Annotated in this window: 48 protein-coding genes (2 of these 48 running past the window's edge); 29 read left to right on the top strand and 19 right to left on the bottom strand. The window is 64.0% G+C overall.

Going from position 1 to position 56,907, the window contains the following annotated elements:
* The 6 genes from RBB16_RS03755 to RBB16_RS03730 form a co-directional block, all read left to right on the top strand.
* A protein-coding gene (locus RBB16_RS03755) for a sugar ABC transporter permease (protein ID WP_306044873.1) crosses the window boundary here: on the top strand, window positions 1–799 show its 3' portion. Its footprint begins 179 nt before the window's first position; 799 of the gene's 978 nt are visible here — the last part of the coding sequence; its start codon lies beyond the left edge, outside the window; its stop codon occupies window positions 797–799.
* On the top strand, window positions 799–2,022 hold the full coding sequence (locus RBB16_RS03750; protein ID WP_306044872.1) for a carbohydrate ABC transporter permease: 1,224 nt from the start codon (window positions 799–801) through the stop codon (window positions 2,020–2,022). Before RBB16_RS03755 ends, RBB16_RS03750 begins: the two co-directional genes overlap by 1 nt.
* Before the next feature lie 15 nt (window positions 2,023–2,037).
* The gene (locus RBB16_RS03745; protein ID WP_306044871.1) at window positions 2,038–3,684 is read left to right on the top strand and encodes an alpha-glucosidase family protein; all 1,647 of its coding nucleotides are present in this window, start codon (window positions 2,038–2,040) and stop codon (window positions 3,682–3,684) included.
* Window positions 3,677–4,777: an ABC transporter ATP-binding protein gene (locus tag RBB16_RS03740; RefSeq protein WP_306044870.1), complete on the top strand. Its 1,101-nt coding sequence runs from the start codon at window positions 3,677–3,679 to the stop codon at window positions 4,775–4,777. The genes RBB16_RS03745 and RBB16_RS03740 overlap by 8 nt, the downstream gene beginning before the upstream one ends.
* A gap of 113 nt (window positions 4,778–4,890) precedes the next feature.
* Window positions 4,891–5,646 carry an SDR family NAD(P)-dependent oxidoreductase gene (locus RBB16_RS03735; RefSeq protein WP_306044869.1) on the top strand — a complete coding sequence of 252 codons (756 nt, stop codon included), beginning with the start codon at window positions 4,891–4,893 and terminating at the stop codon, window positions 5,644–5,646.
* Between the two features lie 36 nt (window positions 5,647–5,682).
* Entirely contained in the window at window positions 5,683–6,630 is a 948-nt protein-coding gene (locus tag RBB16_RS03730) for a 1-phosphofructokinase family hexose kinase (protein WP_306044868.1), read from the top strand.
* Between the two features lie 86 nt (window positions 6,631–6,716).
* On the opposite strand, the gene RBB16_RS03725 is transcribed toward RBB16_RS03730, so the two are convergent.
* Complete coding sequence (locus RBB16_RS03725; protein WP_071689765.1) at window positions 6,717–7,277, bottom strand: DUF882 domain-containing protein; 561 nt, start codon at window positions 7,275–7,277, stop codon at window positions 6,717–6,719.
* 341 nt (window positions 7,278–7,618) lie between these two features.
* On the opposite strand from RBB16_RS03725, the gene RBB16_RS03720 reads away from it, so the two are divergent.
* The 4 genes from RBB16_RS03720 to RBB16_RS03705 are packed head-to-tail and all read left to right on the top strand — an operon-like array spanning window position 7,619 to window position 11,855.
* Entirely contained in the window at window positions 7,619–9,226 is a 1,608-nt protein-coding gene (locus RBB16_RS03720) for a murein L,D-transpeptidase (protein WP_306044867.1), read from the top strand.
* Window positions 9,227–9,261: 35 nt separating this feature from the next.
* A complete protein-coding gene (lpxD, locus tag RBB16_RS03715; RefSeq protein ID WP_306044866.1) occupies window positions 9,262–10,350 on the top strand; it encodes a UDP-3-O-(3-hydroxymyristoyl)glucosamine N-acyltransferase in 1,089 nt (362 codons plus the stop codon).
* 36 nt (window positions 10,351–10,386) lie between these two features.
* On the top strand, window positions 10,387–10,647 hold the full coding sequence (locus RBB16_RS03710) for an acyl carrier protein (RefSeq protein ID WP_306044865.1): 261 nt from the start codon (window positions 10,387–10,389) through the stop codon (window positions 10,645–10,647).
* Entirely contained in the window at window positions 10,644–11,855 is a 1,212-nt protein-coding gene (locus tag RBB16_RS03705; protein WP_306044864.1) for a beta-ketoacyl-[acyl-carrier-protein] synthase family protein, read from the top strand. Before RBB16_RS03710 ends, RBB16_RS03705 begins: the two co-directional genes overlap by 4 nt.
* A 75-nt stretch (window positions 11,856–11,930) precedes the next feature.
* Here the strand turns inward: RBB16_RS03705 and RBB16_RS03700 are convergent, their stop codons facing one another.
* Window positions 11,931–12,587 (bottom strand): invasion associated locus B family protein, encoded by a 657-nt coding sequence (locus RBB16_RS03700; RefSeq protein WP_306044863.1) that lies wholly within the window; start codon window positions 12,585–12,587, stop codon window positions 11,931–11,933.
* Between the two features lie 476 nt (window positions 12,588–13,063).
* Between RBB16_RS03700 and RBB16_RS03695 the strand changes: the two genes are divergently transcribed.
* The 4 genes from RBB16_RS03695 to RBB16_RS03680 all read left to right on the top strand — a co-directional run bounded on the left by RBB16_RS03695 (window position 13,064) and on the right by RBB16_RS03680 (window position 18,207).
* Entirely contained in the window at window positions 13,064–14,653 is a 1,590-nt protein-coding gene (locus RBB16_RS03695; RefSeq protein WP_306044862.1) for a helicase HerA-like domain-containing protein, read from the top strand.
* Between the two features lie 266 nt (window positions 14,654–14,919).
* Window positions 14,920–16,893 carry a heme lyase CcmF/NrfE family subunit gene (locus RBB16_RS03690; RefSeq protein ID WP_306044861.1) on the top strand — a complete coding sequence of 658 codons (1,974 nt, stop codon included), beginning with the start codon at window positions 14,920–14,922 and terminating at the stop codon, window positions 16,891–16,893.
* Window positions 16,890–17,351 carry a cytochrome c-type biogenesis protein gene (locus RBB16_RS03685; protein WP_071689773.1) on the top strand — a complete coding sequence of 154 codons (462 nt, stop codon included), beginning with the start codon at window positions 16,890–16,892 and terminating at the stop codon, window positions 17,349–17,351. Before RBB16_RS03690 ends, RBB16_RS03685 begins: the two co-directional genes overlap by 4 nt.
* Before the next feature lie 79 nt (window positions 17,352–17,430).
* Window positions 17,431–18,207 (top strand): enoyl-CoA hydratase-related protein, encoded by a 777-nt coding sequence (locus RBB16_RS03680; RefSeq protein WP_306044860.1) that lies wholly within the window; start codon window positions 17,431–17,433, stop codon window positions 18,205–18,207.
* A gap of 89 nt (window positions 18,208–18,296) precedes the next feature.
* Here the strand turns inward: RBB16_RS03680 and RBB16_RS03675 are convergent, their stop codons facing one another.
* Genes RBB16_RS03675 through ccmI form a run of 3 tightly spaced genes read right to left on the bottom strand, consistent with a single transcriptional unit; the run spans window position 18,297 to window position 20,286 of the window.
* The gene (locus RBB16_RS03675) at window positions 18,297–18,533 is read right to left on the bottom strand and encodes a DUF1289 domain-containing protein (RefSeq protein WP_306044859.1); all 237 of its coding nucleotides are present in this window, start codon (window positions 18,531–18,533) and stop codon (window positions 18,297–18,299) included.
* Window positions 18,530–19,009, bottom strand: a complete 480-nt coding sequence (gene ruvX / locus RBB16_RS03670) for a Holliday junction resolvase RuvX (RefSeq protein ID WP_306044858.1) — start codon at window positions 19,007–19,009, stop codon at window positions 18,530–18,532. Before ruvX ends, RBB16_RS03675 begins: the two co-directional genes overlap by 4 nt.
* Window positions 19,006–20,286, bottom strand: a complete 1,281-nt coding sequence (gene ccmI, locus RBB16_RS03665) for a c-type cytochrome biogenesis protein CcmI (protein ID WP_306044856.1) — start codon at window positions 20,284–20,286, stop codon at window positions 19,006–19,008. The genes ruvX and ccmI overlap by 4 nt, the downstream gene beginning before the upstream one ends.
* 191 nt (window positions 20,287–20,477) lie before the next feature.
* Here ccmI and RBB16_RS03660 point away from each other — a divergent pair, with 191 nt between their 5' ends.
* The 6 genes from RBB16_RS03660 to rarD all read left to right on the top strand — a co-directional run bounded on the left by RBB16_RS03660 (window position 20,478) and on the right by rarD (window position 27,883).
* Complete coding sequence (locus tag RBB16_RS03660; protein ID WP_306044855.1) at window positions 20,478–21,722, top strand: sarcosine oxidase subunit beta family protein; 1,245 nt, start codon at window positions 20,478–20,480, stop codon at window positions 21,720–21,722.
* A 376-nt stretch (window positions 21,723–22,098) separates the two neighbouring features.
* Window positions 22,099–22,422 carry a sarcosine oxidase subunit delta gene (locus tag RBB16_RS03655; protein ID WP_306044854.1) on the top strand — a complete coding sequence of 108 codons (324 nt, stop codon included), beginning with the start codon at window positions 22,099–22,101 and terminating at the stop codon, window positions 22,420–22,422.
* Entirely contained in the window at window positions 22,419–25,430 is a 3,012-nt protein-coding gene (locus tag RBB16_RS03650; RefSeq protein WP_306044852.1) for a sarcosine oxidase subunit alpha family protein, read from the top strand. Before RBB16_RS03655 ends, RBB16_RS03650 begins: the two co-directional genes overlap by 4 nt.
* A complete protein-coding gene (locus tag RBB16_RS03645; RefSeq protein ID WP_306044851.1) occupies window positions 25,423–25,986 on the top strand; it encodes a sarcosine oxidase subunit gamma in 564 nt (187 codons plus the stop codon). Before RBB16_RS03650 ends, RBB16_RS03645 begins: the two co-directional genes overlap by 8 nt.
* A 266-nt stretch (window positions 25,987–26,252) precedes the next feature.
* The gene (locus RBB16_RS03640) at window positions 26,253–26,858 is read left to right on the top strand and encodes a superoxide dismutase (protein ID WP_306044850.1); all 606 of its coding nucleotides are present in this window, start codon (window positions 26,253–26,255) and stop codon (window positions 26,856–26,858) included.
* A gap of 146 nt (window positions 26,859–27,004) precedes the next feature.
* A complete protein-coding gene (gene rarD, locus RBB16_RS03635) occupies window positions 27,005–27,883 on the top strand; it encodes an EamA family transporter RarD (RefSeq protein ID WP_306044849.1) in 879 nt (292 codons plus the stop codon).
* On the opposite strand, the gene RBB16_RS03630 is transcribed toward rarD, so the two are convergent.
* Complete coding sequence (locus RBB16_RS03630) at window positions 27,849–28,400, bottom strand: TIGR00730 family Rossman fold protein (RefSeq protein WP_071689783.1); 552 nt, start codon at window positions 28,398–28,400, stop codon at window positions 27,849–27,851. The two genes, rarD and RBB16_RS03630, sit on opposite strands and share 35 nt — an antisense overlap.
* Before the next feature lie 107 nt (window positions 28,401–28,507).
* Between RBB16_RS03630 and RBB16_RS03625 the strand changes: the two genes are divergently transcribed.
* Together RBB16_RS03625 and RBB16_RS03620 are read left to right on the top strand one after the other, a co-directional pair.
* Window positions 28,508–30,790: a LysM peptidoglycan-binding domain-containing protein gene (locus tag RBB16_RS03625; RefSeq protein WP_306044848.1), complete on the top strand. Its 2,283-nt coding sequence runs from the start codon at window positions 28,508–28,510 to the stop codon at window positions 30,788–30,790.
* A 115-nt stretch (window positions 30,791–30,905) separates the two neighbouring features.
* Window positions 30,906–32,747 (top strand): ABC transporter ATP-binding protein/permease, encoded by a 1,842-nt coding sequence (locus RBB16_RS03620; RefSeq protein WP_306044847.1) that lies wholly within the window; start codon window positions 30,906–30,908, stop codon window positions 32,745–32,747.
* A gap of 236 nt (window positions 32,748–32,983) precedes the next feature.
* Here RBB16_RS03620 and RBB16_RS03615 read toward each other — a convergent pair whose 3' ends face one another.
* Window positions 32,984–36,748 (bottom strand): efflux RND transporter permease subunit, encoded by a 3,765-nt coding sequence (locus RBB16_RS03615; protein ID WP_306044846.1) that lies wholly within the window; start codon window positions 36,746–36,748, stop codon window positions 32,984–32,986.
* Entirely contained in the window at window positions 36,745–38,046 is a 1,302-nt protein-coding gene (locus tag RBB16_RS03610) for an efflux RND transporter periplasmic adaptor subunit (protein ID WP_306044845.1), read from the bottom strand. The genes RBB16_RS03615 and RBB16_RS03610 overlap by 4 nt, the downstream gene beginning before the upstream one ends.
* Before the next feature lie 283 nt (window positions 38,047–38,329).
* Here RBB16_RS03610 and RBB16_RS03605 point away from each other — a divergent pair, with 283 nt between their 5' ends.
* The 3 genes from RBB16_RS03605 (at window position 38,330) to der (ending at window position 42,029) form a co-directional block, all read left to right on the top strand.
* Entirely contained in the window at window positions 38,330–39,106 is a 777-nt protein-coding gene (locus RBB16_RS03605; RefSeq protein ID WP_306044844.1) for a tetratricopeptide repeat protein, read from the top strand.
* Between the two features lie 46 nt (window positions 39,107–39,152).
* Entirely contained in the window at window positions 39,153–40,481 is a 1,329-nt protein-coding gene (locus RBB16_RS03600) for a PQQ-like beta-propeller repeat protein (protein ID WP_306044843.1), read from the top strand.
* A 105-nt stretch (window positions 40,482–40,586) separates the two neighbouring features.
* Complete coding sequence (der, locus tag RBB16_RS03595) at window positions 40,587–42,029, top strand: ribosome biogenesis GTPase Der (RefSeq protein ID WP_306044841.1); 1,443 nt, start codon at window positions 40,587–40,589, stop codon at window positions 42,027–42,029.
* 149 nt (window positions 42,030–42,178) lie between these two features.
* Here the strand turns inward: der and grxD are convergent, their stop codons facing one another.
* The 5 genes from grxD to RBB16_RS03570 form a co-directional block, all read right to left on the bottom strand.
* Window positions 42,179–42,538 (bottom strand): Grx4 family monothiol glutaredoxin, encoded by a 360-nt coding sequence (gene grxD / locus RBB16_RS03590; protein WP_306044840.1) that lies wholly within the window; start codon window positions 42,536–42,538, stop codon window positions 42,179–42,181.
* Window positions 42,539–42,808: 270 nt separating this feature from the next.
* On the bottom strand, window positions 42,809–43,045 hold the full coding sequence (locus tag RBB16_RS03585; RefSeq protein WP_306044838.1) for a BolA family protein: 237 nt from the start codon (window positions 43,043–43,045) through the stop codon (window positions 42,809–42,811).
* Between the two features lie 126 nt (window positions 43,046–43,171).
* Complete coding sequence (gene purL / locus RBB16_RS03580) at window positions 43,172–45,331, bottom strand: phosphoribosylformylglycinamidine synthase subunit PurL (RefSeq protein ID WP_306044836.1); 2,160 nt, start codon at window positions 45,329–45,331, stop codon at window positions 43,172–43,174.
* An 80-nt stretch (window positions 45,332–45,411) separates the two neighbouring features.
* The gene (locus RBB16_RS03575) at window positions 45,412–45,885 is read right to left on the bottom strand and encodes a GNAT family N-acetyltransferase (protein WP_306044835.1); all 474 of its coding nucleotides are present in this window, start codon (window positions 45,883–45,885) and stop codon (window positions 45,412–45,414) included.
* A gap of 218 nt (window positions 45,886–46,103) precedes the next feature.
* Window positions 46,104–47,006: a LysR family transcriptional regulator gene (locus tag RBB16_RS03570; RefSeq protein WP_071689794.1), complete on the bottom strand. Its 903-nt coding sequence runs from the start codon at window positions 47,004–47,006 to the stop codon at window positions 46,104–46,106.
* 131 nt (window positions 47,007–47,137) lie between these two features.
* On the opposite strand from RBB16_RS03570, the gene RBB16_RS03565 reads away from it, so the two are divergent.
* Window positions 47,138–50,575: an indolepyruvate ferredoxin oxidoreductase family protein gene (locus RBB16_RS03565; protein ID WP_306044834.1), complete on the top strand. Its 3,438-nt coding sequence runs from the start codon at window positions 47,138–47,140 to the stop codon at window positions 50,573–50,575.
* 122 nt (window positions 50,576–50,697) lie between these two features.
* Here RBB16_RS03565 and RBB16_RS03560 read toward each other — a convergent pair whose 3' ends face one another.
* Complete coding sequence (locus RBB16_RS03560; RefSeq protein ID WP_306044833.1) at window positions 50,698–50,925, bottom strand: sulfurtransferase TusA family protein; 228 nt, start codon at window positions 50,923–50,925, stop codon at window positions 50,698–50,700.
* A gap of 94 nt (window positions 50,926–51,019) precedes the next feature.
* On the opposite strand from RBB16_RS03560, the gene RBB16_RS03555 reads away from it, so the two are divergent.
* From RBB16_RS03555 to RBB16_RS03545, 3 genes are all read left to right on the top strand, one after another.
* Window positions 51,020–51,769 carry a cytochrome c biogenesis CcdA family protein gene (locus RBB16_RS03555; RefSeq protein WP_306044832.1) on the top strand — a complete coding sequence of 250 codons (750 nt, stop codon included), beginning with the start codon at window positions 51,020–51,022 and terminating at the stop codon, window positions 51,767–51,769.
* 65 nt (window positions 51,770–51,834) lie between these two features.
* Window positions 51,835–53,103: a hypothetical protein gene (locus RBB16_RS03550; protein ID WP_306044831.1), complete on the top strand. Its 1,269-nt coding sequence runs from the start codon at window positions 51,835–51,837 to the stop codon at window positions 53,101–53,103.
* The gene (locus RBB16_RS03545) at window positions 53,100–54,449 is read left to right on the top strand and encodes a cytochrome P450 (RefSeq protein ID WP_306044830.1); all 1,350 of its coding nucleotides are present in this window, start codon (window positions 53,100–53,102) and stop codon (window positions 54,447–54,449) included. The genes RBB16_RS03550 and RBB16_RS03545 overlap by 4 nt, the downstream gene beginning before the upstream one ends.
* Here the strand turns inward: RBB16_RS03545 and tpiA are convergent.
* From tpiA to RBB16_RS03520, 5 genes are all read right to left on the bottom strand, one after another.
* Window positions 54,437–55,186 carry a triose-phosphate isomerase gene (gene tpiA, locus RBB16_RS03540; RefSeq protein ID WP_306044829.1) on the bottom strand — a complete coding sequence of 250 codons (750 nt, stop codon included), beginning with the start codon at window positions 55,184–55,186 and terminating at the stop codon, window positions 54,437–54,439. The two genes, RBB16_RS03545 and tpiA, sit on opposite strands and share 13 nt — an antisense overlap.
* A 63-nt stretch (window positions 55,187–55,249) precedes the next feature.
* Entirely contained in the window at window positions 55,250–55,573 is a 324-nt protein-coding gene (locus tag RBB16_RS03535; RefSeq protein ID WP_306044828.1) for a TfoX/Sxy family protein, read from the bottom strand.
* Complete coding sequence (locus tag RBB16_RS03530) at window positions 55,570–55,950, bottom strand: iron-sulfur cluster assembly accessory protein (protein ID WP_071689802.1); 381 nt, start codon at window positions 55,948–55,950, stop codon at window positions 55,570–55,572. The genes RBB16_RS03535 and RBB16_RS03530 overlap by 4 nt, the downstream gene beginning before the upstream one ends.
* A 52-nt stretch (window positions 55,951–56,002) precedes the next feature.
* Entirely contained in the window at window positions 56,003–56,716 is a 714-nt protein-coding gene (locus tag RBB16_RS03525; RefSeq protein ID WP_306044827.1) for a DUF3307 domain-containing protein, read from the bottom strand.
* A protein-coding gene (locus RBB16_RS03520) for a hypothetical protein (protein ID WP_306044826.1) crosses the window boundary here: on the bottom strand, window positions 56,709–56,907 show its end. The gene runs 452 nt beyond the window's last position; only the last 199 of its 651 coding nucleotides appear in the window; its start codon lies beyond the right edge, outside the window; it ends in the stop codon at window positions 56,709–56,711. Before RBB16_RS03520 ends, RBB16_RS03525 begins: the two co-directional genes overlap by 8 nt.

The raw sequence follows: 56,907 nt of genomic DNA, 5'->3' as shown, positions 1-56,907 counted from the left end.
AATCTTCGCCCTGTCGCTCTACCTGGTCTACCCGGTGATCGGCAGCCTGTGGCGCTCGATGCACAACCGGGCCGGGGATGAGTTTATCGGGCTCGACAATTACGGGTTTCTGTTTGGTGACCCGGAGTTCCTGCAGGCGCTTCTGAATAACGCCCTCTGGGCGCTTGTCGTGCCCGCCGCCGCGACCTTCCTTGGCCTGCTGGTGGCGCAGCTGACCGACCGGCTGTCCTGGGGCAATATCGCCAAGTCACTGATCTTCATGCCGATGGCGATCTCTTTCGTGGGGGCCTCGCTGATCTGGAAATTCGTCTACGCGGGCGACCCCGATATCGGTATCATCAACGCCATGCGCGACGTGATCGGGCTTGACCCGATGGACCCGGTGCAGGTGCCGTTCTGGAACAACTTCTTCCTGATGGCGATCCTCGTGTGGATCCAGACCGGCTTTGCCATGGTCATCCTGTCGGCCGCGCTGCGCGGTATCCCCGAAGAAACGGTCGAGGCCGCGATCATCGACGGGGCGAACCCGTTCCAGCTGTTTTTCAAGATCAAGGTGCCGCAGATCATGGGCACCATCGTGGTGGTCTGGACGACGATCACCATCCTCGTGCTCAAGGTTTTCGACATCGTCTACACGATGACCGGGGGCAATTTCGGCACCCAGATCCTGCCAAGCTACATGATGAGCTTCATGTTCCGCGATGACGGGCGGGCGACCGCCGTGGCCGTGGTGATCATGATCGTGGTGCTTCCCGTGATGATCTGGAACATCCGCCAGGCCCAGAAGGAGATGCGCTGATGGACAATATCGCCGGCAAAAGCTCTGGCCTGAAATGGGCTGTCAACATCTCGGTGGCGCTACTGGTCATCGCCTGGCTGATCCCGACGGTGGGGCTGTTCGTCTCCTCCTTCCGCGACCGCGACCAGATCACCGCCTCGGGCTGGTGGAACGCGCCTTTTTCGGTCGAATTGACCTACCGCACCCGCGCCAATGACGGCGAGCCGGTGCAGGAGGGTGATCTTTGGGTCGTCGAGGGCAACATCTTCGCCACGTCCGAAGTGGCCGAAGCCTTTGCCAGTGGCGAGGCGTCCATCACCGCCTTTGGCGTCACCGGTCGTGAACCCACGGCTTACCCGGCCGGGACCGAGGGAGAGACCCGCGATGGCGGCACCCTGACGGTCAATGCTGATGGCAGCTACCGGTACACGACGGCGGAAACGCCCGATGACCGGGGACTGCGCATCTATTTCGGGGCCGCCACGCCGCCGGATTTCACGATGGACAACTACCTGACCATCCTGACCGCGCAAACCACCGAGGAGCGTGAGGAAGCCTATGCCGAGGGTCAGAGTTTCTGGGAAATCCTGTCGGATGAAAACGGCGTCTTCCGCAATTTCATCAACACGTTCACGGTCACGATCCCCTCGACCATCATCCCGATCCTGATTGCGGCTTTCGCGGCCTATGCGCTGGCCTGGATGGATTTTCCGGGGCGTGGCCTGCTTATTGCTTGCATCGTCGGCCTTCTGGTGGTGCCTCTGCAACTGGCGCTTGTGCCGCTGCTGAACCTGCACAACCAGATCGGCATCGGGCAAAGCTTTGTCGGCATCTGGCTGGCCCATACCGGGTTCGGCCTGCCGCTGGCGATCTACCTTTTGCGCAATTACATGGTCGGGCTGCCCCGCGACATCATTGAAAGCGCCAAGGTCGACGGGGCCACCGATTTCCAGATCTTCACCAAGATCATCCTGCCGCTGAGCTTCCCCGCACTGGCCAGCTTCGCCATCTTCCAGTTCCTATGGACATGGAATGACCTGCTGGTTGCCAAGGTTTTCCTGCCTTCCGACGACGCCTCCAAGGTCATGACCGTGCGCATTGCCGATGACCTGCTTGGCTCTCGCGGCGGAGACTGGGGTATTCTGGCGGCGGCGGCGTTCGTGTCCATCGCGGTGCCGGTTCTCGTCTTCTTCACCATGCAACGTTACCTCGTGCGCGGCCTTCTGGCTGGCTCGGTCAAATAAAGGGCATCAAGACCCATGAACCTCATGCAAGACATGACCCCGGCCCATGCGGCCTCTGTCGACAAGGACTGGTGGCGGGGGGCGGTGATCTACCAGATCTATCCGCGCAGCTTTCAGGACAGCAATGGCGACGGCATCGGCGATCTGTCGGGGATCATCCACCGGTTGGACCATATCGCGCGACTCGGCGTCGATGCGATCTGGATTTCACCCTTCTTCCGCTCGCCGATGCTGGATTTCGGCTATGACGTGTCCGATTACCGCGATGTGGACCCGATGTTCGGCTCGTTGGGCGATTTCGATGCGCTGATCAAACGCGCCCATGATCTGGGGTTGAAAGTGCTGATCGACCTTGTGATCAGCCACACCTCGGATCAGCACGCCTGGTTCCAGGAAAGCCGTCAAAGCCGCGACAATGCGCGCGCCAACTGGTATGTCTGGGCCGATGCCAAGCCTGATGGCACACCGCCCAACAACTGGCTGTCCATTTTCGGCGGTTCCGCCTGGGAATGGGATGGCGAGCGGATGCAGTATTACCTGCACAACTTCCTGTCGGAACAGCCCGACCTGAACCTGCATAACGCGGACGTGCAGGACGCCCTGCTGGATGTAGTGCGCTTCTGGCTGGAACGCGGGGTCGATGGTTTCCGTCTGGATACGATCAACTTCTACTTCCATGACAAGGAGTTGCGCGACAACCCGGCGCTGGCGCCAGAGGCCCGCAATGCCACCATCGCGCCCGAGGTCAACCCCTATAACTGGCAGGATCACCTCTACGACAAGAACCAACCGGAGAACCTCGCCTTCCTGCGCCGGTTCCGTTCGGTAATGGATGAGTTCGACGCGGTCGCCGTGGGCGAGGTGGGCGACGCCCAATACGGGCTGGAGATTCAGGCCGAGTACACGTCGGGCGGCGACAAGGTGCAGATGTGCTATTCCTTCGAGTTCCTGTCCGGGGTTTCGCCCACGCCGGAACGGGTGGGCGAGGTGCTGACGCGCTACGAGGGGGCAATTGGCGACGGGTGGGCCTGTTGGGCCTTTTCCAACCATGACGTCGTGCGCCATGCCAGCCGGTGGGCCCTGTCGGAACCGGCGCAGCGGGCCTATGCGGCTCTGCTGCTGTCCTTGCGCGGCTCTGCCTGTCTTTATCAGGGCGAGGAACTGGGCCTGACCGAGGCCTATGTGCCGTTCGAACATCTGCAAGACCCCTACGGCATCCGCTTCTGGCCCAAGTTCAAGGGCCGTGACGGGTGCCGCACGCCGATGCCCTGGGTCACCGACAACGCCAATGGCGGGTTCACGGAAGGCAAGCCTTGGCTGCCCGTGGCGGTCGAGCACCTGTCCCATTCCGTGTCCGCGCAGGAGGGCAAGGCCGATAGCGTGCTGGCCTTCTACCGCCGCATGATCCGCTTCCGCACATCCGAGCCAGCCTTGGCAAAAGGCGATTTCACCCTGCTGACAGCAGCGGATGGCATCCTGTCCTTCACCCGGCAGCACGCGGGCCGCACGGTTCTGTGTGTCTTCAACCTGTCGGACAGCCCGCGGGATATCGACATGCCCGACGGCGATTGGACCCCGCTCGCCGCGCCCTTCGATGGCAATCTTCAGACCCTCGGGCCCTGGCAGGCCCTTTATGCAGCACAGGAGAGCTCCGATGGCTGATCTCATCCTCAAGGACGTTGTCAAATCCTATGGCGATGTGAATGTCCTCAATGACATCAATCTCGATATCAAGACGGGCGAACTGATCGTCTTTGTCGGCCCTTCCGGGTGCGGGAAATCCACGCTTCTGCGGATGATCGCGGGTCTGGAAAAGATCACCGACGGCACCCTGTCGATTGACGGAGAGCCGATGAACGACGTGCCGCCCGCGCAGCGCGGCATTGCGATGGTGTTCCAGTCCTATGCGCTCTACCCGCATATGACGGTGCGCGAGAATATGGCCTTTGCCTTGCGCATTGCGGGCAAATCGAAGGACGAGATCGACAGCGCCGTCAACGCCGCCGCCGACAAGCTGCAACTGACGGATTATCTGGACCGGCTGCCCAAGGCGCTGTCTGGCGGGCAGCGGCAGCGGGTGGCCATCGGCCGGGCCATTGTGCGCGATCCAAAGGTGTATCTCTTCGATGAGCCGCTCTCGAATCTCGACGCGGCGCTTCGCGTGGCCACCCGGATCGAGATCGCGCAGCTGAAGGAACAGATGCCCGACTCGACCATGATCTACGTGACCCACGACCAGGTGGAAGCGATGACACTGGCCAGCCGTATCGTGGTTCTGGCCAACAAGGGCATCGCGCAGGTGGGCAGCCCGTTGGAGCTCTATGAACGGCCCCGGTCCACCTTCGTGGCGCAGTTCATCGGCAGCCCGGCGATGAACCTGCTGGCGGGCAAGATCGTCGGCACCGGAGAGGTCACGACGCTGGAACTGTCTGACGGGGCAGGGCGCATCACCTCCAACTATCCTTCGACCGAGGCCGATATGGGCGCCGAGGTAGAGGTCGGCATCCGGCCCGAGGATATGGTGCCCACGGATGGCCCGGATTACGCCTTTGCCGGCACCGTCGATATCACCGAGGCGCTTGGCGAGGTGACACAGCTCTACTTCACCACTCCGAGCGCTTCTGAGGACACCGACACGGTCATCGCCAAGCTGCACGGCATCCATCGGGGACTGCGCGGCCAGCAGGTGACCCTGACCGCCGCGCCCGACAAGGTGCATGTGTTCAAGGACGGTGTGTCGTTGCACTACCGGTAATTGGTTCCTCCCGCGCCCGGCACGGCGCGACAGAAACGACGTTGCGTCTTGATTGACGCGGCGTCGTTTCCTTTCGTAATTGAACGCGTGTTCAATTTATCAGGGAGGCACCCATGGACATCGCAACCGCACAGGTGATCGTGACAGGCGGGGCCAGCGGGCTCGGGGCCGCGACGGCGGCATATCTGGCCGGGGCAGGGGCATCGGTCACGGTGTTTGACCGCGATGCAACCAAGGGAGCCGAGATGGCTGCAACCCCCGGCATCAGTTTCACCGAGGTCGATGTGACCAGCGAAGACAGCGTTGCGGCAGGTGTGGCACATGCCGTTGCGCAGATGGGCGGCATCACCGCCGTGGTGAACTGCGCGGGCATCGTGACAGGCGCCAAGACGGTTGGATCGAAAGGCCCGTTCCCGCTCGACGCTTTCCAGCGCACAATCGACATCAACCTTGTAGGCGCTTTCAACGTCGCACGGCTGGCGGCGGTCGAGATGTCGAAGAACGCGCCCAATGAAGACGGCGAACGCGGTGTGATCGTCAACACCGCCTCCATCGCCGCATTTGACGGCCAGAAAGGGCAGGCGGCCTATTCCGCGTCGAAGGCGGGTGTGGCCGGTCTGTCCCTGCCTATGGCCCGCGATATGGGCGCGATCGGCATCCGTGTGAACGCGATTGCGCCGGGGTTGTTCCTGACGCCGATGCTGGAAAGCCTCGGGCCCGAGATGATGGCAGAGCTGGCCAGCGACGTGATCTTCCCGCGCCGTCTGGGTAACCCGCAGGAGTTCGCGCGGCTGGCCCGGTTCATGATCGAGATGCCGTATCTCAATGGTGAAACCATCCGTCTCGACGGGGCGCTGCGCCTGCCATAGGGTCGGGGGGTAGCCACCCTTGCGGACCCTTTTGGAATGACCTCAGTTCTGACCGTCACCCTGAACCCGGCCGTGGACCTCGATACCTCCACCGCCGAGGTGCGCCCCGGCCCCAAGCTGCGCTGTTCCACGCCGAGGCTCGATCCCGGCGGAGGCGGCCTCAACGTCTCGCGCGCCATGGCGGAACTGGGGGGCGAAAGCCTGGCGCTGGTGGCGGCTGGCGGTGGCATGGGCGTGGTTCTGGCCAAGCTGCTGGCGGCCACCGGTCTGCCGGTTCGCATCATCGAAGCGCCGGGTGAAACCCGCCAGAGCGTTGCGGTGATCGAAGACGGGACCGGCAAGCAGTTCCGGTTCATCTTTCCGGGACCGGAATGGTCCGAGAATGATATCGCGAAGGCCGAGTCCGAGATCGCCGAGGTGATTCCCGAGGGCGGTCTGGTGGTGTTGTCCGGCAGCCACCCGCCGGGATTTCCCGACGATTTCCCCGCCCGCCTGGTGGCGATGTGTTCAAAGCTCCGGGCCCGGCTGATCCTTGACACCTCCGGTGCAGCACTTCGGGCGTTGCAGGCCGGGCGCATCGCGGGGCTGGAGGTGCTGAGACTGGATCATGAAGAGGCACAGGAGCTTGCGGCGCGGGCCTTTCCGACCGCGCAGGACAGCGCCGATTTCGCGCAATCGCTGGTGCGGAACGGGGTGGCGCGGGTCGTGGTGCTGGCGCGTGGGGCGGATGGCTCCATCCTTGCGACGGATCGGGACCGCTGGCTGTCCCATGCCGCCGATGTGCCGGTGCGCTCCAGGACCGGCGCGGGCGACAGTTTCGTTGCGGGCTTCACGCTGGCCCTGTCCCAGGGCGCGGCTTTACCGGACTGTCTGCAACGGGGCATGGCGGCGGCAAGCGCCGCGGTGATGACCGAAGCGACGCGGCTGTGCGAACGCTCTGACGCGGAACGCCTGATCGCGGATTGTCCGGTGGAGCGGATCTGACAAGAAAAAACCGGCCCTGACGGCCGGCTCTTTCCTGTCCCTCGGAAACGTGTGGCCACCCCTTGGGCGACGTGGCCGCAAACCTGTCAGCCGCCCCAGGAGCGGACCGGGCCGCAATCCATATGGGTGAAATTGGAGCCGGAATAGCGCCCGACGCCGCCTGCGGAACAGGATTCCGCCGCAGCGGCAACTTGCCGGACGGAGCGTCCCTCGATCCGCAGGTCGGCGGCCTGTCCCTGCATGTGCAGCGAGTTGCGCGCGACGCCGGAGGACCGGGCACGCAGCATGGCATTGGTGGAGGGCGACCGATACCCGGACAACAGCAGATAGGGTTGGCCGGTTTCCAGCAGGTTGTGGGATGCGGCCATGATGTCCAGCGTGCGCGGGTCGATATCATGGGCTTCATCAACGCGCCAGTCGCGCATGAAATAGGAGATTTCTTCGACCGCGGGCCGGATGTAGTCGCCATCAATCCAGTAAACCATGTCGAGGGTTTCACCGGTCCGCGCGGAATACATGCGCAGCTTGCGATAGTCGCCGCCGCCGCGAAGGATCCCGAAAGCGTTTGCCGCATAGGGGGCGGCTGCAACCGTGGTGGCTGCGAATACCCCAAGCAGCGACCGCCGCGTCATCGTCGGATTCGTCATAAGATTTGCCCCGTCCTTCTGCCCGTTCCGTCCAGTGTCACTTTTCCGTGACTTGTTACATGTCCATCCCCAGCTGTGCGTTTTATGACACAATTGAAACTTTCTTGAAAGTCTCAAGTCGGGGCGTCCCACCAGGATGGTGGCCTGTCGGCAGAAATCCGCCAAAAAGGCGTTGATTCCGGGGATATTGGCCGATTCTTCGGCAGGCGTTGCACCGTGGGCACGTCGTATTTTTCAAGTAACTATCAGGAACATCTTTCGAAATTGTGAATGGACTCTGCCGTATCGGACGGGTCATCTAGACTTCACACACACGTGATCCGCGCGCAATCAGGTGACCCATGACAAAAAAGCTTTTTCTTCCGTCCATGCTGCCAATTCTGGCGGCGATCCTTTCGATCTCGCTGATCGTTCCTGCCCCCGCTTCGGCGCTGGTCACGGCCTTCCGTCAGGCCATTGCCGAGGGTGTGGCCGAGCACGAGGACATGGCCGAATTCTACCGTGACCGGGCATTCGAGCCGATCTGGACCCGTAACGAGGATGCGGCGCGGCGCAATGCGCTGCTGATGGCGCTGGAAGGGGCCGCCAATCATGGACTGCCCGCTGGCCGCTACGACCCGGACGCCCTGCGCGCTGCCTTCATGGATGCAGACAACCCCTACAGCCGGGGGCAGGCAGAGATCATGGCGTCCGCCATGTTCCTGCGCTACGCCCATGACGTGCAGTCCGGCATTCTCGATCCCGGCGAGGTCGTGCGCGAGATCCATCGCGACCTGCCGCGCCGCGACCCCACGGACCTGTTGCAATCCCTCGTCGATGCCGACCCCTACGAGGTGATGCGCGCCCTGCCGCCCGCGCACCCTGAATACCTGCGCCTTCAGCGCGAGTTGCTGCGCCTGACCCGCATGGCCAACGAGGGCGGATGGGGGGCGTCCGTCTATGGCGGTCGTCTGGAACTGGGCGACCGTGGTCAATCCGTGGTGCAGCTGCGCGACCGGCTGATCCGCATGGGCTACATGGAACGCTCGGCCACCGCCGTGTTCGACGCCGACATGGAGGCCGCCGTGCAGCGCTTCCAGTCCGCGCATGGGCTGCTGGCAGACGGCGTTGCGGGGTCTTCGACCATCGAAGAGGTCAATATCGGGCTCGATACCCGCCTGCGTCAGGTCATTCTGGCGATGGAACGTCAACGCTGGATGAACTGGGAAGACCCGGAGCGCGGCAGCCGTCATGTTCTGGTGAATATCCCTGACTACCATGCCTATGTGATCGACAATGAAGAGGTCACTTTCGAGACCCGCGTTGTTGTGGGCGCGACCCCGTCGAACCGGGTGACGCCCGAGTTTTCCGACACCATGGAGCATATGGTGATCAACCCGAGCTGGTATGTGCCGCGCTCGATCACCATCGGGGAATACCTGCCGCAGATGCAGGCCAACCCTGCTGCCGCCGGGCATCTGGACCTGCTGCAGGGCGGTCGTCAGGTCAGCCGGGCGGGCATTGATTTCAGCCAGTACACCGCTTCGACTTTCCCCTTCGACCTGCGTCAGGGACCGGGGCCGAGCAATGCGCTTGGCCGGGTGAAGTTCATGTTCCCGAACCGGCACAATATCTACCTGCACGATACGCCGTCGCGGAACCTCTTCGCCCGTGAAACCCGTGCCTACAGCCATGGCTGCGTCCGGGTTCATCGCCCGCTGGAACTGGCCTATCATCTGCTGGCCCGTCAGGAATCGCAGCCGCAGAGCTATTTCGACCGCATCCTGCATTCCGGTCAGGAAACGCAGGTTGATCTGGTTCAGCAGATCCCGGTGCATATCGTCTACTGGACGGCCTTCGTCACGCCCGAGGGCGAGCTGAATTTCCGCCGCGACATCTATGGGCGCGACCGCGCCCTGTGGACCGCGATGGAACAGGCCGGGGTGGAACTCCCGATCGTGGCCAGCTAAAGCTTTCGCAGCAACCCTCGCTGCGGAGCACGATCATGGCGCTGACCATTGGAAAGATAGCCGAGGCTCTTGGGGCCTCGGCTTTCGGCAATCTGGACCTGGAGATTGACGGCCTGTCGGAACCGGCTCTGGCGGGCCCCCGGCAGCTTGCCCTTGCCATGTCGCCCGCCTACGCGGAGGGTCTGGCAGACGGGCAGGCGAAGGCTGCGGTGTTGGGGCCGGACATGGATTGGCAGGCCTACGCGCTGGAGGCCGCCATCGTGGTGCCGCGCCCGCGATATGCGCTGGCCGGTCTGACCGCCGCGCTGGATCCGGGGCCCGAGATCGCGCCGGGCATTCATCCGATGGCCGTCATCCACGAAAGCGCCACCATCGGCATCGGTGCGGCCATCGGCCCGTTCGTCATGATCGGACGCGGCGCGGTGATCGGCGCGCGGGTCCGTATCGCCAGTCATGTCTCTGTCGCGGAACGGGCCCATATTGGCGACGATGCGTTGCTGATGCAGGGGGTGCGCGTGGGCAGCCGGGTGCATATCGGGGATCGCTTCATCGCCCATCCGGGCGCGGTGATCGGTGGTGACGGCATGTCCTTCGTGACGCCGGAGAAATCCACCGTGGAACAGGTGCGCGAATCCATGGGGCAGGCCCAGGCCGTGGATCAAAGCTGGACCCGCATTCATTCGCTCGGATCCGTTCGCGTCGGCCATGATGTCGAGATCGGCTGCAATGCCTGTATCGACAAGGGCACCATCCGGGACACGCAGATCGGGGATGGCTGCAAGTTCGACAACCTCGTTCATATTGCGCATAACGTGCAGGTCGGGCGCGATTGCCTCTTTGCCGCGCAGACCGGCGTGGCGGGATCGACCACCATTGGGGACCGGGCCGTTTTCGGCGGCCAGGTCGGTGTGGCCGACAATCTGACCGTTGGCAGCGACGTGATCGCTGGCGGGGCCACCAAGATCCTGTCCAATGTGCCCGCAGGCCGCGCGGTTCTGGGCTATCCCGCGGTCAAGATGGAAACCCATGTGGAAAGCTACAAGGCGCTGCGTCGCCTACCGCGTCTGGCCAAGACTGTCGCGGAGTTGCAGAAAGCCGTTTCAAAACTCTCGGGCAATGACTAAGTCAGCCGCAGGCGCAGTAGCAGGGATTACGAAGCCATGACGGACGTTGCAGAAAAGGTCATCGGGATCATCGCTGAACAGGCGGTTCTCGATGTCGAGGACGTAAAGCCCGAGGCAACATTGGAGGATCTGGGGATCGATTCCCTCGGCCTCGTGGAAAGCATTTTCGCCATCGAGGAAGCCTTCGATATTCAGGTGCCCTTCAATGCCAACGAACCCGATGCGGGCGATTTCGACATTTCCAGCGTTGCGGCGATCGTCAAGGCGGTTGAGGGCCTCGTGGCCGACGCGGCATGAAACGGGTTGTCATTACCGGGCAGGGCACGATCAACGCCCTCGGGTCCAATGTAGCCGCCACCAAAGCCGCCATGCGCGAAGGCCGCTGCGGCATCGGCGAGCTGGAAATGCGCGACCTTGACCGGCTGTCGGTACGGATTGGCGGCCAGATCAAGGATTACGACCCGGAGGCGCTGTTCAACCGCCAGCAGATCTCGCTCTATGACCGGTTCACGCAGTTCACCCTGATTTCCGCGCGCGAGGCGATCGCGCAATCCGGGCTGGTCTTCAGCGGCGAGCTTGCGGCGCGCTCCGGTGTGGTTCTGGGCACCTCGGGCGGCGGGATGCAGACGCTCGACGAGAATTACCGCTCGGTCTACGAGGACGGCAAGAACCGGGTGCATCCTTTCGTGGTGCCCAAGCTCATGAACAACGCCGCCGCCAGCCATGTGAGCATGGAGTTCAACCTCAAGGGCCCCAGTTTCACCGTCGCCACCGCCTGCGCCTCGTCCAATCATGCAATGGGGCAGGCCTTCAACATGATCCGGTGGGGCATGGCCCCGGTGATGATCACGGGCGGGTCGGAATCGATGTTGTGTTTTGGCGGCGTGAAGGCGTGGGAGGGTCTGCGCGTCATGTCGCGCGATGCCTGCCGTCCGTTCAGCGCCAATCGCAACGGCATGGTGCAGGGAGAGGGCGCGGCGGTCTTCGTCTTCGAGGAGTATGAGCACGCGAAGGCGCGCGGGGCCGAGATATTGGCCGAGGTGGTGGGGTTCGCCATGACCTCTGATGCCGCCGATATCGTGATGCCCTCGAAACAGGGCGCGGCGCGGGCCATTTCCGGCGCGCTTTATGACGCGCGTCTGAACCCCGAGGACGTGTGCTACATCAACGCCCACGGCACCGGCACGGCGGCCAATGACAAGGTGGAATGCGCGGCGGTGGCCGATGTGTTCGGGCACCATGCGGATGAGTTGATGATTTCCTCCACCAAGTCGATGCATGGCCACCTGATCGGCGGCACCGGCGCGGTGGAGCTGTTGGCCTGCATCATGGCGCTGACCGACGGGGTAATCGCGCCGACGATCAATTACGAAGAACCGGACCCGGAATGCGCGCTGGACGTGGTGCCGAACGTGGCGCGCGAGGCCGAGGTCGGCGCGGTCCTGTCCAACGCCTTCGCTTTCGGCGGTCTCAACGCGGTTCTGGCGTTGCGCAAGGCGATCTGATCCGGCATCCGACAGGGAAAGGCCCGCCACGGATCTGTCCGGGCGGGCCTTTGTCTCGTGGTCGGACAGGTCCGGTTACTCGGTCGCGGCACCGTCTTCCTCTGCAGCTGCTGCTGCGGCGGCGGCCTGCAACTGGGCGATCACCTCTTCATTATAGGATTCCAGCGCCTCGAAACCGGCGGTGAAGCCGGACAGCGACAGTGTCAACGGAACGACCTGATCGGGCGCCTGAAGCGGCACGATGGCAATCCGCGCTTCGCTTCCGGCGCGGAATGCCTGTACATCGGCACCGGTCAGGCCGAGGCGGACATAGCAGCCGATCGGCTGGCAGAAGCTGAACGGGTAGACCCGCGCCTGACCGCTATCCACGGCCATGCGCAACTGGCCTGTCAGAAGCGTGTCCAGAGGCGTCACGATGGTTGCCCCTGCCATCAGTTCCCCTTCGTCGGGAACATCGAACAGGTTGAACTCTGCGACGGAGTTGCCCTGTGCATCGACCAGAAGCTGGTAAAGCTGGCAAGGATCGGGTTGACCCTCTGGCGAGACGATGCAGCGCATGTCCCAGTCGCCGAAGGTTTCGCGGCTATAGGCAGAGCCGACCTCGGGCTGGCCAAGCGACAGGCCAGCCTGTTCGGCGGCCGAAGGGGTGTCGGAATCGGTGGCTTCCTGCGCGGCCAGGGGGAAGGCAAGGCCAGCGGCCAGAAGTGCTGCGGTCAGGGAAAGGGTTTTCATCAAAGCGCCTCGTCTGTCTTCGTGTGAACAGGGTGTTTGGCAAATGGCTAGCACGCGGGCGGGGCGCTGTCAGGGGCAATTTTCCGCCAAGCGCCGGTTTCCGCCAATTGCTACGCTGGTTTCCGGCACGGGGGGAGGCCAAACAAAAAGGGCCCAACAACGGGGCCCTTTTCAGTATCTTTTTTCTCTCCCTGTCGGACTGGCCGACTTTCTGGCCCGAACGCTAGGACAGGTGCGCGCGGTCGTCAACAGGGTAATTTACGTTTTTGGTCCGTTTTTCGAACCATTTCGGGAACACCGCCACCGACGCGGAAAAAACCGCGCCGGGGAAAGCCGGCGCGGCCAGTCAACAGGGAGGAAAACCATGACCTCGGGGTCAACCGGCGGCAAACTTGCCGGGGCCATGACGAGGAGACTGGCACAGGATGGTTAAGATTGTATTGTGCGGGGCGAGGAATTTCAGACAGGGGCAGATCATGTCGGACAGCATTTTCATTGGCGGCGGTGGTGAAGACTACGGGGTGGCGCAGCACATGCTGCTGAAATACGCCAACCGGCACGGGCTGATCGCGGGGGCAACCGGAACCGGCAAGACCGTGACATTGCAGATTCTCGCTGAAAGCTTCTCCGCCAATGGCGTGCCGGTCTTCCTGTCCGACGTGAAGGGCGACCTGTCGGGACTTGGCGCGGCAGGAAGCGAAAGCTTCAAGCTGCATGACGCCTTCATGGACCGTGCGGGGCGGATCGGGTTTGCCGACTATGCCTACCGTGCCTTCCCGGTGACCTTCTGGGATCTCTATGGCGAGGCCGGGCATCCGGTGCGCACGACGATTTCGGAGATGGGGCCGCTGCTGATCTCGCGGCTTCTGGAACTGTCCGAGGCGCAGGAGGGCATCCTCAACATTGCCTTCCGGGTGGCGGATGAACAGGGGCTGGCTCTGCTCGACCTGAAAGACCTGCAATCGCTGCTCGTTTGGGTGGGGGAGAACCGCCAGACGCTGAGCTTGCGATATGGCAATGTCTCCACCGCGTCGATCGGGGCTATTCAGCGCCGCTTGCTGGTGCTGGAGGGGCAGGGGGGCGACAAGCTCTTTGGCGAACCGGCGCTGGACCTCGCCGATATCATGAAAACGGACGCGGACGGGCTGGGGCGGATCAATATCCTGGCGGCTGACAAGCTGATGGGGTCGCCCCGGCTCTATGCCACTTTCCTGCTGTGGCTGCTGTCGGAACTCTTTGAGGAACTGCCCGAGGTGGGCGACCCCGACAAGCCCAAGCTCGTCTTCTTCTTCGACGAGGCGCATCTGCTGTTCGACGACGCGCCCAAGGCGCTGGTGGACAAGGTGGAGCAAGTGGCGCGGCTGATCCGGTCGAAGGGCGTCGGCGTCTATTTCATCACCCAGAACCCGGCCGACGTGCCCGAGGATGTGCTGGGACAGCTTGGCAACCGGGTCCAACACGCGCTGCGCGCCTTCACGGCGAAAGACCGGCGCGACCTGCGCCATGCGGCGGAAAACTACCGCGACAACCCGGCTTTCGATATCGAGGACGCGATACGGGAAGTGGGCGTGGGCGAGGCCGTGACCTCGATGCTGGAAAGGAAGGGCATCCCCGGCATGGCGGAACGCACGCTTATTCGCCCGCCCTCGTCGCAACTGGGGCCGATGGCCGATGCGATGCGCGCAGGCCTGATCGCGACCTCACCTATTGCCGGGAAGTATGAAGCCCAGGTGGATCGGGAAAGCGCCTTCGAGATCCTGCAGGCGCGGGCAGAGGCTGCGGCGCGTGAAGCCGAGGAGGCGGAGGCGATCGAGGAAGAGACCGAGAGCGCGGCAGAGCGCGAATACCGCGCCGGACGGCGCTATTCCGGCAATCGCGTGGGCCGGTCCAGTTCGCGGGTGTCCCGACAGGCGCCTGCCGAGGAACAACCGCGCCGCCGGTCGTCGTCGCGGCGCAGCGATTCGGTCGGGACGGCCTTTGCCAAAAGCTTTGCCCGGCAACTGGGCACCCAGTCGGGCCGTGCGGTGGTGCGGGGCATTCTGGGGGGGCTGTTTCGCGGGAGATAAGCGGTTTCGCCGCCTGCCGGCGTCGACCCGGGAACGGCCCGGCTCGACCCCCGCTTGCGCGGGGGCACTCACCCGTGCCGTGTTGCCACGGAAATGTGGCGGGGATCGGGATTGACCTGATGCGCAGACGCCGGTTGCCGCGTCGGATGCCTCCGGCGGAGGTATTGGGGCCAAGATGAAAGGGCAGTGCGGCAGGCGGTCACGGAGGCGTGTGTGGCGGACGGTTGGGCTTGGCGGTCGGGCATGGCTGCTCTAGGTTGACAGGCATGATCGTAGAGCTTGGACATTTCACCCTCATTCTCGCCTTTGCCGTCTCGATCTTCCAGACGGTCGTGCCCCTTGTCGGGGCCCATAAGGGCTGGCCCGAATGGATGGCCGCCGCAGCCCCCGCCGCGAGCGCGCAATTCCTTCTGACGGCCGTCAGCTTCGGCGCGCTGACCTTTGCATTCGTGACCTCCGATTTCTCGGTGGCGCTGGTGACCGCGAATTCGCACACGCTGAAGCCACTGCTCTACAAGATCACCGGGGTCTGGGGAAATCATGAGGGCTCGCTGCTGCTTTGGGTGCTGATCCTGACCCTGTTCGGGGCCATGGCCGCCTGGTTCGGCGGCAACCTGCCGCCGCGTCTGCGCGCGCGGGTTCTGGGGGTGCAAAGCAGCATCGGCGTGGCCTTCTTCGCCTTTATCCTGTTTACCTCGAACCCGTTCCTGCGGCTGGAAAGTCCGCCGATGAACGGGGGCGATCTGAACCCGCTTTTGCAGGACCCCGGCCTGGCCTTTCATCCGCCCTTCCTCTACCTGGGCTATGTGGGCCTGAGCATGGCGTTTTCCTTTGCGGTCGCCGCCCTGCTGGAGGGCCGTGTGGATGCCGCCTGGGGCCGGTGGGTGCGGCCCTGGACGCTGGCGGCCTGGCTGTTCCTGACCATCGGCATCGGGCTTGGGTCATGGTGGGCCTATTACGAGCTTGGCTGGGGCGGTTTCTGGTTCTGGGATCCGGTCGAAAACGCCAGTTTCATGCCCTGGCTGATCTCGGCGGCGCTGCTGCATTCGGCCATCGTGGTGGAAAAGCGCGAGGCGTTGAAAAGCTGGACGATCCTTCTGGCGATCCTGGCCTTCGGTTTCTCGCTCATTGGTACCTTCATCGTGCGCTCGGGCGTCATCACCTCGGTTCATGCCTTTGCCAACGATCCCGAGCGCGGCGTCTTCATCCTGTTCATCCTGGCGTTCTTCATGGGCGGGGCCTTCCTGCTGTTTGCCCTGCGGGCAGGCGCGATGGAGGCCAAGGGCGTGTTCGGTATTGTCAGTCGCGAAAGCGCGCTTGTGCTGAACAATGTGCTTCTGGCGGTGTCCTGTTTCGTTGTCTTCATCGGCACGATCTGGCCGCTTCTGTCCGAGATGTTCTTCGACCGGACCCTGTCGGTCGGGCCGCCCTTTTTCAACGCGGCCTTCTCGCCCTTTGTCTTCGTTCTGGCCGTGGCGCTGCCGATCGGCTCGGTGATGCCGTGGAAACGGGCCAGCATCGGGCGGGCCATGCGTCAGCAGCTGCCGGCGGCCGTGCTGGCCGTGGCGGGCGGGTTGCTGGCCTATGCCGTCTTTACCGGACATTCGGCCATCGGACCGGTGTTCATCGCGCTGGCGGTCTGGCTGGTGGCCGGCGCGGTTGTCGACCTGTTCACCCGCACCGGGCGCGGGGCGCTTGGGGCGCGTCTGTCCCGCCTGACCCGGCTGCCGCGGGCGGATTGGGGCAAGGCGGTGGCGCATGCGGGCTTTGGGCTGACACTGTTTGGCGTCGCCGCCCTGACCACCTATGAATCGGAGGATATCCGTATTGCCCGGCTCGGCGAAGCCTTCGACGTCGGCCCCTACGAGATCACCCTGACCGCCGTGAGAGAGCATGAGGGGCCGAACTACATCGCCCTGATGGGAACCGTCGAAGTGGCGCGCGACGGAGACCTGGTGTCCACCCTGCATCCGGAACGGCGCTTCTATCCGGTGGCGGGCATGCCCACGACCGAGGCGGCCATCGACAATGGTGTGTCTCGCGATGTCTATGTCGTGCTTGGGGAACCGCAACAGGGGGGCTTCGCCCTGCGCACCTATATCAAGCCCTGGGCAAACTGGATCTGGGGCGGGTCGATCATCATGGCGCTTGGCGGGCTGCTGTCCCTGTCGGACCGGCGGTACCGGGTTGCGGCCGGGGCACGCCGCCAGGCCGAACCGAAGGGAGTGCCCGCGGAATGAAGCGGCTCTTGCTGATCCTGTGCCTGTTGGCCTCCCCGCTTTGGGCGGTCGAACCGGATGAAATGCTGGCCGATCCGGTCCTGGAGGAACGGGCACGGGACATCTCGGCGGGGCTGCGCTGCGTGGTCTGTCGCAACGAATCGATCGACGAAAGCAATGCGGACCTGGCGCGGGATCTGCGGCTCCTGGTGCGCGAACGGCTGGTCGAGGGCGACAGCGATGACGAGGTTGTGGACTATATCGTCGAGCGCTATGGCGAATACGTGCTGCTCAGGCCGACGCTGACCGGGTCGAACCTGGTATTGTGGCTGGCGGGGCCGGGCATGGCGCTGATCGGTCTGGGGCTGGCCTTCGGATATCTTCGCAGCCAGTCGCGGCGGAAAGCCGAGGGAGAGGCCGCTCCGACCGGGCTCTCTGATGCGGAACAGGCGCGGCTGCGGCAGATCATGGAAGACTGACGCCGCGTTGCCCTTCCGGTCGGGCGGCTTGGCCCTTATCTGTCAGGGCGATTGCGCAAGACCGAGGGAATGCACGGCCATGGACTACCAGACACTTACCAGCGATCTGCACGACGGCGTTGCTGTCATTACCCTGCGGCGTCCGGATGTGATGAACTCCTTCAACACCCAGATGCGGGCCGAGCTGTGCCACGCGGTTCAGATGGCGGGACACGCAGCGCGCGTGGGCGTTATCACGGGCGAGGGACGCGCCTTTTCCGCAGGGCAGGATCTGGGCGATACCGGCAATCTCAACGATCTGAACCTCGAAAAACTGCTGCGCGACGAATACTCCCCGATCCTGCGCGCCATTGCAGAGGTGCCGATTCCGATCGTCGCGGCGGTGAACGGGGTCGCGGCGGGCGCGGGGGCCAATATCGCGCTGGCCTGTGACGTGGTGATCGCGGCGGAAAGCGCGTCCTTCATGCAGGCGTTTTCCAAGATCGGGCTGATCCCAGACGCGGGCGGCACCTATACGCTGCCGCGCAAGGTTGGCTTTGCCAAGGCCATGGGGCTTGCGCTCTTTGCCGAGAAGCTTTCTGCACGCGAGGCCGATGAGATGGGGCTGATCTGGGAAGCGGTGGACGATGCCAGCTTCGAGGCGCATTGGCGGGCTCGCGCGCAGCATCTGGCAAGCGGCCCGACACAGGCCTTTTCCCGGATCAAACAGGCGATGCGGGACAGTCTTGGCAACGATCTTGAGGACCAGCTGATGCTGGAGGCCCGGCTGCAAGGTCAGGCCGGCAAGTCCCGCGATTTCAAGGAAGGGGTGCTGGCGTTTCTGGAAAAGCGACCGGCGCATTTCGAGGGACGGTAATCACCGGGCGCGGGGAAGGCTTTTGCAAAAGCCTTTAAAGGATCTTGCAAGATCCTTCCACCGCCCCGTTCAGACGTATTGAACGATTGTCAGAACTCGCGCTTCAGTCGGGCCGCGCGGCCGCCCCGTCGCTTCTGGATCAGGCTTTGGCGCCCCGGCAGCTCTGCCATGATGCGGCGGCGATCCTCGCTCGACATGCGGCTCCAGGCCCCGATTTCGTCGATGGAGCGCAGGCAGCCAGTGCAGATCCGTGCCTCGGGATGCACCACGCAGATCTTCACGCAGGGGCTTTCGATCTCGTCGCGTTTCCAGACCTGATCCGTCATCCACCTGCACCTTTCAAATGGGCCAGCCTGTCCAGCACCCCTTGCAGGATAAACCCGGCGGCAACATGGTCGATCACCTCAGCGCGACGTTTTCGGGACGTATCCGCCTCCAACAGCGCCCGTTCGGCGGCCACGGTGGACAGGCGTTCGTCCCAGAAGGTGATGGGCATCTCCACCAGCCGGTCCAGATTGCGGGCAAAGGCGCGGGTGGCCTGGGCGCGCGGCCCCTCTGTGCCATCCATGTTCATTGGCAGGCCAAGCACAAGACCGCCAACGGACCGATGCGACAGGATCTTCTGCAAGGCCGCAGCATCCTGGGTGAATTTCACCCTGCGGATGGTTTCCAGCGGCGTGGAGACGCTGAGAAACGGGTCGGATACGGCCACGCCGATGGTCTTGGTGCCAAGATCGAGCCCGGCAAGGGCGCGCATGGGCGGCAGGGCGGCGGCAAACTCCGCAACATCTTCGAAGATCACTCGTCAGGCTCCCGCAGGGGGGCATCGTCCGGCAAGGGCATATCGCCGGCTGCATCAAGCGGCGCACCCGCCGCACGGATGATCTCAAGCGCCGCATCGGACCGGGCAAAGGCGGACAGGGCCTCCTGATAGATCGGCCGCGCCCGGTCCGGTTGCCCCAGCACGATATAGGCAGAGATCAGCCGCGCCCATTCCTCGGGCGTGCCGCCCTCGTTGGCCAGCCGTTCCGAAAGACCCGCAACCATGCTCTCGATCATCGCCTGACGATCCTCTGCCGACATCGCACCTGCGGCCTCGATATCTTCGGCAGTGGGGCCGGGCTGGTTGGGCAGGGGCGGCTGTGGCAGTTGTTCGACCGAGATGTCATCGCCCGCCATGGCCGCGACGATCTCGATCTGTTCGCGAATGGCGGTCAGCCAGGGTGCGTCGGGCTCGCTGTCGGCCAAGAGGTTGCGCCAGATCGGATAGCCCAGATCGGGGCGGCCCTGTTGGGCATACATCAGCCCGACGTAATAGCGCGCGGCCCCGTTCATGCGATCTTCCTGCAGGACGCTGTTCAGCAGCGCCTCGGCCTCTGGCGAGACATAGCCACCGGCGGCCATGAACATCATCTCGGCCAGGTCCAGCCGATGCTGCGCCGTGGCCTCGTCGCCCAAGACCTCGATCAGATGCGCCTGTGCCGTTCGGGCCGCGACATAGTTGCCAACGCGCGCCTCCTCGAAGGCCAGAAGGCGCAGCCCCTCCGGTTCATCGGGGTGATCGCGCATGGTTTCACGCAGTTCCGCCACCAGTTCGGCGCGGCGCGGGTCCGGGTCCTCGCGAGTCTGGCTGGGGGCGCCCGCCTCTGCCTCCGCCTGGGTCGGTCGTTCGGCGCGGGCCTGTTCGACGAGGGATATCCGCGTCTCGATCGGCAGGTCCGGGTAGCCCGGCGCACCAATGACGTTATAGAGCCAGAAGGCCCCCGCAATCACCACGGCAACGCCTGCCACGACGGCAATACGCTGCGGACGCCCGGCATGTGCCTCCGCTGTCTGGGCCTGCAACGCGCGGTCGGCCTCCAGCACCCGGCGGGCGACCTCTGTGCGGGTGCGGTCGGCTTCGTCCTCGGTCAGGACCCCACGCGCCAGGTCCTTGTCGATCTCGCGCAGCTGGTCACGATAAATCTGCAGATCATAGGCCGCCGCCGGATCGGCAGCGTCACGAGACCGCCACGCGGCCATGACCAGCGCCGCGCCGATCAGCAAAGACAGAAGCCCTGCCAGCATCCAGAAACCCATGATCCCTCCGCGCTTAACCTTCTGGACACATCTATACACCGCAAGGCCGTATCAAAAGCCCCAAACCAGCCCGAAAAGCGACATCCCCCTGCGCGCCTTGTCGCATTTTCCTTGCGAAATGCCGCCGGGGGGTGGACCGGATCGGACGCAATCCAGCATGTAGTCCGGGCACGCAGCCGTCGGGGATTACCATGCGCCGTTATTCCGCCTTTGCCATCGCCCGCGAAGCCGCCCGCTACCATCAGGGATGGGAACGGGCCTGGGCCTCGCCTGAGCCGAAAAAGTCCTACGATGCGATCATCGTGGGGGCAGGGGGGCATGGCCTCGCCACCGCCTTCTACCTGGGCAAGAATTTCGGCATCACCAATGTGGCGGTAATCGAAAAGGGCTGGCTCGGCGGCGGCAACACGGGCCGCAACACCACCATCATCCGCTCGAACTACCTGCAGGACGCCTCGGCCGCGATCTACGAAAAGGCGCGTGGTCTCTATGAGACGATGAGCCAGGACCTGAACTACAACGTCATGTTCTCCCCCCGCGGCGTCATCATGCTGGCCCAGACCCATCACGAGGTGCGTGGCTACCAGCGCACGGCCCATGCGAATGCGCTGCAGGGGGTGAAGACCGAGTTCATCAGCCCCGCGCGCGTGAAGGAAATCGTGCCGATCATCAATCTAGACGGGCCGCGCTACCCGGTTCTGGGTGGTCTCTGGCAGGCGCGCGGCGGCACCGCCCGGCATGACGCCGTGGCCTGGGGCTATGCGCGGGCCTGTTCCGATATGGGCATGGACATCATCCAGAAGACCGAAGTGACCGGCGTGCGCAAGGAAAACGGCGCGGTCGTGGGGGTGGAGACCTCGCGCGGCTTCATCGGCACCAAGAAACTGGGCATCGTCGTGGCGGGTCATTCCGGGGTGCTGGCCGATATGGCGGGCTTCCGGCTGCCCATTGAATCCGTGGCGCTGCAGGCGCTCGTCTCCGAACCCATCAAACCCTGCATGGATTGCGTCGTGATGGCCAACACCGTGCACGGCTATATGAGCCAGTCGGACAAGGGCGAGATGGTCATCGGCGGCGGCGCGGATGGCTATAACAACTACACGCAGCGCGGGTCGTTCCATCATATCGAGGAAACCGTGCGCGCCCTCGTGGAAACCTTCCCGATGATTTCGCGCCTCAAGCAGTTGCGCCAGTGGGGCGGCATCGTGGATATGACCGGCGACCGCTCGCCCATCCTGTCCAAGACCCCGGTGGAAGGCGTCTTCATCAACTGCGGATGGGGCACCGGCGGGTTCAAGGCGATCCCGGGCTCGGGCTGGGGCTTTGCCGAGCTGATGGCGCGCGGTTACTCGCCGCTCACTGCCGAATTCGGCCTCAACCGCTTCAAGGAAGGCCGCTTCATCGACGAGTCCGTCGCGGCCGGGGTGGCACACTGATGCTAGCCGGGTCCACCATTAGCATAGCCTTCCCCAGTACTTCGGGCAATTGCGGCGGGATCATTGCCCGAGCTTGGACTATGCGGACTATGAATGCGAGGTGCCTGCGCCGCTCGCTTCTTGGCGCGCCTTGCGAAAAAGAACGCGATAAACACCGTTGCTATCAGCAAGATAGTCGCAATTGTGTTGGCCGTCATTGGTCTGAATCTCCCCGGTTTTTCGCGACTGCACGCCGCCTGATCCAGATGTCGTGCAGCCGGCGCAAAACCCAGACATCAACCGCAATGGCGGCCAGAATGAACAGAAAGCTCACTAACGGTCCCATACTCAAGAACATGGGCGTTGCGATGTCGCCTATCAAGAAGGAACTGGCACAATGCTGATCCTGGAATGCCCCTGCTGCGGCGTGATGGCCGATGAAACGGAACTCGCCCCCGGTGGCGAGGCGCATCTGAAGCGCTACGGCCCCGGCTCTTCGGATGAGGAGTTCGAGGGCTACCTCTTCCACCGCGTGAACCCCAAGGGCGTGCATTTCGAACGCTGGCGGCACGCCAATGGTTGCGGCAAGTGGTTCCTCGCGGCCCGATGCACCAACACGCTGGAGGTCTTCGCCACCTATTCGGCCCAGACCCCGGAACCGCCCCAACACGTCATCGACGCCATTGCGGCCCGCCGCCCCAACTGGAGCATTGAGGCATGAGCACCCGTCTGTCTTCCGGCGGTCGCCTGATCGACCGCAGCGCCGCCCGCGACTTCACCTTCAACGGCAAGCGCCTGACCGGCTATGCCGGCGACACGCTGGCCTCTGCCCTTCTGGCCAATGGTCAGACGCTGATGGGCCGGTCCTTCAAATATCACCGCCCGCGCGGCGTCGTGGCTTCGGGCGCGGAGGAACCCAATGCGCTGATGGGTATCGGCAAGGGATCGCGGTTCGAACCGAACCAGCGCGCCACCACCACCGAGCTTTTCGACGGGCTGGAAGCGGAAAGCCAGAACCACTGGCCGAGCCTGGAATTCGACGTGGGCGCCGTGAATAACAGCCTCGCGATGTTCTTCCCGGCCGGGTTCTACTACAAGACCTTCATGTTCCCGCGTCCGGCGTGGAAGCATCTCTTTGAACCCATCGTTCGCCATTCCGCCGGTCTGGGCAAAGCCCCTAAGGACCGCGACGCGGATCGGTACGAGCATTTCTATGCCTTCGTCGATGTGATGATCGTGGGCGGCGGTATTGCCGGTCTGCAAGCGGCCCTGACCGCAGGGGCATCGGGCGCGCGGGTTCTGCTGGTGGAACAGACCGCCCATTGGGGGGGACGTGCCCCCGTGGATGGGGTCGAGATCGACGGCCAGCCCGCCGATGAGTGGATCAAGAGCGCCCTGCAAACCCTTGAAGGCATGGACAATGTCCGGGTGCGCAGCCGCACCATGGCCTCTGGCGTTTATGACCATGGCTATGTTCTGGCCTATGAACGTCTGACAGACCATGCACCGGAAATGGACGGCCCCCGTCACCGTCTATGGCGCATCCGCGCCAAGCAGGTGATCACCGCAACCGGGGCGCTGGAACGGCCCCTGTCTTTCGCAGGCAACGACATTCCCGGTGTCATGCTGGCCTCTGCCGTGCGCGATTACGTGGTGAACTGGGGCGTCAGCCCCGGCGACCGTACCGTGGTCGTGACCAATAATGACGACGCTTACCGCACCGCGTTGGCGCTGCACGGGGCCGGTCTGGCCGTGCCCGCCATCGTGGACGCCCGCGCCACCGTGACCGGCGACCTGCCCGAAGCGGCCCGTGCGGCGGGGATCCGGGTTCTGACCGGGACCGGCATTGCCTCTGTGAAGGGCAAGAAGGCCGTGACCGGCGTGACGCTCTGTGCACAGGCCGGGGAAGGGGCCGTGACCGATGAAATCGCCTGCGAGGCGGTCGCCATGTCCGGCGGCTGGTCGCCGGTGGTGCACCTGTGGTCCCATTGCGGCGGCAAGCTGACATGGGACGCGGATCAGGCCTGTTTCCGCCCGGATCACGACCGCGCCCCCACCAGCCATGACGGAAAGCCCTTCGTGACCGCCGCCGGGGCAGCCGATGGTGTGCTCGGCTCTGCCGATGCACTGGCCTCGGGCAGCAACGCGGCGGTCGCTGTGGCTGAGGCGCTCGGCCTCTCTGCAACCGCCTCCGCCCCCTCTGCCAATGACCCGGCGGAAACCCCTATGGAGGCCGTCTGGATCATGCCGCAGGGCGCAGGCCCCGCGAAGCGCATGAAGATGTGGCTGGATTATCAGAACGACGTTAAGGTTTCCGACGTGCGGCTTGCCGCGCAGGAAGGCTATGAAAGCGTCGAACATACCAAGCGCTACACCACGCTCGGCATGGCAACGGATCAGGGGAAGCTCAGCAATATCAACGGTCTGGCAACGCTTGCCTCGGCGCTGAACGATGAGATTCCGAATGTGGGCACCACTACCTTCCGCCCGCCCTATACCCCCATTTCCATGGGCGCGATCGCGGGCGAGGCGCGGGGCGACGTGTTTCAGCCGCTGCGCCGCACGCCGATGCATGCCTGGCACGAGGAGCAGGGCGCCTATATGGAGCCCGTGGGCCACTGGCGCCGTCCCTATTGCTACCCGAAAGCGGGCGAAACCCATGAACAGGCGGTGCACCGCGAGGTTCTGGCGACCCGCAACAGCCTTGGCCTGCTCGACGCCTCGACCCTTGGCAAGATCATCGTCAAGGGCCCCGATGCGGGCCGCTTCATGGACATGCTCTACACCAACATGATGAGCACCCTGAAGCCGGGCAAATGCCGCTATGGCCTGATGTGCAACGAAAACGGCTTCCTGATGGATGACGGCGTGGTGGCGCGGATCGACGAGGATACGTTCCTTGTCCACACCACGTCGGGCGGGGCGGAACACACCCACGGCCATATGGAAGACTGGCTGCAATGCGAATGGTGGGACTGGAAGGTCCATACCGTCAACGTGACCGAGCAATATGCGCAGGTCGCCGTTGTCGGCCCCAATGCGCGCAAGCTGCTGGAAAAACTGGGCACCGACATGGACCTGTCGGCCGAGGCGCTGCCCTTCATGGGCTTTGCGACGGGCAAGATCGGCGGCTTCAATACCCGCGTCTTCCGCATCTCCTTCTCGGGCGAGCTCAGCTTCGAGATCGCCGTTCCCGCCAGCCAGGGCCGCGCCTTCTGGGATGCGCTGCACGAGGCGGGCGCGGAATGGAACGCCACCGCCTACGGCACCGAGGCGCTGCATATCATGCGGGCGGAGAAGGGCTTCATCATGATCGGTGACGAAACCGACGGCACCGTGATCCCGCAGGATCTGGGGCTTGGCTGGGCGATCTCGAAGAAGAAAGAGGATTACCTGGGCAAACGCGCGCAGGAGCGCAGCCACATGACCGACCCGACCCGCTGGAAACTGGTGGGGCTGGAAACGGTGGATGGTTCTGTGATCCCCGATGGCTCCTACGCCGTGGCCTCCGGCACCAATGCCAATGGGCAGGGCAACACCCAGGGCCGGATCACGTCGACCTATCATTCGCCCACTCTGGGCAAGGGCATCGCCATGGGGCTGGTTCTGAACGGGCCTGATCGGATGGGCGAAGTGATCGAGTTCAACAAGGTGGATGGCACCACGGTGCCCGCGAAAATCGTGAACCCGGTGTTCTACGACCCGGACGGGGAGAAGCAGAATGTCTGACGTCAGTGCATTGATGGGCGCGGTGGCCGAAGGCCGGACCCGCGTGGAAGAGGCGGGGCTTGCCGGGATGATCACCCTGCGCGGGGATCTTGCCAGCGCAAAGCTGATTGCCGCCGTGACCGGCCTGGCGGGCGTCGAGATGCCCGGTCAGCGGGAGATCAAGACAGGCGATGACAAGGCGGTGGCCTGGATGTCGCGCGATGAGCTGCTGATCATGGTGCCCCATGAGGAGGCGGAGGCCGCTGTCGCCACGCTGTCCACCGCTCTGGCGGGCGAGCATGCGACCGTCGCCAATGTCTCGGATGCCCGCGCTCTGTTCCGAGTGGAAGGGCCCCATGCGCGGGAAGCGATTGCCAAGCTCGCCCCTGCCGATCTGCATCCCGATAGCTTTGGACCCGGTGAAATGCGCCGCACCCGCATGGCGCAGGTGCCTGCGGCGATCTGGCAAAGCGGGGACGACCAGTTTTCGGTCATCTGTTTCCGCTCCGTGGCGCAGTATGTGTTCGACCTGCTGGCGCTGTCTGCCAAGGATGGCTCGGAAGTCGGATATTTCTGAGCCTGACGGTTGGGTTGAGGAAGCGGTTTCGAAACCGCTTTGACACGCGCATTCGAATGCGCGTTGAAAAGGGCCTTCGAAGGCCCTTTTTTCATGGCGCTTCGAAGCGCCATCCCACCCCGTCGGCAAGGGGAGCGCGCATCGGCAGAGACTGGTCACCTGCATTTCCGCACGTGAAAAACCTGACCAAAACGCTTGACCAACCGGGGCTTGGGCCTCAGGTAGAGGGTATCTGACTACCCACGCGAACAAGAGGGGCCCTTACAATGGCTTTTGAACTTCCCGACCTTCCCTACGCCCATGACGCGCTGGCCGATCTCGGCATGTCCGCCGAGACGCTGGAATACCACCACGACCTGCACCACAAGGCCTATGTCGACAACGGCAACAAGCTGATTGCCGGGACCGAGTGGGAAAACAAGTCGATGGAAGAGATCATCACCGGCACCTACAACGCCTCTGCCGTGGCGCAGAATGGCATCTTCAACAACATCAGCCAGCTCTGGAACCACAACCAGTTCTGGGAAATGATGGGCCCCGGCGACAGCGCCATGCCCGGTGAGCTGGAAGCGGCCCTGGTCGAAAACTTCGGCTCGGTCGATGAGTTCAAGTCGCAGTTTGCTGCTGCGGGCGCGGGCCAGTTCGGGTCCGGCTGGTGCTGGCTGGTGAAGAACGCCGACGGCTCGCTGGCCGTCACCAAGTCTGAGAACGGCGTCAACCCGCTCTGCTTCGGCCAGACTGCGCTGCTTGGCTGTGACGTATGGGAACATTCCTACTACATCGACTTCCGCAACAAGCGCCCGGCCTATCTGGACAATTTCCTGAACAAACTGGTGAACTGGGAAAACGTGGCCGCACGCCTCGCTGGCTGATCCTCTCCGGAATTCGTCAGAAACCCTTTGGACCCGCCGGTGCCATGCATGGGCGGGTCTCTTCATTTTTTCCTCTGCCTCCGTGACTTGACCGTCGCTTCTGCACGTGACACGGCTTTTGCGACAGCCAAGGGGACCGGACGGCCATGACCGAGATGCAAAAGGGCATTCTGGCCCTGATTCTGGCCTGCATCATCTGGGGTCTCGCCCCGATCTTCTACAAGGAACTGGCCCATGTCGCCCCGTCCGAGGTGCTGGTTCATCGCACCCTCTGGTCCTTCGTCAGCTTCGGTCTGGTTCTGTCCCTGCAGGGCAGGTTTCGTCAGATCGGCACTGCATTCGGGGACCGGCGGCAATTGGGGATTGCCTGTTTTTCGTCGCTGACCATCTCCCTCAACTGGTTCATCTTCATCTTCGCGATCGGTGTCGGGCGGGCCTTAGAGGCCTCGATCGGTTACTATATCTTCCCGCTCGTTGCCGTGGTGATAGGGCGGGTTGTGCTGCGCGAGAGTCTGAGCCATGCCCAATGGGGGGCGGTCGGATTGGCAGCGCTGGCGGTGACGGTTCTGACGGCGGGCCTGGGCGTTGCCCCCTGGATCAGCCTTGTGCTGGCCATCAGCTTTGCCACCTACGGGCTGCTCAAGCGCTGGATCGACGCAGGCCCGGTGGTGTCGGTGACGCTGGAAACCCTGCTGCTCACGCCCTTTGCGCTGGCGTTTCTGGCAATCTGGGGGCAGGGTGCGTTTTTCTGGGGCTGGTGGGAGGCGCTGCTGCTGATCCTCTGCGGCCCGGTCACGGCGGTGCCGCTTATCCTGTTTTCCTATGCGGCCAAGCGCGTGCCCATGTCCTCCATGGGGCTCATCCAGTACCTGAACCCGACGCTGCAATTCCTCGTGGCCTGGCTGGTCCTGGTGGAGCCGGTCTCCCACTGGCACGCCATTGCCCTGCCGATGATCTGGCTGGCGCTGGCGCTTTACAGCTGGTCGGTGCTCAGCCCTTCTGCGCGCGGTAGAGCCCGGACATGAGCGCGGGCACGTCATCCACGATCTGAAAGAAGTCCAGCAGGCTGGAATCGGCAAAGCCCTGGCCGACGATATGGGTCAGAAGGTCGCTTAACTTTTCCCAGTATCCTGCAGAGTTCAGAAGGAAAATCGGCTTTGAATGCAGGCCGAGCTGACGCCATGTCAGGACTTCGAAGAACTCATCCAGCGATCCGGCACCGCCCGGCAGCACCACGATGGCATCGGCATTCATCACCATGACCTTTTTGCGCTCATGCATGGTTTCGGTCACGATGAACGTATCCAGATCGCGCTTGCCGACCTCCATGTTCAGCAGGTGCTCGGGAATCACCCCGAACGTGCCGCCACCCGCGGCCATGGCCGCCCGCGCGACGATGCCCATCAGCCCCACATCGCCCGCGCCGTAGACGAGCCGCATGCCACCCTCGGCCAGCGCCGTGCCTAGGGCTTCGGCATCCTCGGCATAGCGCGGCGAGGAACCGGCACGAGAGCCACAGTAGACACAAACGGAATAGGACATGGGTGAACCTGACTTGATGGTGTTTTGACCCGTGATAGACCTGTTGCTAAGGTCATACAACTGCACCGGCATGTGGGGACGTGCCGGGGCCTGAGGGGAGAGCAGATATGGCAGCTTCGGCAGGGTCCGGACTTGGACTAGGCACGGTTGCGGCGGGGGTGGCTGTCGCCGCCGTGGTCGGCGTGGTCGGCTATCAGGTCATCTTTGCACCCGGGCCAGACCCGGTGCCGGAAGGCGTGCCGCAGGGTATCGCAAGCGATCCGGTGGCGGTGCCCGATCCCGATGTGACCGACCCGGAGGTGGTGGTCGCAGCCGACCCCCCCACAGCGACCCCGGCAGAGCCTGACATTCCGCCCGACCTCATCGCCCCGCGCTTCGACCTGGTTCGCGTGGATGCCGCCGGGGGGGCGCTGATTGCCGGTCAGGCCGAAAGCAATGCGGAACTGCGCCTGCTGCTTGACGGGCAGGAAATTCACCTTGCCAGCAGCGATGCAGGCGGGGATTTCGTGGCGATGTTCGATATTCCACCGTCCGAACTGCCACGTATCCTGAGCCTTGAGATGCTGATGGAGGACGGATCGGTTTTGGTGTCGGAACAAAGCGTCATCATTTCGCCGACCCTGCGCCCCGTGGGGGCCGCCACGGGTGTTGAGGTTGCTGAAGCCGACGCAGCCGGACCGGACGTGCCCGACGACAGTGGCATGACCGAGCTTGCCATGGCGTCAGAGCCCGACACGCCCCCGGCCAGCGGCAGCACGCCTCTTGCCCCTGCCACGCCCGATCTTCCTGAACAGACCGGCATTGCGGCTGGTGGCGAAGACAGCACCGCGCCGGGCAGCGAAAACGGCACGGAGGTCGCGGACTCCGTGGCGGACGAAACGCCAGCTGGCGCGTCCCAGCAACCTGCCGCGCTTGCGGAGGAGTCCGGTGGCGCAGGCGAGTCGGATCTGGAAATCGCGTCGCTGGAGATCGAGGAAAGCTCTGGCGGTGGCCTGAGCCGCGGCTTGCAGCCGGGAAATGCGGCGACGGTCACGGAAAATGCCGGTGCCGCCGATGCCCAGTCCAGCGGGGACGGTCCGCAAGAGCCGACACAGACGGCTGCGGGCGATGCCCCGCAGGTGATCCTTGAAACCGCCAATGTGCCTCAACCGGACGCGGGCGACGGGGTCGGAGCGGTTGAGGTGGCAACGGACGCGCCCTCGGCAGATCGTGACAGCCCCGAGATCGCGGGCGCATCGGGTGCGGACGATCCGGTAGCCCTGCCGGACGGGACCAGTACCCCGGTTGCCGAAGACAGCAGCCCGGAGGTCGCGACCGCCAGTCTGGAGGAAAACTCCGTCACTGTCCCGGAAGACAGTGGCGCCTCTGAGGTATCCGAGGGCACGACGGGACTGGCCGCCCCAGAGGGCGTGAGCGTTGCGGTTTCGGACATAGCTGAAGGGGACACGGACCCGGCCACAGCGCAAGGCGCGGGCGGCTCATCTGCGGATGTGGATATGGCGGCTTCGGGTGACGCTTCCGCTACTGCGCAGGAGAACACGGCGCAGGCCGCAGCGCAACAGACGGGCGACTCGCCCATTGCGGAGATGGACGCTGCGGACCCCTCCGCCGACTCGCATGGGCCAACGGAAGGGAACACGCAGCTGGCAGCCGCGCAGGACGCGGCAGATGTTCCTGCTGCGCAAGACGGCGCGGCGGTTTCCTCTGGCGAGGCCGAGACACAACCCGCTTCGCAACCCGATGTGGTTGCGGCTGAGGGTGGTTCCGGCGCGTCCCCCTCCGACCCGCCGCAAGTGGCGGCGGTGGACAGCCCGGAAGAGGCCCCGCAGGACAGCCCGGTGATGGAGCCTCAGACACCGACCGTTCTGCTGGCCGACAGCCAGGGCATCCGCGTGATCCAGTCGGGCGACGAGGCCCCGCAAGTGCAATCACAGGTGACGCTGGACACCATCGCCTATGATACGGTCGGCGACGTGGTTCTGGCGGGGCGTGGCCCGGCGGAATCGGATGTGCGATTCTACCTCAACAACCAGCCCATCCATCTGGCCCCGATCAACCTTCAGGGGGGCTGGCGCACGGCATTGCCGCAGGTCGATCCCGGCACCTACACGCTGCGTCTGGACGAGGTCAGCGCAGATGGCGCGGTGCAAAGCCGGATCGAAACGCCCTTCCTGCGCGAAGAACCCGAGGCCGTTGCGGCGATCACCTCGGCCTCGGGCGAGAATGTGATCACCGTTCAATGGGGGCACACGCTGTGGGGCATTGCGCAGCAGCATTTTGGCGAGGGCGTGGCCTATGTGCAAATCTACGAGGCCAACCGGGATCAGATCCGCAACCCGGACCTGATCTATCCGGGCCAGATCTTCACCCTGCCGGAACGGACCGACTAAGCCTCGCCTCGGCACATCCGCACATATGGGTCGCGCCCCGGTGATCTGGTCATTCCGGCGGGGCGGGCTTAGGTTGCGCGCAATGCTCCGCCATCTGTGACAGAAAGCCCGCTTCATGCCGCCCACCACCATGACCGACCACCCCAAGGGCTCCGAGGCCCGCCGCAGCGGTTGGCGCACCATCCGCAAGGTCGCGCCCTATCTCTGGCCCGATGCCCATCCATGGGTGAAACACCGGGTGCTCGCGGCGCTGGCGATGCTGGTTCTGGGACGGTTGATCGCGGTCTATACGCCGTTTTTCTATGCCGATGCGGTGGATGTGCTGTCGGGAGAGCTGTCTCCGTCCGGCATGCTGATGATGGGCGCCGTGGGGCTGACCGTGGCCTATGGCGTGGCGCGGGCCATGGCCGTGGGGTTCCAGCAGCTGCGCGACGTGGTCTTCGCCAAGGTGGGCCAGCGGGCGCTTAGGCAGCTGGCGCTGGAAACCTTCGAGCATATCCACGCGCTGTCGCTGCGCTATCACATCACCCGCAAGACCGGCGGCCTGTCCCGGATCATCGAGCGCGGCGTGAAGGGGGTGGAGTTCCTGCTGCGCTTCCTGCTTTTTTCCATCGGGCCGCTGGTGATCGAGCTTCTGCTGATCGGCATCGTTCTGGCCGTGCTGTTCGACATCTGGTATTTCGTCGTCGTCCTTGTGACTCTCGCCATTTACATCTGGTTCACCTTCGCGGTGACCGAGTGGCGGGTGAAGATCCGCAAGGAAATGAACGATCAGGACACGGATGCCAACCAGAAGGCGATCGACAGCCTGCTGAACTTCGAGACGGTCAAGTATTTCGGGGCCGAGAGACGCGAGGCGGAACGCTATGACAGCGCCATGGCGGGCTATGAGCGCGCGGCGCTGAAAACGGCCTATTCGCTCGGGTTTCTCAACTTCGGGCAATCGGTGATCATCACAATCGGGCTGGTGATCGTCATGGTCATGGCCGCCGTGGGCGTGAACAACGGCACGCTGACCGTGGGCGATTTCGTCATGGTCAACGCCTACATGATCCAGATCACCATGCCTTTGAACTTCCTCGGCACGGTCTACCGGGAAATCCGGCAGGCGCTGGTGGACATGGGCGAGATGTTCGACCTGCTGGAACAGCCCGCAGATGTTGTGGACGCGCCTGATGCGGCTGCGCTGAGCTGCGAGCGCGGCGAGCTGGTCTTTGAAGATGTGCGCTTCGGCTATGAGGATGCGCGTCCGATCCTGAAGGGCCTGTCTTTCGCTGTGCCACCGGGGCACACGGTGGCGCTGGTGGGGCCGTCCGGGTCGGGCAAGTCCACCATCGGACGGCTTCTGTTCCGCTTCTACGATGTCGATGGCGGCGCGATCCGCATCGACGGGCAGGACCTGCGCTCGGTCACGCAGGCCAGCCTGCACGCGCGCATCGGCGTGGTGCCGCAGGACACGGTGCTGTTCAACGACACGATCCGCTACAACATCGCCTATGGCCGCCCCGAAGCGAGCTTCGCCGAGATCGAGGCGGCAGCGCGGGCGGCGAAGATCCACGACTTCATCGAGAGCCTGCCGGAAGGGTACGAGACACCGGTGGGTGAACGCGGGCTGAAGCTGTCAGGCGGGGAAAAGCAGCGGGTGGGGATCGCGCGCACGCTGCTGAAAGACCCGCCCATTCTGCTGCTGGATGAAGCGACCTCGGCGCTCGATACGGAAACCGAGCGCGAGATCCAGGAAGAGCTGAAGATGATGGGGCAGGGGCGCACGGTGATCACCATCGCGCACCGGCTGTCCACGGTGGTCGACAGCAACCAGATCATCGTTCTGGAAAAAGGCGAGATCGCCGAGCGCGGGACGCATGAGGAACTGCTGGCCTTGAATGGCCGCTATGCCTCGATGTGGGCGCGGCAGGCGGCCGAGCGCGAAGACATGGCCGAGCAGGGCGCAGCCTGAGGGCGGTTTCGCCGCGCATCGCGCGTCGACCGGGGAGCGCTGCGCCTCAACCCCCGCTTTCGCGGGGGCCTCGTTGCAGCGCGTTGCCACGGACTTGCGGGACGGGCGCTGAGCTGTCCTGACCGCTGCGCGGGCGGCGCGTGAGGGATGCCTCCGGCGGGAGTATTTGGTCCAAGAAGAAGGGGCAAGCGGTGCGATCCGTCTGCCCCTTTTGCTTGTGATTTGGGAAAAAGGGCTTACTCCGCCGCGCGCAGCGGTGCATCGGTAGAGGCGTCTTCTTCCTCTTGCGGCGCGTTCTCGGGCACGGGGGCCTCTTCCGGGGCCTCGATGATGAAGACCGGTTGCGGTGGCTCTTCCCACAGAATCTCCGGGTGCCGGGTGCGGCGGGCTGCGCGGGCCAGCGTCCAATCCTGTGCACGCTGGCTGACGCCTCGCGCACCGAGACGCCCGATGGCACGGGCGAGCCAGCTCAGGATGGTCCAGAACCAGACCCTGAGTGCCAGCAGTGACGGGGTCAGCACCAGCGTCAGCACCGTGGCCACACCCAGGCCGAAGACCACCGCCGTGGCCAGTTGCTTCCACCAGAGCGCCGTGGGGCTGTCGACCGAGTAGCCGCCTGCCGCGAAGTCGAGGCTGATGCCGTACATCATCGGCATGAGGCCCGCCATCGTCGTGATGGTGGTCAACAGCACGGGCCGGATGCGCGCCTCGGCGGTGCGGGTGATCGCCTCAAGCTGTGGCATGTAGCGGCTGTATTCCTGATAGGTGTCGATCAGAACAATGTTGTTGTTCACCACGATCCCCGCCAGCGCGACGATCCCCGTGCCGGTCATGATGATCGAGAAGGTCTGGTCCATGACCAGCATGCCGATCAGAACGCCGACGGTGGACAGCACCACGGCGAGCAACACCAGCACCGAGTTGTAGACCGAGTTGAACTGCGCCAGCAGGATGATGAACATGAGCCCAAGCGCCGCCCCGAAGGCCTGACCCAGAAAGGCCTGGCTTTCCTGTTCCTCTTCCTGGTCGCCGCCCCATTCCCAGCTGACCGAGGCGGGCAGCGGGTTTTCGGTTTCCAGCCATTCGGTGATCGCGGCGATGCGTTCATTGGCGTTCACCGGCGTGAGGGTCAGGGCGCCCGTGCGCAGGCCCTCCTGCACCGCAAAGCTGGCTTCTGCGGCACCTGCATCTTCCAGCCAGCTTTCGCCGGTTTCCGTGTCGGTCAGCATCACGAGCCCGTCCAGAACATCGGCGCGGACGTTGAAAATGCGGCTCTGGTCGCGGCGGTCGATCTCGGCCAGTTGCGGCGCGGGGGTGCGGGTGACGAAATTGGCCAGCGGGACCAGCCCGTCGGCGGTGCGCACGCGCAACGTGTCGAGGGTGGACAGAACGCGGGCCTCTTCGGGGAAGCGGACGCGGATCTCGATTTCTTCGTCCGAGGTCGGCACCCGCATCGTGTCCAGCAGAATGCCGCGCGTGACAAGCTGCACCATGGCGCCCACGGTGGCCACATTGGCACCATAGCGGCCTGCGGCTTCGACATCGACGGTCAGTTCCCAATCGACGCCGGGCAAGGGCAGGGTGTCTTCCACCAGGGTCAGGGCGGGTGTGGCTTCGAACCGGTCGCGGACGATGCGGGTGGCTTCCTGCAGCTCTTCCCAGTTGTCCCCGGCAAGGCGCAGGTTCACGGGCTTGCCCGAGGAGGGGCCACGGGACTGGCTGAAGATCTCGGTCCGGATGCCGGGGATCTGGTCAAGATCGGCCTGCATGCCTGCGAGGATCGCGTCGCCATCATAGGCCGGGTCGATCACGGTTCGGGGGAACTGGATCAGACCGCCAAGCAAGGATACGGGCGCATCCAGAACGGGCCGTTCGTCCCAGGGCAGCAGGTCGAACTGGACCTGTCCGATCGTATCGCGGGGTTGTTCGGCCCCGCCGGTATTGTTGTTCAGCCCGCCCTGACCGGAAAAGGCAAACACATCGCGCACGCCTTCGGTGGCCAGAACTCTCGCCTCGACCTGACGCACCAGCAGGTCCATCTCCTCGACCGACAGGTTGCCGCGCGCCCGGACATAGACGATGCCGTTCTCGGGCTCTGACTCAACGAAGAACTCGACACCGTTATTATTGGCCTGGAAGTAGACGAAGACGCTGACCACGAAGAAGATGACCGCACCGATCGTGACCAGCGGCATCACCGGATTGCCGACGATGGCGTGGATGAACCAGCCGAAAGGGCTGCGCCGATAGCCCGCGCGGATACGCTTCTGTTTGCGATGAATGGCGACAGAGCCGATCATGACAGACATGAGCGAGGCCGCCGCCACGAACATGACCATGCCCGGCAGCATCTGGCGGAAGGCCGAGGCCGTGGGATCGGCCGGGACCAGCTCGCCGGGGCTGATGGTTTCCAGCGCGGCAAGGAACATCAGGTAACCGGCACCCGCAGTCAGCAGCGACCGAACCGGCCACCACGGGATCAGCGCCTTGACGACGGCGGTGCCGTTGTCGATCAGCCGCGAATAGCGGGCGGCAACGCCGCCCAGAACCGGCAGGTAGATCAGCGCCACGATCAGCGAGGCCGACAGCACGAAGATCAGCGTCACGGGCAGCATGCCCATGAATTCGCCGGGCACGCCGGGCCAGAACAGCATCGGCAGGAAGGCGCAAAGCGTCGTGGCGGTGGAACTGACGATCGGCCAGAACATCCGCTTGGCCGCATCCGTATAGGCCTGCATGGGGCGCGCGCCCTCTGCCAGGCGTTTGTCGGCATATTCCACGACCACGATGGCCCCATCCACCAGCATGCCCACGGCGAGGATCAGGCCGAACATGACGATGTTGGAGATCGTCACCCCCATGATGCCGAGGAAGATGAAGCACAGCAGGAAGGAGGTGGGGATCGCAAAACCGACCAGCAGGGCGGAGCGGGTGCCAAGCGCCGCCAGCACCACGATCATCACCAATGCGATGGCTGTCAGGACCGAGCCTTCCAACTGGCTGACCATGCCCTGAACGGTCACGGATTGGTCCAGCGTCGCGGTCACACTCACCGATTGGCGCAGTTCCTCTGGCCATTCGGCCTGTGCGGCCTCGATCTCGGCCCGGACCAGCGCGGCGGTGTCCATGATGTTGAAGCCGAGCCGCTTCACGACCTGCAGCGCGATGGCGTTTTCACCGTTGAACCGGGCGGTGCCTTCGCGGTCTTCATAGGTCAGGCGGATCTCGGCCAGATCGCCAAGGGTCACCACCCTGTCCCCGTTCACCTTGATGGGCAGGTTGTAGATGTCCTCGGTCGTGTCGAAGCTGGAGGGAATCGAAACGGAAATCGCCCCGCTGGCCGTCGAGACCTCGCCCGCTGCAATCAGCTGGTTGTTGTTCACGACCGCGTCGATCAATTCGCGCGCGGTGACGTTGTAGGCTTCCAGCGCCAGCGGGTCGATGACGACCTCGACCATTTCATCCCGGCCCCCGGCAAGCCCGGCCTCAAGGATGGGCGGCAGGGCCTCCAGCCGATCCTGAAGCTCCTGCGCCAGTCGCAACAAGGTGCGTTCCGGGGCCTCGCCAGACAGGGCCACGATGATGATCGGGAATTCGGAGAAGTTGATTTCGTTGATCGAATAGCTTTCAGCGCCGTCCGGGAACTGCGCCTCGGCAGCATCCATCGCCTCGCGCACTTCGGCAATGGTGGCGTCCTTGTCCCAGCCGAACTCGAATTCCAGGAAGATACCGGCATAGCCCTCTGCCGCGGTGGCAGAGATGGTCTGCAACCCGTCGAGATCCTGAAACTCCGCCTCCATCGGGCGGACAAGCAGGCGTTCGCTGTCTTCCGCCGAGATGCCGGGGAAGGGGACCGAGACGAAGAGGCCGGGAATGTCGATATCGGGCTCGCCCTCTTTCGGCAGGCCGATATAGGCGGCGGTGCCCACGACCACGGAAAGCACCACGAAAGCCACGACCATCCGGGCGCGTGAGGCGGCCCAGTCCACCATTCCCATCATTGCGAGAGCTCCTGGTAATGGGGCTGCACGGGCACGCCATCGGTCACGAATTCTTGTCCGACAACGATCACGTCTGCGGTGTCCGGCAGGCCGGCCAGCAGGACACCGTTCACCGTGTCACGCAGATAGGTCACCGGTGCGAAGCGGGCTGTGTTGGTCTCGTCCACGATCCGCAACCCGAGCAGGCCCTGGTCATTCAGGGTCAGGGCGGAAGAGGGCAGCAGATGCGCCATCTGCCCGGAAGACGCGATCAGGATATCCGCGGTCTGCCCGTCGCTGATGGACAGATCACTGTTGTCCACCGTGATTTCGACCCGGAAGGTCCGTGTCTGTGGATCGGCAGAGCGGCTGAGGAAGGTGACCGTGCCCACCACCTGCTGACCGGTCGCCAAACGGGCACCTGCACTGGCACCGACAGCGACCCGGCTGACCTCGGCCTCTGGCACGAACCCGACCAGCTTGATCGGATCGAGCTGGATGACCGTGGCGCAAAGCGATCCGGGCTGCATCAGCGACCCGATTTCGGCGGTGTCGCTTTCCAGAAGACCCTCGAACGGGGCGTAGATCCGAAGGTTGTCGATTTCCTGCTCGGCGCGCAGCACGGCGGCCTCGGCGGCGCTGATGCCGCTTTGAGCGGCCTGAATGGCGGCCTGTGCGGCCTGAACCCCGGCGGCAGCGGATTCGAGTCCGGCGGCGGCGGCGCTGACCGTGGCACTGGCCGACGCGGCGCGGGTGTCCGAGGCAAAGCCGCTTTCACTGAGCCGGCTGGCGGCGTTGGAGTCGATTTCGGCGGCGGTCAGGCTGGCTTGTGCTTCGGCCACGCGGGCCCGTGCGGCGGGCAATTGTGCCTCGGCCTCGGGCAGGCGGGCCTGGGCCTCCAGCAAGCGCGCTTCGGCCTCGGCCAGTGCGGCCTCGCGGGTGCCGGGATCTATCTGGCACAGAAGCTGGCCTTCTTCCACGAAGGCCCCGGCGCGGATCGGGTCAGATATAATGCGGCCAGACGTTTCGGCCCGCACTTCCACCTGCCGGGCGGCTTCCGTGCGGCCCCGAAGCAGAACCGCCGAGTCGACCTCTTCCGCGACCGAGCGGCGCACAACGACGGATACGGTGCCTTCTGGCAGGGCCTCGGCACTATCCTCTTGCGCAATCTCGGCGGCCGGAGCGGGGTCTTCGGCCACCGGCACTTCTGTAGGCGCGCGAAAACCGTTGGCGAATTCCACCAGACGCTCGCGCTCCATCACCACGCCGTAGATCGCCGCGCACACGAGGATCGCCGTTATAATCGAAAAAATACGCATCATTCGCCTCTTGTAGCGGGCCCGGTTCCGTCGGCCCTACATCTGAGCCTTTGGTCCCCGTTTCAACCCGCTATTACGCTGAACCAGTCCGTTTAGTTTACTTTTTGTGGAATCCGGCCGCAAGACTGAACTGACCAGTTTACTTTTTTGTGTTCCCTTCTGGATTTCCTGGGCTTGGACAACCCCAGACGGTTGCGGAGACTTGTTCCCGGGGCGCTTCTCGCGTTAAGAGGCGGTAACGAGTGACACGCGGGCCGGCAATGGCCCAGATATTGGGGCGAACATGGCCAATACCGACAGTTTCATCGAAGAGGTCAACGAAGAGCTTCGCCGTGACCGGCTGTTCCGTCTGTTCCGGAAATGGGGCTGGATTCCGGTTCTGCTGGTCGTTGCGATTGTCGCGGCCGCAGCCTGGCGGGAATACTCGCTGGCGCAGGAACGCGCGGCCTCCGAGGCGTTCGGCGACGCCCTGATCGCCGCCCTTGACAATGACGACGCGGAGGCGCGTCAGGCGGCCCTGTCCGAGATCACCCCCACGAGCGAAAATGCCCGCGTGCTTCTGGCAATGCTTCTGGCCGGGGAACAGGCCAATGGCGAAAGCCCCGAAGAGGCTGCCGCCAGCTTGCGCAGCATCGCCGTGGACACCGCCTTGCCGGAACGCTACCGCGACCTTGCCTTGCTCAAGGCCCATATGCTGGCCCCGCAGGACTTTGCCACAGCGATGGCCGAACTCGACCAGCTGGCGCGACCTGGCCGCCCCTATCGCCCGCTGGCGATGGAACAGCAGGCGCTTTTGCATGTCAGCAACGGCGATCGGGAGGCCGCAATCGCGCTGTTGCGCCTGTTGGAGGAAGACAGCGAAGCCACGCCGGGCTTGCAACAGCGCGCGTCTCAGTTGATTGTGGCATTGGAATCCGGCGCTGCCCTGCAGGATCCGGCCCCGGTGGAGGACACCGCGACCGAAGGGTCAGAGACAGCGACCGAAGAGGAAGCCGGTGCCGAGGCTCCGGCAGACGAGGGGGAAGAGCCCCCGGCAGCAGAAAGCGCCCCCGAACAATAAGGGGCAGGGTGCCGGTGGTGGAACGGTTTGAAGAGGCGGCAGTCAGATGAACAAGATCAGCATTGGTTTCCTTGGGCTCGGATTGCTCGCCATGCTGGCCGCATGTGCAGAACGCGAGGTCATTCTCGAAGGGGATCGCTTCGGCACCCGCACGCCGCTGGATCAGGCCTTTCCCGGTATCGAGGCACCCGAAGTGGCAGAGGATACCGCAGCTCCGATTTCGCTGGCTGAGCCGGTCACTCTCGACAGCTGGCCCATGCGGTCCCTGACCACGCGCAACGTGGTTCCGCACCTGTCCCTGTCCGCTGCGCCGGTGGAGCTTTGGGCCAGTGATATCGGGCAGGGCAATACGCGCCGCGCCCGCATCACCGCCGACCCCGTCATGGCCGATGGCCGGATCTTCACCCTCGATTCCGACGCGCAGCTGACCGCGACCGGCACCGATGGCAGCACGCTTTGGACCGCCGATCTGACGGCGGGATACGAGCGCGGCGGCGGCGTGTCCGGAGGCGGCCTCGCGGTCGTGGGCGGCGTCGTCTACGCGACGACCGGCTATGGCGAGCTGATTGCCCTGCAACCGGCCAATGGCGAGGTCCTCTGGCGTCAGCGCCTCGGGGCCGGGATCACCGCACCGACGGTCACCGACAATTCCGTTTACGTGGTCAGCCGCGACAGTCAGGCCTGGTCGCTGAACCCCGAGAACGGCCGCATTCGCTGGCAACTGCCCGCAGGACCGGCCACGGCGGTTCTGTCCGGCGGCGCATCGCCTGCGCTGACCGATCGTCTGGTGATCTTCCCCTTCGGCTCGGGCGAGCTTGTGGCCACCCTGCGCCTGTCTGGCGTCCGGGTCTGGGGCACGACTGTCGCAGGGGCACGCCGGGGCGTGGCCTATAATGATCTCAACGATATCACCGGTGATCCGGTGATCGTGGGCAATACGCTTTATGCCGGCAACCAGTCCGGACGCGTCGTGGCGATGGAGGCCTCCTCGGGCGAGCGGCTCTGGACCGCGCAGGACGGTGCCTATTCGCCGGTGCTGCCGGCCGGTGATTCCATCTTCTTCGTGTCCGACCGCAACGAGCTGATCCGTCTGGACGCCGAAACCGGCACCCGCATCTGGGGCACTGAACTGCCGCTCTACGTCAATGAACGCGAACGCCGCCGCCAGGCCGTGTTCACGCATTACGGACCGATTCTGGCCGGGGGCCGCCTTGTGGTTGCCTCGGGCGACGGCAATATCCGCTTTTTCGATCCCGAAAGCGGGGCGGAACTGTCGCGCGTCGAAATCCGCGGCGGCGCGGCGGCGCATCCGATCGTCGTGGGCGGAACGCTCTACGTCGTGTCCGGGGCCGGGCGGCTGCACGCCTTCCGCTGATCGCATCACACAGGTTTTTTCGGGGGTTTGGCGTCACGACGGCTTTTCATTGCCTGTCAGCCGCGTTATGCCGCGCGATCTGGATAGAGTAAGGATAACGGGCCGATGAGCTTCGTTCTGGCCATTGTCGGGCGTCCCAATGTGGGCAAGTCGACGCTGTTCAACCGCCTAGTGGGCAAGAAACTGGCCTTGGTCGATGACCAGCCCGGCGTGACGCGTGATCTGCGCGAAGGGGCCGCGCGGCTTGGCGACCTTCGTTTTACCGTGATGGACACGGCGGGGCTGGAAGATGCCAATGACGACAGCCTGCCGGGCCGCATGCGCCGCCTGACCGAACGTGCCGTGGGTCTGGCCGATGCCTGCCTGTTCCTCGTCGATGCCCGCACCGGGATCACGCCCACGGATGAGGTCTTTGCCGATATCCTGCGCCGCTCCGGCACGCCGGTCATTCTGGCCGCCAACAAGGCCGAAGGCCGCGCCGCCGAGGCGGGCGTGATCGAGGCGTTCGGTCTGGGCCTTGGCGACCCGCTGGCTCTGTCCGCCGAACATGGCGAGGGAATGGCGGAACTGGCCGTGGTGCTGAGCCCGATGATCGAAGCGGCAGAGGCCAGGGCAGAAGAGGCCATCACCGATATCGACATCGAAGAGGGCGAGGACGCGCCAGAGCGCACCAAACCCCTTCAGATCGCTGTCATCGGTCGCCCGAATGCCGGGAAATCCACCCTGATCAACAAGATCATCGGCGAGGACCGGTTGCTGACCGGGCCAGAGGCCGGGATCACCCGCGATTCCATCGCCGTGACCGTCGACTGGGGCGGCATGCCGATGCGGATTTTCGACACCGCAGGCATGCGCAAGAAGGCCAAGGTGCAGGAGAAGCTGGAGAAGCTCTCCGTCTCCGATGGCCTACGCGCGGTGAAATTCGCCGAGATCGTGGTGGTGCTGCTCGATGCGGCGATTCCCTTCGAACAGCAGGACCTGCGCATCGCCGATCTGGCGGAACGCGAGGGCCGCGCGGTTGTCGTCGCGGTCAATAAATGGGACCTGGAAGAGCACAAGCAGGAAAAGCTGCGCGACATGCGCGAGGCTTTTGAACGGCTTCTGCCGCAGCTGCGCGGGGCGCCGCTGGTGACGGTGTCGGCCAAGACGGGCCGGGGGCTCGACCGGCTGCAACAGGCGATCGTGCGGTCCTATGATGTCTGGAACCGCCGGGTGCCGACCGCGACCCTGAACCGTTGGCTGCAGGGCATGGTCGAAGCGCATCCGCCCCCCGCACCATCCGGGCGCCGCATCAAGCTGCGCTACATGACCCAGGCAAAGACACGGCCGCCGGGATTCGTGGTCATGTGCTCCATGCCCGAGAAATTGCCGGAAAGCTATTCCCGCTATCTTGTCAATGGGTTGCGAGAAGACTTTGACATGCCCGGAACGCCCATTCGCCTGCATATGCGCAGCCAGGCCGATGCCAACCCCTACAAGGATCGCAAGAAGTCGATCCCCTCGCGGCTGGCCAAACATGTGCGCAAAGGGGCCACCAAGAAGAGCTGAGCCGACCACTGCTCAGCCCTTTCAGCTTGGCAAAAAAAAATACCTCGGGGGAGTCGCCTGAAAGGCGGCGGGGGCAGCGCCCCCAAAGAAAACGCGGCCCGGAACGGGCCGCGCGGATCGACGCCGAAGGCGGCGAAATCCCTTGTGCCTCAGGCGTTCGCGGCCCGGATCTTGTCGGCGGCCTCTTTCGAATAGCCAACACCCTTGTCATCGAAAAGCGTGTCCAGCTCTCCAGACAGGGTCATCTCGGTCACGATATCGCAGCCGCCCACGAACTCGCCCTTCACATAAAGTTGCGGGATGGTCGGCCAATCCGAAAAGGCCTTGATTCCCTGCCGAATCTCTTCGTCGGCCAGCACGTTCACATCGGCAAACTCGACGCCCATGAAGTTCAGCACCCCGGCCACGCGGCTGGAAAACCCGCATTGCGGCATCATCTTGGTGCCCTTCATGAACAGCACCACGTCATTGGCCTCGATAGTGTCTTTGATCTGGGTCTCTGCGCTCATCTCAGTCATTCCTGTGTCTGTTGCCGGGTACGAAGCCCTTAGCGTATTCCTGTGGATCCTTGGGGACGGTCCATGCCTTTGTCGTCCAGCCATTGCTGCTGTCACCACCGGCGCGAAACGTCGTCGTCAGAACAGTCTGTCCATCTCCCGGCTCTGTTCCCCGTCGTGCAGGCCCATGTTTTCGACGGATCGCGCGCTGCAGGATCATGTTGATTGCGCCCAGAATTACGACAAGGGCAAAGCCAATTGATATCACGATCCAGGGAAAGCTCACTCTGGTGCCTTCGTCGTCAGCGCCAGCGCATGCACCTCGCCCTGGGCGCCATCCATCTTGCCCTTCAGAGCTGCATAGACCGTGCGTTGCTGCTGCACCCGGTTCATGCCCTTGAAGCTTTCATCCACGACCTGCGCGGCGAAATGAACGCCGTCATCGCCCTCGACGATGATCTTCGCATTCGGGAGGCTTTCCCGGATCAGGTCTTCGATCTCCTGGGCCGTAATGGGCATTGTGGGCAACTCCTGTCTGTCATCCCAGATGTAATCCGCGACCAAGCTTCCCGCAAGGGCGCGACGTGAAAGGATCTTCGAAGATCCTTGGCAAAAATCTTCGAAGATTTTTCCCCGCGCCTGTGGTTAACCGAGCTTCTCTGCAAATGCGGTTCGATAGGTGGCAGAGAGCTCCGCCAGCGGCGCTTCGGACCCGCCCATGCGCACCTTTTCCCCGCCAAACCGTCCCACGGTCGTGATCGAAACGCCTGCCTGGCCTGCCGCGACCATCAGCGCCTCGGCCTTGTCGAAGGAACAGGCGATCAGGTAGCGTGCCTGATCCTCGCCGAAGAGCGTTGGCGTGTCGCCCGCATCCAGCGTGACACCCACGCCAGAGGCTTCCGCCATCTCGAAGGCCGCCAGCGCAAGCCCGCCATCCGACAGGTCCGAGCACATGTCGATCAGGCCGCGGTTTGCGCGGATGAAGTCGCCATTGCGCTTCTCGGCCTCCAGATCCACATGCGGCGCATCGCCGTCTTCGCGGCTGAACACCTCGTAAAGCAGGGCGGACTGGCCCAGATGCCCGGTGGTTTCGCCCACCAGAACCGCCACATGGCCGTCGCGCGCAGTCCCGCCGATCAGGTCAGCCACATTATCCAGCAACCCCACGGCCCCGATGGTGGGGGTGGGCAGGATGCCCTGGCCGTCGGTTTCGTTATAGAGCGAGACATTGCCCGACACGATCGGCACATCCAGCGCCGCAACTGCCGCGCCGATGCCTTTGATGGCGCCAACGAACTGGCCCATGATCTCCGGCTTTTCGGGATTGCCGAAGTTGAGGTTGTCGGTGGTGGCCAGCGGTAGCGCGCCGGTGGCGGTGATATTCCGATAGGCCTCGGCCACGGCCTGTTTGCCGCCCTCGAACGGGTTCGCCTTGACGTAGCGCGGGGTCACGTCAGAGGTGAAGGCCAGCGCCTTTTCGGTGCCATGCACGCGGGTCACGCCTGCGCCAAGGCCCGGCGCGCGGACGGTGTCGGCCATAACCATGTGGTCATATTGTTCATAGACCCACTGCTTGGCCGCGTAGTTTGGCGATCCGATCAGCGCCCTCAGCCCGTCGATGGGGTCGACACCCGCCACCGGTTCCATCTCGGCGGCTGCCGGGGTCTCCACCCAGGGGCGGTCATATTCCGGCGCGGTCGAGGAGAGTTTCGACAGCGGCAGATCGGCCATGACCTCATTGCCATGGATGATCAGGAAGCGGTCCTCAGGGATGGTTTCGCCCACGATGGCGAAATCGAGGTCCCATTTTTCGAACACGGCGCGGGCCTCGGCCTCCAACTCCGGGTTCAGGACCATGAGCATCCGCTCCTGGCTTTCCGACAGCATCATCTCATAGGCGCTCATCGCATCTTCACGCTGCGGCACGTGATCGAGGTTGAGCTGAATGCCAAGCCCGCCCTTGTCGCCCATTTCCACCGCCGAACAGGTCAGCCCGGCGGCGCCCATATCCTGAATCGAAATGACCGCGCCGGTCTGCATCAGCTCCATGCAGGCTTCCATCAGGCGTTTCTCGGTGAAGGGGTCGCCTACCTGGACCGTTGGGCGCTTTTCCTCGATCGCGTCGTCGAACTCGGCTGAGGCCATGGTGGCCCCGCCAACCCCGTCGCGGCCGGTCTTGGCCCCGAGGTAAACCACGGGCATACCCACGCCGGAGGCGGCGGAGTAGAAGATCTTGTCTGCGTCCGCCAACCCGGCAGCAAAGGCGTTCACAAGGCAATTGCCGTTATAGGCGGGGTGGAACCGCACCTCGCCGCCGACGGTCGGCACGCCGAAGCAGTTGCCGTAGCCGCCGATCCCTTCCACGACGCCATGCACCAGCTGCCGCGTCTTGGGGTGGTCGACCGCGCCGAAGGACAGCGCATTCATCGCAGCAATCGGCCGCGCGCCCATGGTGAAGACATCGCGCAGGATGCCGCCCACGCCGGTCGCTGCCCCTTGGTAGGGTTCGATATAGGAGGGGTGGTTGTGGCTCTCCATCTTGAAGACCACGGCCTGCCCGTCACCGATGTCGATCACACCCGCGTTCTCACCGGGGCCGCAAATGACCTGGGGGCCGTCCGTGGGCAGGGTGCGCAGCCATTTCTTGGAGGATTTGTAGGAACAATGTTCGTTCCACATGGCCGAGAAGATGCCCAGTTCCGTGAATGTCGGCTCTCGGCCGATGATCTCCAGAATGCGCTGATATTCATCGGGGCTCAGCCCGTGCGCGGCGATGATGTCGGGCGTGATGGCCGGTTCCTGCATGGTCTTCGATGTCCCTTGGGGCTCAGGTCGCTTGGCGCACTCTTTAGGGCAAGGCCCCGGCGGGGAAAAGGGGTGAGAGGTCACAGGGGGCGGCGGAATGTCAACGATGTGGCCCGTGCATGGCCCGGATGGGCGCTGGCACCGATCAGATGGAACCCCATTGCCCGGAATGTCCGGTGGTTTTCGCGCAGCTCCACCCGTGTCTGCAATCGCAGCCCCTTCAGCCCGCGCCGGACCGCTTCCTGCGCTGCAGCATCCACAAGCTGCCGGGCCAGCCCTGTACCGCGATGTCTGCGATCCACCGCCAGCTTGCCGATATAGTACTCCGTTTCCTGCGGATGGCCGAAGAGACAGGCAATTAGGCGGGAATTCTGCGTGATCAGAAAAAGGTCTTCTTCAGTGGCTTTCTGCTTCAGGCTTTCAGCAGTCATGCGCAAAAGAGAGGATGGTGGATCAATGCGGCCTTCCATGAAGGCAAAAGCCTTGTTCAGAAGGGCCAGAAGACCGTCCCAGTCCTGAAAGCTGTCTGAATTGAGCGAAACCGCGTGGCGCATCGCGCCGCAATAGCAGGGGATTAGACCAAAAAAAAGGCCGAGACGAATCTCGGCCAAAGTCCAACAGGGAGGTAGTGAGCGCGCGATGTCTATCGCCCGTCACTGATGCTGAAATAGTCAGCAGCATGTTAACGATCAAGGGTTTTTTCGCCGCATCGCCGCAATGCCGCTATGCGCGTTGCACATGGCTCACACTTTTTGCGGGTGCCAGGCGCGCGTTACCCCTCTTGCTCGCGTCGTTTGCGGCGATGCGCGATGATCTCCTCGGTCACGAAATCGCGGAACGCCTCGATCCGTTTGGAATGACGCAGCTCTTCCGGATAGGCAAGGAAAACAGGTACTTCGTTGCTTTCTACCTCTGGCAGGACGCGGACAAGCTGCGGGAAATCCTCTGCAAGGTAATCCGGCAGCAGACCAATGCCCAGATCGTGAATAACGCCCTGAAGGACGCCGAAATAGTTGTTGACCGTCAGGAAACTGCCCACATCGTAGGACATGATCTCGCGCACCAGCAGGGCCCCGGCGCTGACCTGCGCGGAATGGGCGTTCTGGCTGATCAGCCGGTGCTGGCCCAGTTCCTCCAGCGAGGCGGGGGTGCCGTTGGCCTCCAGATAGGTTTGCGAGGCATAAAGCTGCATCCGCACGCTCATCAGCTTTTTTCGGATCAGGTCGGCCTGGCTGGGTTCCTTCATGCGGATGGCGACATCGGCCTCGCGCATCGGCAGGTCCATTACCCGTTCTTCGAGGATCAGGTCGATCTTAAGCTCGGGGTACTTGTTATAAAGCTGCGGCAGGCGCGGGGCGAGCCAGAGCGTGCCGAATCCCACGGTCGTGGTGACCCGCAGCTCCCCAAAGACCTCTTCTTCACTGTCGCGAATGCGCGCGGCGGCGGCGTCCAGCCGTTTCGACATGGAACGGGTGGCGTCGAACAGCAACTCGCCCTGTTCGGTCAGGATCAGCCCACGCGCATGGCGGTGAAACAGTGTCGTATCAAGGCTTTCCTCCAGCGCGCGAATCTGGCGGCTGACGGCAGACTGGCTGAGATGCAGGGTGTCGCCCGCATGGGTCAGGCTGCCCGCATCGGCAACGGCGTGAAAAATGCGCAGCTTGTCCCAATCCATTGGAGAGACTTTCTTTTCCTGACGATGTGTCCTGTTACCCATGGCAACCTAGTCAATTTGCCTTACAGTTCAATGAAGAACTCCGCGCGTCAGCCAAACATCGCTTGAAAGGTCACAAATACTGACCTATAATGCGGGAAAATGCGGCATTCCATCGGGAGAGGACCATGGGACTGGCACAAGTTTCACTCAACGACCGTTTCGATCTGGAAAAATCCCCCGTTCTGTTGAACGGCACACAGGCGTTGGTGCGGCTGATGCTGGCGCAGAAATGGCGCGACCGGCAGGCAGGGCTGAACACGGCGGGCTTCGTGACCGGCTATCGCGGCTCGCCGCTTGGCGCGGTCGATCTGCAGATGTCCAAGGCCGAAACCGTGCTGAAGGCCGCCGATGTGCTGTTCCGTCCCGGTCTGAACGAGGATCTTGCCGCAACGTCGCTTTGGGGCGCGCAGCAGGCGGAATTGCGGGGCGAGGGCAAATATGACGGCGTTTTCGGCCTCTGGTACGGCAAAGGGCCGGGGGTGGACCGCTCGGGCGATGTGATGCGCCACGCCAATATGGCCGGAACCTCGCCTCATGGCGGGGTGATCATGGCCATGGGCGACGATCACACCGGCGAAAGCTCCACCGTCTGCCACCAGTCCGATTGGGCGATGGTCGATGTGCATATGCCGGTGCTCTCGCCCGCAGGCGTACAGGAGATCCTGGACTACGGCCATTACGGCTATGAGCTTAGCCGCTTTGCCGGGGTCTGGGTGGGGCTGAAGGTGATGAAGGATACGGTCGAGGCGACCTCTGTCGTCGATGGCCGCCCCGACCGCATGGCCTTCACTCGCCCCGATTTCACCATGCCGCCCGGCGGGCTGAACATCCGCCTTGGCGATCACTGGATCGCGCAGGAAGAGCGGCTTCTGGCCCACAAGCGCTTTGCCGCCGAGGCCTTTGCGCGGGCCAACGGCATCGACAAGCGGGTTCTGGGCAAGCCCGGTGCCAAGATCGGCTTCGTCGCGGCGGGCAAGAACTGGCTCGACCTCGTGCATGCGATGGAACTGCTTGGCATCCACGAAGACGAGGCCGAGCGGCTCGGCATCACCACCTACAAGGTCGGGCAGACCTGGCCCCTGGACATGAAAAGCCTCGGGGACTGGGCCGAAGGGCTGGAGCTGATCGTCGTCGTCGAGGAAAAGCGCAAGCTGATCGAGGTTCAGATCAAGGAAGCCATCTTCGACAACCGGCGCGGCCGCCGCGTCTATGGCTACAAGGGTGGCAAGGGCGAGGTCCTGTTCCCGACCCATTACGCGCTCGACCCCAATGATATCGCGGTGAAGCTCGGCAATATCCTGATCGACGAGGGCCGCGCCACCGACCGCATCCGCGCAGGCATTCAGCAGGTGACCGACGCCATGCGCGCCGACAATGCGCAGGATCTGGCGACGCGGCTGCCCTGGTTCTGCTCGGGCTGCCCGCACAATACCTCCACCAAGGTGCCCGAAGGCGCGCGCGGGGGCGCGGGCATCGGCTGTCACTTCATGGCCAAATGGATGGACCGCAACACCGAGGCCTTTACCCATATGGGCGCGGAAGGGGCAAACTGGGCCGGCGAGGCGCCGTTTTCCACCCGCAAGCACATCTTCCAGAACCTGGGCGAGGGCACCTACAACCACTCGGGCATTCTGGCCATCCGCGCGGCCATCGCGGCGGGCACCAACATCACCTACAAGATCCTCTTCAACGATGCCGTCGCCATGACCGGCGGCCAGCACAACGAGGGCGATCTGGACCCGGCGCGCATCGCCCATGAAATCCGCGCCATGGGCGTGAAACACATCGCGCTCATCTACGACCCCAAGGAAGAGATTGAGTTTTCAGCCTTTCCGCGCGACGTCGAACGCCATGAACGCGACGACCTGATGACCGTACAGGAGAAGTTTCAGGACATCGAGGGCGTCTCTGCCATCATCTACGTGCAGACCTGCGCCGCCGAAAAACGCCGCCGTCGCAAGCGCGGCACCTTCCCCGATCCCGATCGCCGCGTCTTCATCAACACCGATGTCTGTGAAGGCTGCGGCGATTGCGGGGTGCAGTCGAACTGCGTGTCCATCGTGCCGGTGGAAACCGAACTTGGCCGCAAGCGGGCGATTGATCAGTCGAGCTGCAACAAGGATTTCTCCTGCCTCAAGGGCTTCTGCCCCAGTTTCGTGACCGTCGAGGGTGGCAAGATCCGCAAGGAGGCCTCGGCCAGCGTCGATGTGGGCCATCTGCCCGCGCCCGACCTGCCCGCCATCAACGGCACCCATAACGTGGTGATCACCGGCGTCGGCGGCACCGGCGTTGTGACCGTAGGCGCGGTTCTGGCGCAGGCCGCGCAGCTTGATGGCAAGGGCGCGGGGATGATCGAGATGGCGGGGCTCGCGCAGAAGGGCGGCGCGGTGCATATCCACCTGCGCCTTGCGGAACAACCCGAGGATATCAGCGCGATCCGCGTCGCCGTGGGCGAGGCCGATGCGGTGATCGGCGGCGATCTGGTGGTCAGCGCAGGGGCCAAGACGCTCGGCCTGATGACGACGGGCCGCACCAAGGCTGTGGTCAACAGCCATGAAATCATCACCGGCGCTTTCACCCGCGATACGGAATTCCGTATTCCCGTGAATGACTTGGAGATCGCCCTTCAAGCACGTCTGGGGGAGGGTCTGGCGCTGTTCGATGCCTCGGACCTCGCGCGCCGGCTGATGGGCGATTCCATCTTCTCCAACATGATGGTGCTCGGTGCCGCCTGGCAGAACGGTCTGGTGCCGCTGAGCCACGAGGCCATTCTGGGCGCGATCGAGCTGAATGGCGCGGCGGTGGAACGCAACAAGCAGGCCTTCGAACTGGGCCGGTGGGCGGTGCTGCACCCCGAGGAGGCGGCGAAGATCGGCGGCGATGTGGTCGAGATGCCGAAATCGCTGGAGGACCGCATCGCCTTCCGCGCGGCGCATCTGGTGGACTATCAGGGCAAGCGGCTGGCCAAGCGGTATCGCAAGCTGGTGGACGGCGTGGAGGATGCGGCGCTGAAGGAGGCTGTCGCAATCGGATATCATAAGCTGCTGGCCTACAAGGATGAATACGAGGTTGCACGGCTCCATCTGGAGACCGAAGCGAAGGCGCGGGAGGTTTTTGAAGGCGATCTGAAGCTCAGCTATCACCTCGCGCCGCCGATGCTGCCGGGCAAGGATGCCGCTGGCCGCCCGCGCAAACGACAATTCGGGGCCTGGATGGGGCGCGGCTTCAAGCTGCTCGCCAAACTGCGCAAGCTGCGCGGCACCCCGCTCGATGTCTTCGGCTATACCGCCGAACGCCGGATGGAACGTGATCTGATCCGTCAATACGAGGCGGACATGGCGGAAATCTGCACGAAGATCACCCCGGAAACAATTGATATCGCGGTGGAAATCGCCTCTCTGCCGCGTCAGATCCGGGGCTTCGGCCCGGTGAAAGAGGCAAATGCCGAGGCCGCAAGCCGTCGCCGGGAAGAACTGTTGCAGGCGTTCCGCGCCGGGGGCAGCCCGATGGCGACGGCGGCGGAGTGAGGTGATCAAGCGGAGGCGCTGCCGCGCCGCTCTGTTCCCGCCCGTGGGAAGGCGACGCCAAACGTGGGCGTCCGGCCGGATTGCACGGTCGGGATTTGAGTATTTGGACCAAGAAGAAGGGGTCAGGCTGCGCGGATCGTGAAAGCGGTGCCCTGATCCATGTCCTCGGTCTTCAACAATTCCACGCCCTGTTCTGCGCAGAAATGCGGGATGTCGATCCGTGCCACCGGATCGTCGGCAAGGATGCGGATCACCGCGCCTGGCCGGGCGGCCAGCAGCACCTTGCGCAGGCGCAGGACGGGCAGGGGGCAGAGCAGGCCGAGCGCGTCGATATCGTGATCCGGTGTCATGTCCTGCGCCTAACGCAGGGCTGCGGCTTTTGTCCACGGGAATGTGAGATCGCTTGGGCTGGTCTTTTTCCCTGCGGCGCGGCAGGAAGGGGACATGTTCGGAATTGATCTTTTCGATGCGGGGCTGCTGCCCGCGATGCTGGTGGCCCTGACAGCGGGGGTGTTGAGTTTCCTCAGCCCCTGCGTGCTGCCGATTGTGCCGCCTTACCTCGCCTATATGGGCGGGATCAGCATGAACGAGATGCAGGAAGGCACGGGCCGCAGACGGGCGGTTCTGGCGGCGGCGTTTTTCGTGCTGGGGCTGTCGACGGTGTTCGTATTCCTGGGTTTCACCGCCTCGATCTTCGGGCAGTTCTTTTTGCAAAATCAGGATCTTCTGGCGAAGATTGCCGGGGCGGTCGTGATCATCTTCGGTCTGCATTTCCTGGGCGTCTTCCGCATTTCGATCCTCGACCGGGATGCGCGGATGGATGCGGGCGACCGGGGGGGCTCGGCCCTTGGGGCCTATGTGCTCGGGCTCGCCTTCGCCTTTGGCTGGACTCCGTGCATCGGGCCGCAACTGGGCGCGATCCTGGGCCTTGCGGCGGTGGAATCGTCCGTCGCACGCGGCACGACGCTGCTGGCGGTCTATGCGCTCGGGCTTGGGGTGCCGTTTTTGCTGGCGGCGATGTTCATCGAACGCGCCATGGGGCTGATGACGCGGCTCAAGCGCCATATGAAACTGATCGAGCGGATCATGGGCCTGTTGCTGATTGCCGTGGGGCTGATGCTGCTGACCGGCGCGTTTACGACGCTGTCCTTCTGGATCCTCGAAACCTTCCCGGCGCTTGGCGAATTGGGCTGATCGGGCCTTAGCCTTGCCTGAATTTCCCTGTATGCTGTGCCGGAAAGCCGGTGCAGAGTAGAGTGATGAGTGAGGCACAGAGCCAAGAGGTCAGGACCCGGCGGGTTCTCTATATTCCCGGCTTCGACCCGGTCCCGGCGCGCAAATATCGTGAACGGTATCGGCGCGGGGGCGAGGAACAGGCGGACATTTCCGGATATGCCCTGAGGATGGGGCCGCAGCGGACCAAGGGCTATTACGGCTGGTCGGTGGAGACGGAGAGTCGCGGCGACCGGACGCGCGCCGATATCGAGGTGCTGGTCTGGGCCGATATCGTCAAGGACAGCATGGGCCACGGGATTGCCGCGACCTACTGGCAGCTTGTGAAAACGGCCTGGGCCTATATCGGATCGGGTGCTCTCTTCCGGCTGATGCGGTTACGCAAAGGGCCGGTGATCGCGGCGCTTTATCCGGTGGTGCTGCTGCTGGCGCAACTGGGTCTGGCCCTTGGGCTTGGCTTTGCGCTGGCATATGGCGCGCTAGCGGGGTCCGAGGCACTGCTGCGGGGGATTGAAGGGGAACGATCCGGCGGGCAGAGCCTGTTTGTTTTGCGCGCGGCCATGGCGCTGGTGATGTGGCCCTGTTTGGCCTGGCTGGTGCTGCGCTGGTTCAAGCGGCGCGACCCCTGGCTTGGCTGGTACCTGATGCATGATTATGCCTTTTCGGCGAGCCACGGCGGGGCCTATCCCCCCGCTCAGGAAGCGCGGATGCGGGAGTTCGCGGATCGGATCGCCGGGGCGCTGGCCGAAGATGTGGAGGAGGTTCTGGTCGTCGGCCATTCCTCGGGCGCCTATATGGCGGTGTCCCTGCTGGCCGATGTGATCCGGGCGGGCAGGGTGCCTGAAAACGGCCCGAAACTGGCGCTGCTGACGCTTGGCCATGTGGTGCCGATGGTCTCGTTCCTGCCAAAGGCGGGGCGGTTGCGGGCGGATCTGGCGTTTCTGTCCACGCGAGAGGAGATCACCTGGCTCGACGTGACCGCGCCGGGCGATGGCTGTTCCTTCGCGCTGTGTGATCCGGTGGCAGTGACGGGGATCGCGCCAGAGGGGCAGCGTTGGCCGCTGGTCATTTCGGCGGCGTTTACGCAGACCCTCAGCCCCGAGCGGCAGAAGGCCCTGAAATGGCAGCTGTTCGAACTGCACTTCCAGTATCTCAATGCCTTCGACCGGCCCGGCGATTACGACTATTTCCAGATCACCGCCGGGCCTTTGACACTGGCCACCCGCTACGCGGGCCGCGCGCCCTCACCGGGGCGCATTTCCAAGCCGGTCAACCGACACCGGGGGCTGGCATGATCCCGCCCAAGCCCAAATCACGGCCTGACCGGGTCTCTCTCTGGCGCTATATGCGGTTATTCCGGCAGGACATCCTGTCGGCGCAGCCCGCGCGGCTCTACCGGGCCTGGATGGCGGAGTTCAAGACGCCGTTTTTCCGCAGCTTCATGGTGAATGAACCTGCGCTGCTGGATCTGGTCCTGAAAACCCGCCCCGATGATTTCCCCAAATCCGACCGGATCGGCGAGGGGCTGCGCCCGCTGCTTGGCGACTCGGTCTTCCTGACCAATGGCGAGACGTGGAAGCGGCAACGCCGGATCATCGACCCGGCCTTCGAGGGCGGGCGGCTGCGCGACACCTTCCCGGCCATGTGGGCGGCAGCAGAGGCCGCCTGCGCGCGCATGGTGGCGGGCGAGGTGGAGGTCGAGGAACAGATGAGCCACGCGGCGGCGGATGTGATTTTCCGCACGCTCTTTTCCATCCCCATCGAGCATGAGGTGGCGGCAGAGGTCTTCACCCAGTTCCGCGATTACCAGCGCACGCAGCCCATCCTGAACCTCGCCGCCTTCCTGCCCCTGCCGCGCTTCCTGCCGCGCGGGCACCGGCGCAAGACGCGGGAAACGGCGAAGGCGATCCGGGGGCTGATCACGCGGCTGACGGCAGAGCGGATGGCGGACATCGAGGCGGGGACCGCGCCCGATGATCTGGCCACCAAGATCATGACCACGGCGGACCCGCTGACGGGGCAGACCTTCAGCACCGGCGAAATGGTCGATCAGGTGGCGATCTTCTTTCTTGCGGGGCATGAGACCAGCGCCTCGGCTCTGGCCTGGACGCTTTACCTGATGGCGCTTTACCCCGAGTGGCAGGACAGGGTGGCAGAGGAAGCGCGGGCTTTGGAAAACACTGACTTTTCAGTCACGTCCAAGCTGAAGTTAAGCCGCGATGTGTTCCGCGAGGCGCTGCGGCTTTACCCGCCGGTGCCGATGATGGTGCGCGAGGCCGCCTGCCCGGAGCGTTTCCGCAACCGCGACGTGCCCAAGGGCGCGCAGATTGTCCTCAGCCCCTGGCATTTGCACCGGCATGAAAGGCTCTGGGACAATCCCGACGGGTTCGACCCCGCGCGCTGGCACACGGAGAACGGCAAGAAATGCCAGCGCGAGGCCTATATTCCGTTTTCCACCGGGTCACGCGTCTGCACGGGGGCGGGGTTTGCGATGGTCGAAGGCCCGCTTCTGCTGTCGATGCTGCTCAAACGCTACCGGTTCGAGCGGATCGAAGGGAAAGACCCGGTGCCGGTGGCCTTCCTGACCGTGCGTGCCAAGGACGGCATTCACCTGCGTGTCACCCCCCGTCAGGAGGCCTGAAGCGCTTCTACAATTGGCAGGAAATCGGCGGCTTTCAGGGAGGCCCCGCCCACCAAAGCGCCGTTTACGTTGCTGACCGCGAAAATCTCTGCCGCGTTCGCGCCCTTGACCGACCCGCCATAGAGGATCGGCACCGCGCGGCCCACGCCGACGCCGAAGCGCTTTTCCAGTTCGGCGCGGATGAAATCATGCACCTCGCCGATCTGGTGCAGGGTGGGCACCTTCCCGGTGCCGATGGCCCAGACAGGCTCGTAGGCGATCACCAGACGGTCGGCGCTGACCAGATCGGGGACCGATCCCGCCAACTGCCCGCCGATGATGGCAAGCGTGTTGGCGGCCTCGCGTTCCGCCAGCGTTTCACCGACGCAAATGACCGCCGTCAGGCCCGCCGCAATCGCCGCCTTGGCCTTGGCGCGGACATCCGAGTCCGTTTCGCCATGATCGGTGCGGCGTTCGGAATGACCGAGGATCACATGGGTCGCGCCCGCATCGGCCAGCATCCCGGCAGAGATGTCGCCGGTATGGGCGCCGGTTACAGCGGCATGGCAATCCTGCCCGCCCGTGGCGATGGCACTGCCCGACAGCGTGTCAGACAGGCGCGAGAGCAGCGTCGCAGGCGGGCAGATCAGCACATCGACAGATGCAGAGGGCAGGGCGGCTTTCAGCGCCTCCGCCTCGGCAAGGCTCGCGCCCGTTCCGTTCATCTTCCAGTTCCCGGCGGCAAGCTTGCGGACCATATCGACACCCTTCTTCATCACGCTTTCGCAGGGGATAGCGCGAAACAGGCGGGGCGGGAAGGGCTATAGGTGGCGCAGCGCCCGGCGTGCCCAGTCACAGGCCATCTCCGGATCGTCGAGCGCCGCGTCCGGCAGGGTCCAATAGGGCATCGACGTGGGCTTGCCGCCCTCGCGGGTGTAGGTCCATCGGGTGCAGCCCTCGGCCTCCAGCTCGGCAATGAAATCGCCCGCGCCTTTCAGCCAGATAGACCCGTCCCCATGGACAATCGCGAAGATCGTGCCCTCGTGATAAAGGCACAGCCCGCCCATCATGCGCCGGGTGCTCAGCTCGCCAAGGTCCGAAAACAGCTCTTTCGCGAAGGCAATCTCCTCCGCTGACAGGCTCATTTCCCGGCCTGTTCGGCCTGAAGCTCGTCAATATCCTTGAACTTGATCGATTCCCCGCAGCCACAGGCATCGGCCACGTTCGGGTTGCGGAATTTGAACCCCGATTCCAGCAGCGACACCTCGTAGTCGATCTCGGTCCCGAAGAGGAACATCTGCGCCATCGGCGCGATCATCACCCGCGCGCCGTCCTGTTCCACGACCTCGTCGAGCGGGTCGATCTCGGACACATACTCCATCGTGTATTCCATCCCCGCGCAGCCGCCCTTCTTGACGCCGATGCGCAAGCCCTGCGATCCGCCGGACTCCATCAGTTTGGAAATCTGGCGCGCTGCGGCGTCGGTAACGGTCACGGCCTGTTTGCCGGGAATGCCGAACATGGGGATGGTCCTTTTCCTGTTACCCCAAATCTAGGGCAGGTGGTCCCGGTTCTCAAGCACCTCCAAGATGGGAAATCAGTGCCGCAGAGCCAATTCCGGCCAGCAACGCCCACCCGATCGACGCGAGCGTTCCGATGATAACATATTCGGCCAGCGTCCGGTCCTTCTCGATACTGCCCACCCGCAGAAAGGATTTCGCCGCGATCAGGAAGCCCACGCCCGCCATCTGCCCGCTGAGCACAAGGATGAAGGTCAGCCCCCGTTCCAGCAGCCCGATGACCGCGCCGCCATTGGACAGCCCCTCGGTATCGGGCAGGGCCGCCGCATAAGGCGTCATCAGCTTGCCAATGGCGAACTGCCCCGCACGGGTGGCCAGCAGAAAGCCCGCAATCAGCGCCATCGCCTCGGGCGCTTGTGCGGTCAGATCGGGCATCTGCCCCCAAAGGCCCGTGGCATAGGCATCGGTCCACAAAAGCCCACCCGCCAAAATCGCCATCAGATGCGCCCCCTGATCAATCAGAAAATGCGCGAGGCTGTCATCCGATCCAAGCCGCGCCTTGGCATAGTCGATCTGCATATGCAGCGCCGCGATGAACAGCGCCGGCCAATGCGCGCCCCCAAGGGCGGCGTAGCTGAGCAGGAAGACCACGGCCGTATGCGCCAGAAGCGGCCCCAGCCGGTCCTTGCCGGTGGCCATCGCCTTGGTCTGAAACGCGAAATCGGCCAGCACATGGGCAAAGATCAGCGCAGTGATGGTTTCAATCATGGCGGCTTTCCTCATGGGCTTCCCAATGCGAGACGGCTTGAACAACCTCTCGCCAATGGGCGCTTTTCAGCCGGGAATGAATGGCTTGCGGCGAGACCCCAAGCGCATCTGCCAGGTCCTTCAGGGTCGGGGTGGACGGCGGAAGGAAGTGCATCATGGCTTCGGCCTGTTCGCGGCTCCAGTCCTGCACT

Source organism: Nioella sp. MMSF_3534, from assembly GCF_030732985.1.
Taxonomy (GTDB): domain Bacteria; phylum Pseudomonadota; class Alphaproteobacteria; order Rhodobacterales; family Rhodobacteraceae; genus Nioella.
Note: the sequence above shows the minus strand (reverse complement) of the source record. Positions and strands in the feature narration are given on the sequence as shown.

What these genes read in the sequence shown, in the direction of transcription:
- RBB16_RS03750 (WP_306044872.1), top strand. Translation starts at nt 799, where the DNA reads ATGGACAATATCGCCGGCAAAAGCTCTGGCCTGAAATGGGCTGTCAAC.
- RBB16_RS03745 (WP_306044871.1), top strand. Translation starts at nt 2,038, where the DNA reads ATGAACCTCATGCAAGACATGACCCCGGCCCATGCGGCCTCTGTCGAC.
- RBB16_RS03740 (WP_306044870.1), top strand. Translation starts at nt 3,677, where the DNA reads ATGGCTGATCTCATCCTCAAGGACGTTGTCAAATCCTATGGCGATGTG.
- RBB16_RS03735 (WP_306044869.1), top strand. Translation starts at nt 4,891, where the DNA reads ATGGACATCGCAACCGCACAGGTGATCGTGACAGGCGGGGCCAGCGGG.
- RBB16_RS03730 (WP_306044868.1), top strand. Translation starts at nt 5,683, where the DNA reads ATGACCTCAGTTCTGACCGTCACCCTGAACCCGGCCGTGGACCTCGAT.
- RBB16_RS03725 (WP_071689765.1), bottom strand. Translation starts at nt 7,277, where the DNA reads ATGACGAATCCGACGATGACGCGGCGGTCGCTGCTTGGGGTATTCGCA.
- RBB16_RS03720 (WP_306044867.1), top strand. Translation starts at nt 7,619, where the DNA reads ATGACAAAAAAGCTTTTTCTTCCGTCCATGCTGCCAATTCTGGCGGCG.
- lpxD (WP_306044866.1), top strand. Translation starts at nt 9,262, where the DNA reads ATGGCGCTGACCATTGGAAAGATAGCCGAGGCTCTTGGGGCCTCGGCT.
- RBB16_RS03710 (WP_306044865.1), top strand. Translation starts at nt 10,387, where the DNA reads ATGACGGACGTTGCAGAAAAGGTCATCGGGATCATCGCTGAACAGGCG.
- RBB16_RS03705 (WP_306044864.1), top strand. Translation starts at nt 10,644, where the DNA reads ATGAAACGGGTTGTCATTACCGGGCAGGGCACGATCAACGCCCTCGGG.
- RBB16_RS03700 (WP_306044863.1), bottom strand. Translation starts at nt 12,587, where the DNA reads ATGAAAACCCTTTCCCTGACCGCAGCACTTCTGGCCGCTGGCCTTGCC.
- RBB16_RS03695 (WP_306044862.1), top strand. Translation starts at nt 13,064, where the DNA reads ATGTCGGACAGCATTTTCATTGGCGGCGGTGGTGAAGACTACGGGGTG.
- RBB16_RS03690 (WP_306044861.1), top strand. Translation starts at nt 14,920, where the DNA reads ATGATCGTAGAGCTTGGACATTTCACCCTCATTCTCGCCTTTGCCGTC.
- RBB16_RS03685 (WP_071689773.1), top strand. Translation starts at nt 16,890, where the DNA reads ATGAAGCGGCTCTTGCTGATCCTGTGCCTGTTGGCCTCCCCGCTTTGG.
- RBB16_RS03680 (WP_306044860.1), top strand. Translation starts at nt 17,431, where the DNA reads ATGGACTACCAGACACTTACCAGCGATCTGCACGACGGCGTTGCTGTC.
- RBB16_RS03675 (WP_306044859.1), bottom strand. Translation starts at nt 18,533, where the DNA reads ATGACGGATCAGGTCTGGAAACGCGACGAGATCGAAAGCCCCTGCGTG.
- ccmI (WP_306044856.1), bottom strand. Translation starts at nt 20,286, where the DNA reads ATGGGTTTCTGGATGCTGGCAGGGCTTCTGTCTTTGCTGATCGGCGCG.
- RBB16_RS03660 (WP_306044855.1), top strand. Translation starts at nt 20,478, where the DNA reads ATGCGCCGTTATTCCGCCTTTGCCATCGCCCGCGAAGCCGCCCGCTAC.
- RBB16_RS03655 (WP_306044854.1), top strand. Translation starts at nt 22,099, where the DNA reads ATGCTGATCCTGGAATGCCCCTGCTGCGGCGTGATGGCCGATGAAACG.
- RBB16_RS03650 (WP_306044852.1), top strand. Translation starts at nt 22,419, where the DNA reads ATGAGCACCCGTCTGTCTTCCGGCGGTCGCCTGATCGACCGCAGCGCC.
- RBB16_RS03645 (WP_306044851.1), top strand. Translation starts at nt 25,423, where the DNA reads ATGTCTGACGTCAGTGCATTGATGGGCGCGGTGGCCGAAGGCCGGACC.
- RBB16_RS03640 (WP_306044850.1), top strand. Translation starts at nt 26,253, where the DNA reads ATGGCTTTTGAACTTCCCGACCTTCCCTACGCCCATGACGCGCTGGCC.
- rarD (WP_306044849.1), top strand. Translation starts at nt 27,005, where the DNA reads ATGACCGAGATGCAAAAGGGCATTCTGGCCCTGATTCTGGCCTGCATC.
- RBB16_RS03630 (WP_071689783.1), bottom strand. Translation starts at nt 28,400, where the DNA reads ATGTCCTATTCCGTTTGTGTCTACTGTGGCTCTCGTGCCGGTTCCTCG.
- RBB16_RS03625 (WP_306044848.1), top strand. Translation starts at nt 28,508, where the DNA reads ATGGCAGCTTCGGCAGGGTCCGGACTTGGACTAGGCACGGTTGCGGCG.
- RBB16_RS03620 (WP_306044847.1), top strand. Translation starts at nt 30,906, where the DNA reads ATGCCGCCCACCACCATGACCGACCACCCCAAGGGCTCCGAGGCCCGC.
- RBB16_RS03615 (WP_306044846.1), bottom strand. Translation starts at nt 36,748, where the DNA reads ATGATGGGAATGGTGGACTGGGCCGCCTCACGCGCCCGGATGGTCGTG.
- RBB16_RS03610 (WP_306044845.1), bottom strand. Translation starts at nt 38,046, where the DNA reads ATGCGTATTTTTTCGATTATAACGGCGATCCTCGTGTGCGCGGCGATC.
- RBB16_RS03605 (WP_306044844.1), top strand. Translation starts at nt 38,330, where the DNA reads ATGGCCAATACCGACAGTTTCATCGAAGAGGTCAACGAAGAGCTTCGC.
- RBB16_RS03600 (WP_306044843.1), top strand. Translation starts at nt 39,153, where the DNA reads ATGAACAAGATCAGCATTGGTTTCCTTGGGCTCGGATTGCTCGCCATG.
- der (WP_306044841.1), top strand. Translation starts at nt 40,587, where the DNA reads ATGAGCTTCGTTCTGGCCATTGTCGGGCGTCCCAATGTGGGCAAGTCG.
- grxD (WP_306044840.1), bottom strand. Translation starts at nt 42,538, where the DNA reads ATGAGCGCAGAGACCCAGATCAAAGACACTATCGAGGCCAATGACGTG.
- RBB16_RS03585 (WP_306044838.1), bottom strand. Translation starts at nt 43,045, where the DNA reads ATGCCCATTACGGCCCAGGAGATCGAAGACCTGATCCGGGAAAGCCTC.
- purL (WP_306044836.1), bottom strand. Translation starts at nt 45,331, where the DNA reads ATGCAGGAACCGGCCATCACGCCCGACATCATCGCCGCGCACGGGCTG.
- RBB16_RS03575 (WP_306044835.1), bottom strand. Translation starts at nt 45,885, where the DNA reads ATGCGCCACGCGGTTTCGCTCAATTCAGACAGCTTTCAGGACTGGGAC.
- RBB16_RS03570 (WP_071689794.1), bottom strand. Translation starts at nt 47,006, where the DNA reads ATGGATTGGGACAAGCTGCGCATTTTTCACGCCGTTGCCGATGCGGGC.
- RBB16_RS03565 (WP_306044834.1), top strand. Translation starts at nt 47,138, where the DNA reads ATGCGGGAAAATGCGGCATTCCATCGGGAGAGGACCATGGGACTGGCA.
- RBB16_RS03560 (WP_306044833.1), bottom strand. Translation starts at nt 50,925, where the DNA reads ATGACACCGGATCACGATATCGACGCGCTCGGCCTGCTCTGCCCCCTG.
- RBB16_RS03555 (WP_306044832.1), top strand. Translation starts at nt 51,020, where the DNA reads ATGTTCGGAATTGATCTTTTCGATGCGGGGCTGCTGCCCGCGATGCTG.
- RBB16_RS03550 (WP_306044831.1), top strand. Translation starts at nt 51,835, where the DNA reads ATGAGTGAGGCACAGAGCCAAGAGGTCAGGACCCGGCGGGTTCTCTAT.
- RBB16_RS03545 (WP_306044830.1), top strand. Translation starts at nt 53,100, where the DNA reads ATGATCCCGCCCAAGCCCAAATCACGGCCTGACCGGGTCTCTCTCTGG.
- tpiA (WP_306044829.1), bottom strand. Translation starts at nt 55,186, where the DNA reads ATGGTCCGCAAGCTTGCCGCCGGGAACTGGAAGATGAACGGAACGGGC.
- RBB16_RS03535 (WP_306044828.1), bottom strand. Translation starts at nt 55,573, where the DNA reads ATGAGCCTGTCAGCGGAGGAGATTGCCTTCGCGAAAGAGCTGTTTTCG.
- RBB16_RS03530 (WP_071689802.1), bottom strand. Translation starts at nt 55,950, where the DNA reads ATGTTCGGCATTCCCGGCAAACAGGCCGTGACCGTTACCGACGCCGCA.
- RBB16_RS03525 (WP_306044827.1), bottom strand. Translation starts at nt 56,716, where the DNA reads ATGATTGAAACCATCACTGCGCTGATCTTTGCCCATGTGCTGGCCGAT.